The following is a 57,671-nucleotide window of genomic DNA, read 5'->3' as shown; positions in this document are numbered from 1 at the left end:
TCTTCGGACAGGCGACCTCACGGGCCCCCGCCTTGCGGGCCGCATCGAGCAGCCCCTTGCCCTTGGCCCCGCCCGCATGAAGCAGGACGAGGGTGATCTCCTCGGCCGGCGACCCGAGATACGCCTTCACGTCCTTGATCGTGTCGGCGGACAGATCATGCGCGTTGCGTACGACCACGACCTTGCGCTCGGCGAAGAGCGAGGGACTGGTCAGCTCGGCAAGCGTGCCGGGCTGCAACTGGTCGGAGGTGAGGTCGCGCACATCCGTGTCCGCGTCGGAGGCACGGGCGGCGGCGACCACCTGCTGCACGGCGCGGTCGAGGAGGAGGTCCTCCTGGCCCACGGCGAGCGTGAGAGGAGCGAGCGGGTCGGCGGTATCTGTCTTCCTGGCCATCGCGGTAAAGCATCCCACGAGGCACTGACAGCCGGTTCCTCGGCGACTCGCCCCGTATCGGAGAATAGGCAGGTGACCGACGTACGACATGTCCTGGTGCTGCCCGACCGCGACGCCGCGGAGGACGTGGCCGAAGAACTCCCCGACCGCTTCGGCGTCCACGAGCAGCCGCAACTCGTCCGTGACGCCCTGGCGGGCGAGGACGACGCCGAAGACGCCCAGTGGCTCGTCGTGGTCGAGGACCCGGACCGACGCCTGGACCGCGCGGCCCTCGACGAACTGGCGGCGGAGTACGAGGGCTGGCTCGAGGCTCCCTGAGGTCCAGGTGTCCCTGCCCGACCGGGATCAGCCCTTGCGCAGGACCTGTATGTCGAGGTCGATCGTGATGCTGGGGCCGACCGCGGCGATACCGCGGGCAAGCATCGTCTGCCAGGTGATCGTGAAGTCATCGCGGTGCAGCTCGGTGGAGGCGCGGCAGGCGACCCGGGTCTCGCCCTCAAGACCGCGGCCGACCCCGAGATACTCGGTCTCGAGCGTGACCGTGCGCGTCACGCCGTGCAGCGTCAGGCCACCCGTGATCGCCCAGCGGCTGCCGCCCTTGTGCACAAAGCGGTCGCTGTAGAACTCCATCGTCGGGAATCGCTCCACGTCGAGGAAGTCGCCCGACCGCAGATGGTCGTCGCGCATCTTCACCGCGGTGTCGATGGAGGCCGCGTCGATGACGACATGCATCGCGGAGTCCTCCATGCGCTCTCCCAGCCGGATGGCGCCCGCGAAGCTGTTGAACCGCCCGTGGATGCGGGCGAGCCCGATGTGCCGCGCGGTGAAACCGACCGAGGAGTGCAGGGGGTCGATCTCCCAGTCACCGGGCTCGGGCAGCGCCGGGGGCTTGGCTATCTGAAGCATGACGTCCCCGAGCGAGGCGTGCGCGTTCTCCCCGACCGTGGCGTTCCCCCGGTACGGCGTGAACCCTTCCGCCGAGACCGCCAGGCGATAGTCGCCGGCCGGAACGGCCGCCACGAACGAGCCGAACGGATCGAGTCCCCCACCGACGACCTTCCGCCCCGTGGCATCACTGACCGCGAACTCCGCATGTCGCACGGGCTCATTGACGGGGTCGAGCACCCGGCAGCTGAGCACCCCCGCACTGGGCGGAACCGGCACGGCGGACAAGGGGCTCCCTGTCCGACCTGCCCGAACGACCCCACCGGGCCGGTTCGTCCGACCGGGTCGATTCGTCCGACCGGCTCGCTTCGTACGGTCTCCCAGCCAACGGCCGAACATATGCGACACACCCCCGCGCAACTTGACAACTCATTCCACGAATATGCATTCGATCACCGTTGCGGCATTCGACGCAAACCAGCGCCTTCGCTTCGTGCGGCTCGCTCGGGAGACCGGCCGACAACCGCGATCGCGCCGTTCTTGTCCGTCCGCAGCACCTCCGCTCCCCCGGCCCGCAAGGCCGCGACCGTACGGGGCGACGGATGCCCGTACGAGTTGTCTCTGCCGCACGAGATAAGAGCGAATCGAGGCGCGGCCCGCCGCAGGAGCCCGGGGTCCTGATAGGCCGACCCGTGGTGGGCGACCTTGAGCACGTCCACGGGTGGCAGTGCCGCCACGGCAGGCGTGCGTAACAGGGCTCGCTGAGCGGGCGGTTCGAGATCCCCGAGCAGCAACAGGGTCAGCCCTCTCGAGCGGACGAGCAGAGCGACACTTGCGTCGTTCGGACCGTCGGGAGTGGCAGCTGTTGAGCCCGCTCCCTCCGCCAAGGGCCAGAGCACCTGCCAGTCGAGGGCGCCATCGCCGACGCGGCGCCGCTCCCCAGCCGCGGCACGGGTCACCGGGATGCGATGGGCCGCCGCCTGCTCCCGTACGAACTCCACCTGCTCGGGTGGCTCCTGGTACCCCGTCGTCTGGATCGCCCCGACCGACCGCCCCCGCAGCACACCCGGCAGGCCCGCGACGTGGTCGGCGTGGAAGTGGGTCAACAGCACCAGCGGGACACGTGTGATGCCGAGTGATCGCAGACAGCGGTCCACCAGCACCGGGTCGGGTCCCGCGTCGACGACCACTCCCGCCCCGTCCCCCGCCGCGAGCACGGTGGCATCCCCCTGCCCCACGTCACACATCGCGAACCGCCAGCCCGGCGGGGGCCAGCCCGTGATCGCCCGGGTGAGGGGCGGGGGCCGCACGATCGCGAGGAGGAGCAGCAGGGCGCAGGTCACGCTGAGCCAGGGGTGCCGGAGCAGCCTGCGGCCGGCCAGGACCACGCCGACCGTGGCGAGCGCGAGCAGCAGACCACCTCGCCAGCCGCCGGGCCAGTCGACACCGCTGCCGGGCAGAGCCGCTCCCGTGCGGGCGATGTCCGCGATCCACCTCGCAGGCCACCCGGCGCACCACGCGAGGGATTTGGCCACCGGCATCATCAACGGAGCCGCCGCCAACGTGGCGAAGCCGAACACCGTGGCAGGCGCGACGGCCACCTCCGCGAGGAGGTTGCAGGGCACCGCCACCAGGCTCACCCGTGCCGCTATGACCGCGACGACGGGCGCGCACACCGCCTGCGCCGCGGCCGCGGCGGCCAGTGCCTCAGCAAGACGTGGGGGAACCCGGCGCCTCTGGAGGGCCGTGCTCCACCTCGGGGCGAGGGTGAGCAGGGCTCCGGTGGCGAGCACGGAGAGCAGAAAGCCGGGGCTGCGGGCAAGCCAGGGGTCGTACAGGACGAGCAGCAGCACGGCGGCGGCCAGGGCGGGGATCAGCGACCGGCGCCGCCCCGTCCCGATGGCGAGCAACGCGATCAGCCCGCAGGCAGCCGCCCGCAGCACACTCGGGTCCGGTCGGCAGACGATGACGAAGCCGAGGGTGAGTGCGCCGCCGATCAGCGCGGTCGCCCGCAGCGGGATCCCCAACCGCGGCGCGATACCCCGCCGTTCGACGCGCTGGGCAAGGCCGGGCGGGCCGATGAGCAGGGCGAGCAAGATCGTGAGGTTGGCCCCGCTCACAGCGAGCAGGTGCGTCAGGTCCGTTGCCCTGAAGGCTTCTTCCAGTTCAGGCGGCACACGCGAGGTGTCGCCGACCACGAGGCCGGGCAACAACGCTCGGGCGTCGGGCGGCAACCCGTCCGTGGCCTCTCGCAACCCGCCCCGCAACCCGCCCGCCAGGCGCTGTGACCCCGACGGCGCCTCGATCACCTGAGGTGCCTGCCCTCCGGTCACCCGCAGCACCGCCGCGATGCGGTCGCCTTGCGGCAGGGGAGGCGCGAGGCGCGCCCTGAGGCGCAGTCGGGTCGAGGGGAGCAGCTTGAGCCAGCGCGCCTTCTGCCACTGGGCGGCAGAATCCGGTCCCGTGTCGCCGTCGCCGTCGCCGTCGTCAGCGAAGAGCAGGGCCGGGGTGCGGGTCACGAACGTCTTGCCGTCCGCCGACGTGACCCGGACGATCTCCGTTTCCAGCATGACGGAGGGCGGCACAGCACGGGCCCCCGTGACACGCGGACGGGTGAGCCGGGGGTCTGCGGTGACCTCCAACTCCACCTCCACTGCGGCATATCGGCGGGCCAGCGCAGGGATCGGGCCGCGGTGCAGGTCGGCGCCGTGCAGCGCCGCGGATGTCGCTGCCGCCGCGGCGCAGAGGAGGACCGCCGCCACGGAGACCCGCCCCCAGCGGTGCCGTCGCTCCGGGACCCGAACATGCTGCCGTCCCTCGCCTGCCGAGCCGCCCCGCACCGTCCACGTCACCAGCAGCGCGCCGACCACCGCCACACAGACCACCACGGCTGCGATCACCCACCGGGGCGGGGCATCCAGCGCCAGAGCCGCCGTTCCCCAGGCCGCGAGGGCGGGCAGCACGAGGCGAAGGTCCGCCGGGCCCTCCTGGCGGGGGTGGGCGTCCCCGAGCCGGCGTCCGGGCGAGGCGTGAACGGCGGGGTCGGCTGCCGGATCCGTCGCGGCGCCCGGCACCACGGCCGCCCTGGGCGTCGGCCTCATGGCCGCACAAGACTCTGCAGGTCGGCGAAGCGTTTGTCGCCGATTCCGTTGACCTCGCGCAGTTCGTCCACCGCACGGAACCCGCCGTGTTCCGTGCGGTAGTCGATGATGTGCTGGGCCAGTACCGGGCCGACGCCCGGCAGTCCGTCGAGTTGCTCGACGGTGGCCGAGTTGAGGCCGACCGGCGCGGCGGGGCCCATCCCCGGCTGCCCGGCCGCCGGGGATGGGCCGGCCCCCGCACTGGGCGCCGCCGGTGCCGCCGCCGGTGCGCCCACCACCACCTGCTCACCGTCCATGAGCACGCGGGCGCGGTTGAGACCGTCCGTGTCCGTGCCGGGGCGGACCCCGCCCGCGGCCTTCAGCGCGTCGCCGACCCGGGAACCCGCGGGCAGCCGCAGGATTCCGGGGCTGCGGACCTTCCCACTGACGTCCACGACGATGGCGCCTACGGCGGCGGGCACCCCGTCCGCACCGGCCGTCGACCGGCCACCGCTTCCCGAAGGAGGCGCTCCCGGAGACGGTGAGGGCTCAGCGCCCCGCTCGGGTGTCGCCGCCACCACGTCCGGCGCCCGCACCGGTTGGGTCCGCCCTGCCCAGAAGTGCTGGGCGGCGAATGCCGCGGCAAGGACGAGGACCGCCGCGAGCGCGACCAGGCTCCGCCGCTCGAGCCCACACCGCAGCTGGAGCCACAGGGGCAGCCGCTCCCGCACAGCAAGCCCCACCCGCCCCCGCAGGACCGAACCCCGCTCACCACCAGCCACCGGCGACAGAGCTGGGGTCCGAGGCTGGAGTTGAGACCGGGGCTGCGACTGCGGGCTCCCCCGAGGCGGCGCCAGAACCTGGCCGTGGGCCGCTTGTTCCTGCCCCTGTGTCTGAGCCTCTGTCTGAGCCTGATCCCGAGACGACGCTACGGCCTGAGGCTGCCGCACGGCCTGCGGCTGCAACTGCAACGCGAACTGCGGGTGTCGTTGCGGCAAGGGCGGTGGCTGCGACTGCGAACGAGACCGAGACTGCTGTCGCGGCACGCTCGGTGGCTGCAGCTCCACCACCGGCTGCGACTGCCGCTGCGGCACAGGCTCTGGCTCTGGCTCTGGCTCTGGCTGCGGCTGCGGCTCTGGCTCTGGCTCTGGCTCTGGCTCTGGCTGCGGCTCTGGCACAGGCTCTGGCTCTGGCTGCGGCTCTGGCTCTGGCTGCGGCTCTGGCTCTGGCTGCGGCTCTGGCTCTGGCTGCGGCTGCCGCTGCCGCACAGCCACCGGCCGCGGCTGTCCTTGCGGCACGGCCTCTGGCCGCGGCTGCGGCTGCGGCTGCGGAACGAGCTGCTGCTGCGATTCCCCCGCCACCAGCTGCCGCCACGCAAGGCCCCGCCCCGGCGACCCCTCCCCTGGCCGCGCCGCAGGCACACCCCCCACGCCCCGACCGTCCGGCGGCGCCCCCGACCTCAACTCCTCGCCATCCACCGCCCGTTCAGGTTCAGCAAACAGCGCATCAGCACGCAACCGCAGCGCCCGCCCCCGCGCCCCCGCTTCCGTCGAAGCACGTCCCCGTCGAGCCGCCCGCCTGCGGGCATGTCGATATCGTGCGCTGCCACCCGATGATCGGCCGCCCGAGGCCCGGCCGTCGGACGCGGGGTCACGCCCCGGCCCGCTAGTCGCTACATGTGTCCGTGAAAGTGAACGAAGTGCCATGCCGACGACGCTAGGCACCGCGGCGGATTCTTGTTGATCTTGGTCAATTCCCGTGGATTACTCAGCAGTTGTGGATAACTCCGTCACCCGAAAGCGCGACACGAGCCCCACCTCACCAAGGCGAAACCACAGCTCCCAGCAACCCCGGCCCCGTATGCGCCCCGATCACCGCTCCCACCTCGCTGACATGCAGTTCGGCAAGGCCAGGCACCCGGTCCCTGAGCCGGTCCGCGAGGGTGGACGCCCGTTCAGGCGCCGCCAGATGATGCACCGCGATGTCGACGCGGTCCGCCCCGGCCCGCTCGACCACGATCTCCTCGAGCCGGGCGATCGCCTTCGACGCCGTACGCACCTTCTCCAGCATCTCGATGCGCCCGCCGTCCAGCTGGAGCAGCGGCTTCACGGCGAGCGCCGAACCCAGAAGTGCCTGCGCGGCACCGATCCGGCCACCCCGGCGCAGATAGTCGAGTGTGTCGACGTAGAAGTACGCGGAGGTGTTCGCGGCCCGCTTCTCCGCCGCGGCCACCGCCTCGTCCACCGCGGCGCCGGACTCGGCCGCCTCCGCCGCCGCGAGCGCGCAGAAGCCCAGGGCCATCGCGACCATTCCAGTGTCCACCACCCGCACCGGCACCGGCGCGTCCTTCGCGGCGAGGACCGCCGCGTCGTACGTGCCCGAGAACTCGGCGGACAGATGCAGCGAGACGATGGCCGTCGCTCCCGCGTCCGCGACCTTGCGATAGGTCTCCGCGAAGACTTCCGGGCTCGGCCGTGACGTGGTCACTGACCGCCGCTTCTGCAGCGCGAGAGCCAGGGAGCGGGCGGAGATCTCCGTGCCCTCTTCGAGCGCCTGGTCACCGAGGACCACGGTCAGAGGCACCGACGTGATGCTGTGCCGCTCCATCGTCCGCTGCGGCAGGTAGGCCGTTGAATCCGTGACGATCGCGACATGACGGGACATGCGGTGGAGATTACCTGCCTGGGCCCGACGACGGCAGCCCGACCCCGTGCCGACCAGTGTGCCAGTCGTGCTCCCGGCGGCCCCTGCCGTGCCAGGCCGCGCGCGCCGTCACGTCGTGCTCTCGGGCCTGGCCTGCTTCTCCCAGGGGTAGGCGGTCCGCGGCGTCGGCGGTGTGATGGCGGGCGGCGCCGACTGTTCGGGCCGCTCTGGTGGCGAAGGCTCCGTCCAGGTCTGCTCCGCCTGCTTGCCCGCGTCCGCCGCCGGCTCGGGCTCGGGCCACGAGGCGGGGGTCTGCGTGGGCGTGGGCGTCGGCTCCGTGGTCCAGTGCCGCAGTGCGCCCGTCTCCAGGTCGATCTGGGTGCTCAGCGAGTCCAGGTCGTCGTCCGCGAAATGGTGTGCCCGGTCACGCACCACCCACCGAAGCGAGTCCGCCGACTTCGTGATCTGCTCCGTGCGCTCCCGCAGCCCGGGGAGCCGCTCGGACAGGGACGCCTTGTCGGGGTCCCGCTCGAGGCGCCGGAGCTCGTCGTCCAGCTCGTGCCCATGCGCGCTGAGCCGCTCGAAGAGCCCGAGGGACTCCTTCAGCGAGACGTCCTCGGCCACGCCTGCCCGCAGGGCGTCCTGCGTCGACCGCATCGACGTGCGCAACGAGAGCCGCAGCTGGGCCAGTTCGGCAGCTGTGCCCACCTGCGCGAAGCTCTTCGCACGCAGGGTCGTGTCCTCCACCGAACGACGCGCCTGCGAGATCGTGCGGTCCACGCCGCGCTTCGCGGCTCCGATCGCCTTCACCGTCACGTACGCACCAAGGGCCAGTGCCAGCACGACGAGCAGCGCCACGACGGCGATCACGGCTTCCATGACGCTCCTCTCAAGTCCTGCGGCGAGTTCCGCACCGACCCTTCAACGGTAAACGCAAAGGGCAGGCCGGGGGTTCCAGCGGAACCCCCAACCTGCCCGTAGGGGACTACCCCTATGCCGCTCGCGTGCCGTTACGCCGGAACGATGTTCACCAGCTTCGGCGCCCGCACGATGACCTTGCGGATGCCCGCGCCGTCCAGCGCCGCCACGACCCTCTCGTCGCCCAGCGCCACCTTCTCCAGCTCCTCGTCCGAGATCGACGGGGAGACCTCCAGGCGCGCCCTGACCTTGCCCTTGATCTGCACTACGCAGGTCACGGTCTCGTCCACGACGTACGCCGGGTCGGCCACGGGGAAGTCCTGGTGGACCACCGAGTCGGTGTGGCCCAGCTTGCGCCACAGCTCCTCGCCGACGTGCGGGGCCAGCGGCGCGATCAGCAGCACCAGACGGTCGGCGACCGAGCGCGGCAGCGCGCCGCCCTCCTTGGTCAGGTAGTTGTTCAGCTCGGTGATCTTGGCGATGGCGGTGTTGAACCGCATACCGTCCAGGTCCTGGCGCACGCCGTCGATCGCCTTGTGCAGGGCGCGCAGCGTGCCCTCCGCGACATCGGACTCCGCGACGTCATCGACCGTGACCTCGCCGGTCGACTCGTCGACGATCAGGCGCCACATCCGCTGGAGCAGGCGGTACTGGCCGACCACCGCGCGCGTGTCCCACGGGCGCGAGACGTCCAGCGGGCCCATCGCCATCTCGTACAGGCGCAGGGTGTCCGCGCCGTACTCCTCGCAGATCTCGTCCGGAGTGACCGCGTTCTTCAGGGACTTGCCCATCTTGCCCAGCTCGCGCTTGACCGGCTCGCCCTCGAAGAAGTACTGGCCGTCACGCTCCTCGACCTCGGTGGCCGACACCGGGAAGCCACGGCTGTCGCGGTACACGTAGGCCTGGATCATGCCCTGGTTGTACAGCTTGTGGAACGGCTCGCTGGACGAGATGTGCCCCAGGTCGAACAGCATCTTCGACCAGAAGCGGGCGTACAGCAGGTGCAGCACCGCGTGCTCGGCGCCGCCCACGTACAGGTCGACGCCGCCCGCCCGCTGGCCCTCGCGCGGGCCCATCCAGTACTGCTCGATGGCCGGGTCGACCAGCTTCTGGTCGTTGTGCGGGTCCAGGTAGCGCAGCTCGTACCAGCACGAACCCGCCCAGTTGGGCATGGTGTTGGTCTCGCGGCGGTACTTTTTGGGCCCGTCGCCCAGGTCCAGGGTGACGTTGACCCAGTCCTCGTTGCGGGACAGCGGCGTCTCCGGAGAGGTGTCCGCGTCGTCCGGGTCGAAGGTGCGCGGGGAGTAGTCGTCGACCTCCGGCAGTTCCAGGGGCAGCATCGACTCGGGCAGCGAGCGGGCGATGCCGTCCTCGTCGTAGACGATCGGGAAGGGCTCGCCCCAGTAACGCTGGCGGCTGAACAGCCAGTCGCGCAGCCGGAAGTTGACGGTGCCCTCGCCGATGCCGCGGGTGGCCAGCCAGCCGGTGATGCGCGCCTTGGCGTCGACGACGCCCAGGCCGTCCAGGGAGATCTCCTGATTCGTGGAGTTGACCAGCTTCGCCTCGTACGAGGAGAAGGCCTCGTCCCACGTCGTGGTGTCGGTGCCGCGGTCGTCGGACGGCTCCACGACGCAGTGCATCGGCAGGTGGAAGGCGCGTGCGAAGGCGAAGTCGCGGCTGTCGTGCGCCGGGACGGCCATGATCGCGCCGGTGCCGTAGCCCATCAGTACGTAGTCGGCGATGAAGACGGGGACCTGCTCGCCGCTGACCGGGTTGGTGGCGTAGACGCCGGTGAAGACACCTGTCTTCTCCTTGGCGTCCGCCTGCCGCTCCACGTCGGACTTGGACGCGGCGAAGGCGCGGTACTTGGCGACGGCCTCGGCCGGGGTGGCGTGCCCGCCGGTCCACGTCTCGTGAGTGCCCTCGGGCCAGGCGTCGGGGACGACCTTGTCGACCAGCTCGTGTTCGGGCGCCAGGACCATGTAGGTGGCGCCGAACAGCGTGTCCTGGCGGGTGGTGAAGACAGTGATCGCGTCGCCGCCCTCGGAGCCGACGGGGAAGTCGACGCGGGCGCCTTCGGAGCGGCCGATCCAGTTGCGCTGCTGCAGCTTGATGGCCTCGGGCCAGTCCAGGGCGTCCAGGTCGTCGAGCAGCCTGTCCGCGTAGGCGGTGATGCGCATGTTCCACTGGCGCAGCTTGGCCTTGAAGACGGGGAAGTTGCCGCGCTCGGACCGGCCGTCGGCGGTGACCTCCTCGTTCGCCAGGACGGTACCCAGGCCGGGACACCAGTTGACGGGCGCGTCGGAGGCGTACGCCAGGCGGTACTCGCTCAGCAGGTCGGCACGCTCGTTGGCGTCCAGGTCCCTCCACGCGCGCGTGGAGCCCGGAACCGCCCGCTCACCGCTGTCGAACTGCGCGACCAGGTCGGCGATCGGGCGGGCCTTCTGCGCGTCGGCGTCGTACCAGGAGTTGAAGATCTGTACGAAGATCCACTGGGTCCACTTGTAGTAGCCCGGGTCGATCGTCTCGACGGAGCGGCGCTTGTCGTGGCCCAGGCCCAGACCGCGCAGCTGCGCCTTCATGTTCTCGATGTTGGCCTCGGTGGAGACCCGGGGGTGCGTGCCCGTCTGTACGGCGTACTGCTCGGCGGGCAGGCCGAAGGCGTCGAAGCCCAGTGTGTGCAGGACGTTGTGGCCCGTCATGCGCTGGAAGCGCGCGTAGACGTCCGTGGCGATGTACCCCAGGGGGTGGCCGACGTGCAGGCCCGCACCGGAGGGGTACGGGAACATGTCCATGATGAACTGCTTGGGCCTGGCGACCAGCGCGGCCTGCGCGGCACCGTCCGCGGCCAGGTCACCACTCGGGTTGGGCGCCTCGTACGTGCCGTTCGCGTCCCAGAAGTCCTGCCAGCGAGCCTCGATGTCGGCGGCCAGAGCGGCCGTGTAGCGGTGCGGAGCTGCCACCTCGGAGGCGGCAGCAGAATTCGTCTCGCTCATGATCCTCAAAGCTCCATCGATCGTCTCTGCCTGCGGAAATGACCGTCCCGGCCAAATGAAAAATCCCCTCACACAGGAGGGGACGCCGCGCCGATGCCGACCGCGATTTTCCGGCGGTCGGGACTGATCAGCGCGGCCCGCTAAGCAGAAGGCGTACGGCACGCATGGCGTCAGGGTACCGCAGCGCTCGCGCGGCCCGCGACGAGGTTCCGCCGGGCCGCTCCACGGCGGCCCGTGGTCCACCGGAGGCCCGGAACCCGACCTTTGGCCAAGGGTTACTCCGCGTACCGACCACTATCGGGGCAACACCAAGATCGTGTCGCGCTTTTATAACAACGCAATAACTCAAACCTCGTACTCACTGGTATGCGGCCACTTAACATGCGGCGATCGAGCCATTTCGGAGTCGCCCCCATGAACCCTCTGAACCCTCATCGCAAGAGCCGCGCGGGCCGCACACGTCGCACGAGCCGCGCAAGCCGTTCGCTCCCCGCGTTCCCCGAACCGAGCAGAACGACCCGCGGGGTCCTGGCCACGGCCGCACTGCTCCTCATACCCCTGCTCGTCATCGTCGGAAGTGACGCCTTCCGCGCCGCACTCGACTTCACCACCGGAGTCCTGTCCCTGGTCTCCCTCACCGCCGCCGTCGTGTGGGGCCTGGTCGCCACGGACCGCCTCTTCCTGCACTCCCGTCAGCGACTGCTCGCCCAAGCCGTGCACCGGGCCACCGCGGTCGCCTCCATCGGCTTCCTGCTGCTGCACGTCACCGTCAAACTCGCGCTCGACCATGTGTCGCCGGTCGGCGCCCTCATCCCCTTCGGGCTCGGCTTCTCGGGCAGCGACGGGCTCATCGGCCTCGGTTCGCTCGCCGGGCTCCTCATGGTGGTCACGGGCATCACCGGAGCCCTGCGCAGCGCCTTCGCGTCGCCGGCCCAGGTCGCGTCGCGCTGGCGTGCGCTGCACATGCTCGCCTACCCCGCCTGGTGTTCGGCGCTGATCCACGGCCTGTACGCGGGACGCGCGCCCAAGCCGTGGGTGATCGCCCTGTACTGCCTCTGCCTGATCTCCGTCGCGGGAGCGGTCGCCCTGCGCGCGTCCCCGCTCCCGGTCAAGCGGAAGGTGGCCGCCCGGATCCTGGCCGTACTCGAACCGGAGACCAGAGCGCGCAACAGGGAGCCCGTCCGCCGGGACACCGCTGAATCGCCGCTCCCCGGCACGGCCGCCGCTCCCGGCCGTGCCCCCGAACCCGAGTCCGGCCCGCCCCCGGTGGTCGGCATCGCGGCGGCCTACCGCGTGCTCGCCTCCACCAACCAGCCCACGGAGGTCATCCCCCGCACCGACCCGCCGCCGCCACGCTGGCCGGCCCCGTCGCCGCCTCCCCCGGCCGAGGCCCCCCGAATCCCGTACGACACCTCGTACGACACGGCGTACGACTCCGGAGACACCCCCTACCGCTCCTACGACTCCCCGTACGAAGCCCCGTACGACAGCGGCCCCGCCACCGAGCCGCTGCCCCACACCTTCCAGGCGCCGAGCTCGGGCGAGCCCTGGAACGCCGCCACCGGAGGCCCCAAGTGAACGCGTCGCTGCCCGATGTCCCCGAGGTCCGCGTCGTCGGGCTTCCGCTCCTGACCTCGGGCTTCGACCTGGTCGAGCGCCTCGACCTCGCGATGCACCTCAAGGTGCACGGGCCGCTCGAACCCATGGCGGGCGAGTCCCTGGCCACCCTCTCCGAGGACATCGCACTGCGCGGCAGGGGCGGCGCGGGCTTCCCCTTCGCCAAGAAGCTGCGGTCGGTCGCCGACGCGGCGATACGTCGCGGAGTGCGCCCCGTGGTCGTCGTCAACGGAAGCGAGGACGAACCCGCCTGCCGCAAGGACACCGTCCTGATCAACCGCGCACCGCACCTCATCCTCGACGGCGCCCTCCTTGCCGCCGAGGCCCTGGGTGCCCGCACGCTCGTCGTGGGCGTGACCCGCGACTCGACCGAGTCCTCGATGCTCTCGGCGCTCGCCGAGCGCGGCCTCACCAACCGGCGCGGATCGAGCATCCGCGCGCGCGTGCAGCGCAATCCGGTGCGCATGGTGACCGGCGAGTCCTCGGCCCTGGTCCGCTCGGCGGACGGCGGCCCGCCGATGCCTCCGGGGCGCAAGGTCCGCACCTCCGACTCCGGAGTGGGCGGTGCGCCCACGCTGCTGTCCAACGCGGAGACCTTCGCCCAGCTAGCGGTCGCCGCCCGGATCGGCGCCGACCGCTACTGCCGCACCGGCCTGCGGGAAGAGCCGGGCACAGTGCTGCTCACCGTCTCCGGAGCCGTCGCGCGGCCCATGGTGGTCGAGGTCCCCACCGGAGTACCCCTGCGGTACGTCCTACAGCTGGCCGGTGCCCCGCCGCTCCCCCAGGGCGTCCTGACGGGCGGCTATCACGGCAAGTGGCTCGACGCGATGACCGCCCATGACGCGGTCGTCTCACGCGCCTCCCTGGAGGCCTGCGGGGGCGCGCTCGGCGCGGGCGCGATCCTGCCGATCGGGCCCGGCACCTGCCCGCTCGGGGAGTCGCTGCACGTGGCGAACTGGCTGGCAGGCGAGAGCGCGGGACAGTGCGGCCCCTGCTACCTGGGACTCCCCGCCGCCGCCCGCGGCCTCGCGGACGTCCTGAACGGCGGCGGACCCACCGCCCTGGAGGCGCTGCGTGAGGTCACACGGGCCGTGAAGCGACGCGGCGCCTGCAAACACCCGGACGGCACCGCGGCCTTCATCGACTCCACGATCTCGGCGTTCACGGACGACCTCGCCGCGCACGTGCTCGGCGGCGGCTGCGGCCGCCCCGTGGAGGGCGTCCTGCCACTCCAGGAAGACGTCCCGCAAGGAGAGGCCCCGAGCGGTCGCAGGCTCGCCGTCGACTGGACCCTCTGCCAGGGGCACGGCCTGTGCGCGGACATCGTCCCCGAGCTGATCCAGCTGGGCCCCGACGGCTTCCCCGGCGTAGCGGAAGCGTCCGTACCGCGGTACTCCGAAGCGCGTGCCGAACGTGCCGTACGCCGCTGTCCCGCACTCGCGCTGCGCATCGAGGAGGACCCGTCCGTGCCCTCGCCGCGCACGGCACTGCCGCTCGCGCTGCCACCGGGCCGTGGCCGTGGCCGCAGGGCACTCGGCAGCGGGCGCTCATAGCCCACAAGGAGACACACGAAAGCGGGCCACCCGATCCGGGTGGCCCGCTCTCATCTGCTGTGGAGCTAAGGAGAATTGAACTCCTGACCTCCTGCATGCCATGCAGGCGCTCTACCAACTGAGCTATAGCCCCTTGTTTGTCCGCCCGGTTCCCCCGGCGACTCCGCAAACATTACACGGTCCTCCCCGTGCTCCACCAAATCGTTTCCGGTCTGTACTGATACGGCCGGTACTGTCAGCCTTCGTGACCGTGATCGCGCTTGCCGGCGCCCGCCGCCGCGTGCCCTTCGCCGCCGGGGTCTGCCTGCTCTCCTTCACGGCTTTCTGGCTCGCGCAGCGCGCTGCGGACGTGTCGATGATCGACTTGATGGTCTACCGCGCCGAGGGCGAGACCGTACGCGCGGGCGGCGACCTCTACGCGCTGCGTACCACCGAGGCCCATCTGCCCACCACCTACCCGCCGTTCGCCGCGCTCCTGTTCACCCCGCTGACGCTCCTGGACACGGCGGACATGCGCACGCTCGCGACCGTCGGGAACCTGGCCCTCCTGGTGACGTTCACGCACCTCGCCCTCCGCCTCGTCGGGCCCGTCCCGAGCACCGGGCACGCGCGCGTGGAGACCGCCCTGTGGGTATCCGCGCTCGCCGTCTGGGCGGAGCCTGTGTGGACGACCCTGCGCTACGGCCAGATCAATCTGCTGCTCGCCGCCCTGGTCCTGTGGGACCTGTCACGGCGCCCCGGCCACCGCTGGGCGGGGGTGGGCATCGGCGTCGCGGCGGCGATCAAGCTCACGCCCGCGCTCTTCGCGGTGTTCCTGCTGCTCTGCGGTGCCGCGGAGGCGGCACGGCACGGGCAGTGGCGGGAACCCGTACGGCGCGCGAGCGTGGCGGCCGTCACGTTCGTCGGCGCGACGCTGCTCGCGGCCGCCGTCCTGCCGTACGACTCCCGGCGCTTCTGGACCCGGATGGTGTTCGAGGCGGGCCGGGTCGGGTTCGCCGAGGACACCGCGAACCAGTCGCTGCGCGGGGTGCTCGCACGGCTTCTGCACACCGCGGAACCGGGCCTCTGGTGGGTGGTGGCCGCAGCCGCGGCCGGTGTGCTCGGCCTCGCGGTCTCGGTGGCCGCCGCACTGCGCGGGGAGCGCGCCCTGGCAGCGGTGGCCTGCGCGGTGACGGCGCTCCTGGTCAGCCCGGTGTCGTGGTCGCACCACTGGGTGTGGTGCGTACCGATGGGGCTGCTCATGTGGACGGACGCGGCGCACCGGGGCGGCCGGGCCCGGTGGGCGGCCACCGCGGCCGTGGTCCTGGTCTTCTGTTCCTACGCCCTGTGGTGGGTTCCGCACGGCGTGGGACGGCTTGAACTCGGCCAGAATTATGGCGAGATGACGCTGTCCGCTCTCTACGTAGGGACCGCTTTCGCGTTCCTGCTGCAAGGAATCGGCCGTCGGACCCGCCGGCGGATCAAGCCGTGGCGAACGTGTAGAAGCGCTTGAGCGTGCAGTGCTCGTCGAGCAGCCGACCATAGATCGGCTCCCCTTCGAGCTCGCGGTACGTCTCGATGGGGTCGCCTTTTATGATCAGCGCCCGCGCGCATTCCTCGCACCAGTACTGGTAGTCCTGGTTGACGGGTTCCATGTCGCGGACGATCGGCGTACCACTGCCGCACCAGTCGCACTTCCGCCTGTGTGCACCCATCGATCAGCTCCAGCTGCGGCCGCAGGCCGTGCACACGTACGAGACACCGCCGTTGTCGCCGAGCACTTGGGCGACATGGGACGAACCGCAGGACGGACAGGTCAGGTGGGCGATCGCCGCGAAGGGAGTGGCGGCGCGGCACGGCGCGGCCACTTCGATGAGGCCACTGGCCCCATCGGGGATGCTCGCAGGCATCGCTCTCCCTCCCGTCGGGTCACGATCGGTGGTCTGGTGCGGTCCCCCTCCGGCTGTCCGATTCTGCCACGGCCCGAGCGACCCGGTCAGCGACGCAGTCGTACCAGTCCGGACACGGCACCCAGCGCGGCCACCCCGGCCAGTGCGTATGCACACACAAGAAGCGCGTCCGCCGATGAATACGCCCCCGGAGCCCCTTGTGACTCAAGCCGGTTGAGGAAGAGTGCGCCAAAACACGCCACGCCGATCAGCTGGCCGAGCTGAGCGACCGTCGAGAGCAGGCCACTGGCGTCCGCCGCGTCCTCGGGCCGCACCGTGGAGAGCGCCCGGGTGAGCGTCGGGCTGAACCCGAGGGCGAGGCCCGCGCCGATGCCCACGAAGGCCGCATACAGCCACAGTCCGCCCTCCCCGCCCTCCCGAAGCAGCAGGCCCACCGTGACCGCCGACACCGCGGTGAGCGCGAACCCGCCAGGAATCAGTGCCCGTTGGGCCACCACGGGCCAGCGGCGCCAGGTGAGGCCGACCGCCCCGAAGACCACCGCGGTCGGCGCGAACGTGAGACCGGCACGCAGCGCGCTGTAGGCGAGGCCACCCTGGAGGTGCAGCGTGAGCACGAACAGGAAGCCCGCGTTGACGGACATCACGGCGGCGATCCGGAAGACCGCGAGGCCCATGCCGGGAATGCGCAGGACCCGCGGCGAGATCAGCGGCGCCCCGCCGCTCCGGGCGAGCCGGGACTCGTACGCGCAGAAGAGCACGAAGAGGACCGCCGCCGCGCTCATCGAGACCCACGACCACAGCGGCCAGTCCTCCTCCTGCCCGAGCACCAGCGGCACGGTGAGCAGCGAGACGGCGGCGCCGAGCAGCACCAGGCCCGGCAGATCGAGACCACGCGCCCGCTCCCCCGGCTCCCGGGAGACGTCACGCGGCAGCACCCGCCGCGCCACCACCAGGAGCACGACACCCACCGGCACGTTCACCAGGAACACCGGCCGCCACCCCGTACCGAACAGATCGGCGCTGACCAGGACTCCGCCGAGCACCTGCCCCGCGGCGGCCCCGATGGCGAGCACGGCCGAGTACGCGCCGAGCGCCTTCGTCCGTGCCTCGCCCGTGAAGTTGCGCTGGATCAGGCTGAGCACCTGCGGGATGAGAAGCGCCGAGCCCGCGCCCTGCAACAGCCGGAAGGCGATCAACTCGCCCGTGCCCTGGCTGAGTCCGCAGGCGAGTGAGGCGGCGGTGAAGACCGCGAGCCCCACGAGGTAGACACGGCGGTGGCCGAGGCGTTCGCCGAGCCGGGCGCCGGTGATCAGGAGCACGGCGTACGCGATGGTGTATCCGGCGATCACCAGCTGCAACCCGGCGCCCGACGCGCCCAGTTCAGTGCGGATGGTGGGCGCGGCGACATTGACGATGAAGGCGTCGAGCAGCGCCATGAACTGAGCGGCGATGACGACCGCGAGCAGTCGGCCACGGCGATTGTCAGTGCCAGGGGCTTTACTGAGTACGGGACTTGAATCAGCGGGGTCGGCTGCGGTGGTCGGGGTGGTCGATGTCATGGGACCGAGCCTGACGGCGACGGGGTACGGGTAACGAGAGCCCGCTGATGCTGGTACTGGCAGCACCTGGCAAGGCCCGGGGAGTGGACCGACGATGGGGGACGTGACGACGATGGGAACGACTCAGCGACGAAGGCCGGAGCTTGCCACGTTCCTGCGCGGCCGCAGAGCACGGGTGACACCGGCCGACGTGGGTATGCCGCCGGGCCTCCGCCGCCGCACGCCGGGGCTGCGCCGCGAGGAGGTCGCGCAGCTCTCCGGAGTCGGCGTCACCTGGTACACATGGCTGGAGCAGGGCCGCCCGATCAACGCCTCCTCGCAGGTCCTGGACGCCGTGGCGCGCACGCTGCGTCTGGACCAGCCGGAGCGCGAGCATCTGTACCACCTGGCCGACGTTCCGTACTCCCCGGACCGCGAGAGCCCGTCCCCGGAGGCCGTAGGACCGGAGATCCAGGGCATCATCGACGCCCTCGACCCGCATCCCGCGGTGGTCTACAACGCGCGGTACGACATCCTCGCCACCAACCCCGCCTATCGAGATCTGTTCTTCGTCCCCCAGATAGCGACGCTCGGCGTTCCCAACGTGCTGTGGACTCTGTTCATCGTGCCCGACCCCGTCTGCCCGCTGGTCTTCCGCGACGAGGAGCTGCCCGTGATGGTGGCGACGCTGCGCAGTTCGTACGGACGGCATGTGGGCGAGCCCGCCTGGGAGGAGTTCATACGCGGCCTGTCCGCCGCGAGCGCGCACTTCGCGGAGCTGTGGGAGAGCGGCGTCGTGTCGGAGCCGGGACCACGCGTGAAGACGTTCCGGCACGCGGCGGTCGGTGAGCTGCGGATGACGTCGGTCTCGCTGTCCATCAACGGGATGCCGGAGTGCCGGATCGTCACGTACACACCGGACGACGAGGTGAGCCGCCTGCGGGCGGCCGAGCTCCGCGAGCTCAGGCCGCCGGAAACGGAAGGATCCCGCCCTCTGATGAGGACGGGATCCGGATTGTGGAGCTAAGGAGAATTGAACTCCTGACCTCCTGCATGCCATGCAGGCGCTCTACCAACTGAGCTATAGCCCCGCGTGTTCGTCCCGCTCGGCGGGCGAACAAGAAGAACTTTAGCCTGCGACAAGCCGGAATGTGAAATCCGGGTGACGGGCCCTCTCAGGCCCTCCCACCAGCGGCTCTCACGTCCGCCCTGCCCAGGGCTAATCGTCGTCGCCGAGCACCGGCTCCGGCAGTGTGCCCGCATTGTGCTCGAGCAGGCGCCAGCCCCGCGCACCCTGGCCGAGCGCCGACCAGCAGCAGTTCGAGAGCCCGCCGAGGCCCTCCCAGTGGAGGGAGTCGAGGCCGAGGAGGCGGCCGATGGTGGTGCGGATCGTGCCGCCGTGGCTGACCACCACGAGCGTGCCGTTCTCCGGCAGCTTCTCGGCATGGCTCAGGACGATCGGGGCGGCCCGGTCGGCGACCTCGGTCTCGAGTTCGCCACCACCGCGGCGCACCGATTCACCGCGCTTCCACGCGGCGTACTGGTCGCCGAAGCGCGTGATGATCTCGTCGTGCGTCAGGCCCTGCCACTCACCGGCGTAGGTCTCCTGGAGACCCTGCTCGTGCGTGACGTCGAGGCCGGTGATGCCGGCGAGCTCGGCCGCCGTGGCCGCCGCCCGCTTCAGGTCGGAGGCCACGATGGCATCCGGCTTCAGCGAGGCGAGCAGCCGGGCGGCGCGCCTGGCCTGCGAGACACCGGTGTCGGTCAGCTCGATGTCCGTGGAGCCCTGGAAGCGGCGCTCCAGGTTCCACGCCGTCTGGCCGTGCCGCCACAGGATGATCCGGCAGCCGCGGTTGATCACCGCAGCTCACCGTCCAGATCGGCGGCCTCCTCCGCGGCGCGCTGCTCGGCGTGCTCGGCGGCCTTGCCGCGGGTCGCCACGGCGTCCGAGGGGAGGTCGATCTCGGGGCAGTCCTTCCACAGGCGCTCGAGGGCGTAGAAGACACGCTCCTCGCTGTGCTGGACGTGCACCACGATGTCGATGTAGTCCAGGAGGACCCAGCGGGCTTCGCGGTCGCCCTCGCGGCGCACCGGCTTGACGCCGAGCTCCTTGCTGAGCCGCTCCTCGATCTCGTCGACGATCGACTTGACCTGGCGGTCGTTGGGCGCGGACGCGAGCAGGAAGGCGTCGGTGATCGACAGCACGTCACTGACGTCGTACGCGATGATGTCGTGCGCGAGCTTGTCGGCCGCCGACTGTGCGGCGGCCTTGATGAGCTCGATGGAGCGGTCCGTGGCGGTCACTAGTGCGCTTTCCTTCAGGTGGTCAAGACACACCAAGGGTCTCACGGACCGCCGACACCACCCCCGACGATGTCCCGATCACCCTGTCGACTGCGTCACCCCGGCCGGAACGCGCCCGGCCGGGGTCCGGTGATGTCAGCCCGCCTTGTAGTCCTGGCCGAGGATCACCGACACATCCGCGTTGGGTGCGGTCTTGCCCTTGCGGACCGCGCTCGGCGGCAGACCGAGGGTCTTGGCGACCTCGGTGGCCTGCGCCTTCTTGCCCGCGTCGGCGTACGTGACCTGCGACGCGGCCTGGGCCACCGAGCCCGCGCCGCTGTCGACGAAGGTGTAGCCGCCGTTGACCAGCGAGATCCGCGCGTTCTGCCCGGCGCCCTTGGTCCCGGACGCGTTCTTGACGCCGACCCGTACGGCCGCGTCCTTCCCCGGCGGCTTGACCGCGCCGCCCAGGACATCCTTGACGACGCTCGCGCCGGCCTTCTCCGACAGCGTTCCGTCCTGCCGCACCGGGAGCAGCTCCGTGGAGTAGTCGCCGCCCTTCGCCCGGTCGGCGAGCTTCGCGAGGAAGGCGCCGAGGTCCTTCTCCTTGAGGGACGGGTCCAGGATCTGGGCGAGGGACTGGACGGTCGTCGTCGCGCCCTGCGGGTCGGACGACAGCTTCCGCAGGACGCCCTGCATGACCTGCCCGAACCGCTTGAGCTGCGCGGTCTCGGACTCGCCGGACGCGCGATAGGTGGCGTACGCGACGGCCATCTGGCCGCTGAGGGTCTGCTGCTCGCCCTTCTTGACGAGGGGCGCCTGGCCCTTCTTGGCCTTGGGGTCCGGCACGTCGGCGTCCGTGTCGATGTCGATGTTGCCGACCAGCTCGACGAGGTTGTTCAAGTACGGGGTGTCGAGCCGCCACGTGCCCTCGACCTGGGTGCCGAGCAGCGTGTCGACGGCCTCGCGGGTGCCGGTCGAACCGTCGTCGTCGACCGACTTGCCGAGCGTCGTCCCGGCGCCGTCGTCGTCCGTCACGGCCAGGGAATTGGGCAGCAGGACGGTGGTGCCCCGCTTGGTGGTGGTGTTGTTCACCAGGAGCGCCGTGGAGGTGCCGCCCCCCTTGGTGTTGTGCAGGTGGACGACGATCACGTCGCGGTTCTGCGGTCCGGCCGCCGCGGCGGCGTCGCCGGACGCGTCGTCCGACAGGCCTGGCAGCTTGCCCGCGTACCAGAGGTAGCCGACGCCGCCCGCGATCACGAGCGCGAACACCACGACGAGCGCGACGACCCGGGAACGCCCGCGCCGCTTGGCCTCCTCGCGCCGCTCGGTACGGCTCTCGGTGAACTTCAGCCAGTCGATGACGTCTTCGGACTCTTCGTCCGGCTCCTCGATGAAGGAGAACTGCTGGGTCTCGTACGCGGGATCGCGGTGCTCCGGCTCAGGCTCACGCTGGGGCTGAGGCTGGGGCTGGGGCTGGGGCTGAGGCTGGGGCTCGGGTTCCGGATCCGGCTGCCGCGACTGCTGCGGGATCCAGCCGGTCTGCGTCTGCTGGGGGGCCTGCTGCTGGCCGTACGTGCCGCCGTAAGAACCAGAGTCGTACGGCGGGACAGGAGGCTGCTGCCCCGTCGCGTACGGGTCGTAGCCATAACCCTGCGGCTGCTGCTGGTGCTGGTGCTGGTGCTGCGGAGGCTGCGACTGCTGCTGAGCGCCGTACGGGTCGTACGAAGTCGAAGGCTGCACCTGCTGGTACACCGGCTGCCCATACTCGTCGTACCCGACGATCTGGTACTGATCAGCCGCGTACTCGCCCGCATACGGGTCGCCGCCCGCATACGGGTCGTACTGTCGGTCGTTCACCGGTGCCCCTCTCGGCTCAATCGCCGCGGTACAGCTCGCGCTTGTCGATATAACGCACCACACCGTCCGGCACCAGATACCAGACGGGGTCGCCCTTGGCGACCCGCGCACGGCAGTCCGTGGACGAGATGGCGAGGGCCGGGACCTCCACGAGCGAGACCCCGCCCGCCGGCAGGCCCGGGTCGGTCAGCGTATGACCGGGCCGGGTGACCCCGATGAAGTGCGCAAGGGAGAAAAGCTCTTCGGTATAGCGCCAGGTGAGGATCTGGCCGAGGGCATCGGCGCCCGTGATGAAGAAAAGGTCCGTGTCGGGATTGAGCGTGCGCAGATCGCGCAGCGTGTCCGTCGTGTAGGTCGGTCCGCCGCGGTCGATGTCGATGCGGCTCACCGAGAACTGTGGGTTCTCGGCCGTCGCGATGACCGTCATCAGATAGCGGTCCTCGGCCGGGGACACCACCTTGTCGCTCTTCTGCCACGGCTGCCCGGTCGGCACGAACACCACCTCGTCGAGGTGGAACTGCGCGGCGACCTCCTGGGCCGCCACCAGGTGTCCGTGGTGGATCGGATCAAACGTTCCGCCCATGACTCCGAGGCGGCGCTTGCCCTTGCTCACCGGGCCGGCACCGGGGCCGGTAGGCATGTCCTGCTCTCCCATGCGTGCAGACCCTACCGGCCCGGTCGACGGGCTCTGTTTCAGCGGTCCGTTCCGTGAGACCGCTCAGCGGTCCCGGTTGAAGCGCGTGGTGATCCACAGGAGCAGCAGCAGCGCGACGAACGCACCACCACCGGTGAGGAGAGGACTGAGGCTTTCGTGCTCGCCGCCGTGCTCACCCTCGGAGGCGAGAGTGACCAGCTGGGCGGCTGTGCTGTGGAGGCTCATCGTCGGCAGGACCTATCCGGAGGTGGGCGGGACAAAGACTTCGGAGCCATCGTATGCGGGGGCACCGGCCGGGCTCACGCCGACTCAGCTGTCGCGGCCCACGCGATCGCCGTCGCGGCTCTCGGCGGAGCCCTCGGCGGAACTCGCACCAGGCTTCGCACCCTCGCCCGCGTCCGGAGCCGTACCCGCGTCCGCGCCCTGTCGGTACCCCCTCAGCAGGAGCCACCCCACCAGGACGCAACCGACGACCATGACGATCAGCACGATACGGAGCAGATTGCCCGCCCCCTGCTCCTTGGCGGCGTGCGTGGCCGCCTCCGTGACCCAGTGGTGGGCTGCGGCGCTGTACTCCATGACGGCGACTCCAATCGCTGTGCTGCCCTGTCACGGTATCTCCGCCTAGGCTGGGCCCCACCTCGGGGGCATGACTGGACGAGCATGGGGGATGGGGCATGACCGACGACAACGACCACGGCCGGCAGGACGGCGGCCAGGAGAACGGCGGCCACGAGAACGTGCCGAGCAGGCAGCGCAGGCGCTTTCCCGGCATCTCCTCACGGGCGTACGAGCACCCGGCGGACCGTTCGGCCCTGGTGGCCCTGCGCAAGCTCAGCGGCTTCGACACCGTCTTCAAGGCACTCAGCGGGCTGCTCCCCGAGCGGAGCCTGCGGCTCCTGTTCCTCTCGGACTCCGTACGGGTCTCCGAGGCGCAGTTCGCGCATCTCAACACCATGCTGCGGGACGCCTGTTACATCCTGGACCTGGAGAAGGTCCCGCCGATGTACGTGAACCAGGACCCGAACCCGAACGCGATGTGCATCGGCCTCGACGAGCCGATCATCGTGGTGACCACGGGCCTCGTCGAGCTGCTCGACGAGGAGGAGATGCGCGCGGTCGTCGGCCACGAGGTGGGCCACGCCCTCTCCGGCCACTCGGTGTACCGCACGATATTGCTCTTCCTGACGAACCTCGCGCTCAAGGTCGCCTGGATCCCGCTCGGGAACGTGGCGATCATGGCGATCGTGACCGCCCTGCGCGAGTGGTTCCGCAAGTCCGAGCTGTCCGCGGACCGCGCGGGGCTCCTGGTGGGCCAGGACATCGAGGCGTCGATGCGCGGCCTGATGAAGATCGCGGGCGGCAATCATCTGCACGAGATGAACGTGGACGCGTTCCTCGAGCAGGCCAAGGAGTACGAGGCCGGGGGCGACCTGCGCGACTCGGTCCTGAAGATCCTCAACGTACTGCCGCGCACGCACCCCTTCACCACGGTGCGCGCCGCCGAGCTGAAGAAGTGGGCCGAGACCCGCGAGTACCAGCGGATCATGGACGGGCACTACCCCCGCCGCGACGAGGACAAGGACACCTCGGTGTCGGACTCCTTCCGCCAGTCCGCTTCCAGCTACGCGGACAACGTACGCAACAGCAAGGACCCGCTGATGAAGCTGGTCAACGACATCGCGGGCGGCGCGGGCGACCTGGGCGGCAAGCTGCGCGGGAAGTTCACAGGCGGGCAGCAGGACGACGGCCGGAACGACGACCCGCCTTCCTCCGAAGCGAAGTAGCCCTCGGACAGCCTCAGAGCGAAGGCTGGGCGGTGGCGGACAGTGATCCGCACAGCGCCGTGGCGTCACCCGTCGCGTACGGGTCGGTGCCCGCGGGGCCGCCCGCCTTCGCCTTCTGCCCGGCGAGCAGCGGCCGCAGCTGGTTCGCGGCGTCGGCGGAGCAGGCGAGCGGACCCGCCTGCGTGTACGAGACGAGCAGCTCGGCCTGGTGCATCCGCAGGTCGTCGCGGTCGAAGCGGAACTGCAGCTCGCGGCGGACGGTGAAGAGCGAGGCCTTGGCGTGCCCGTCCTTGGCGTCCACGCCGACCGGACGCAGCGCGTAGACGAAGGTGTGGTCCGATGTCACCTCGATGGTGTTCTTGTCCGTCTCGGTGGCGTGCAGCGTGCCCTGGACCCGGATTCCGGTCGATGCGAGGGCCGTCTTCGTCGGGTCGAAGCGGATGAGCCAGCCGGTGGGCGCGTGCCGCCCGTCCGCCGCCGGGTGCGCGAAGCTCTCGTCGAACTGGTCGAGCTGCCGCGGGTCGAGCAGGATCCGCGCGGACCGCACGGCGCCGCCGGTGAGCACGTCCGGGTCGAGGGAGGACTCGACCAGGTAGTCCTTGGCGGTGGTCAGGGCGGTCATGATCTGGCCGTCCGAGAAGTGCGAAGTGCGCCGCGCGGAGGGCATGTTGATGCCTTCCGCGCCGACCCGGAACTGCGCGGCCGGGCTGTGCGCGTACAGATCGTCCACCTTCTCGGCGCCGGGCACGGAACCCGGCGGGGAGAGCGGTATGACGGTCATCCGCAGCGGCTCGGGGGGCGGCGCGGCCGGGGCCTCGTACGGATGGCGTACACCCATGTAGATGGCGGTGCCGAAGGCAATGGCGATCAGCAGGACGAGGATCATGGCCTGCTTGGAGAAGTTCTTGCGGGCCATCGCGGGGCGGCGGCGCACCGCGTGGGTGTGATCATCCAGGCGCTCCTGCGCGGAGTACTCCTGGAGCCGTGCGGCGCGGACGAACGATTCGTCGAAGACGACGGATCGGTACTCGTCCTCGCCACCGGCGGGGGCACCCTCGGGTGGCGTCCCCTCGGGTGGTTCTTCTGGCCCGCCCATACCTTCAGGGTAGGTCTCCGGGCGGTCAGGTAAACGCCCTGGTACACGACAAGTTCTGACAACTTCCTACGGGGTGCGCGGCGTCGCGGACACCGGCGGCGGGCCGTACTCCGCGGAGGCGGACGGCTCCGTGGACACGGGCGGCGGTATCCGGTCCTGGCGGCCCGACGAGGCTCCGCGATAGACCGCGGTGAAGGCGAGCGCGACCATGCCTATGCCCATCAGGACGGCGAGCATCCAGGCGACGGGGCGGTGCCAGCGGTTGTGGCTGCCGTAGCCGCTCTGCCGGCCGTACCCCTCGTCGCTGAACTCGCGGTCGTACACGTCGTCGAGGTCGGGGTCGTGGCCGAACTCGCCGCCGTCTTCGGGGCCGAAGCCGTCTTCGTAGAGATCGTCCTCGGACGATTCACCGCCCGGACCGCGGGTGCGGGCCCGGCGGGCCTCGGCGTCCGAGGCCTCGGCGCGCGCCTGGGCGGCGGCCAGCAGCCGCTCCACCGCGGTGGGTTCATGAACCTTGGCGGACCGGACGAAGTCCTCGTCGAAGACCACGGAGGCGAACTCCTCGTCCGCGCCCCCGCGGTCACGGTCGTCGTCGGGCTCCCAGCCGTCAGGAAACGACGGCGTGCCCCCCACGTCCTCCGGCACGTCTCCAGCGTAGACCCGGAAGGGGCAATCTGGGCAGACGGTACGAGAATTCAGCGGGACTCAGCGGGTGTGGCCGTCCCCGGTGACGATGTACTTCGTCGACGTCAGCTCGGGGAGCCCCATGGGGCCGCGGGCGTGCAGCTTCTGCGTGGAGATGCCGATCTCGGCGCCGAAGCCGAACTGGCTGCCGTCCGTGAAACGCGTGGAGGCGTTCACGGCGACCGTCGTGGAGTCCACGAGCTGCGTGAAGCGGCGCGCGGCCTGCTGCGATGTAGTGACGATCGCCTCGGTGTGCCCGGAGGTCCACAGGCGGATGTGCTCGACCGCCTGCTCCAGGGAGTCGACGATGCCCGCCGCGATGTCGTACGACAGGTACTCGGTCTCCCAGTCCTCCGTGGTCGCGGGCACGACGGTGGCCTTCGACCCGTCGGCATAGGCGATGACGCGCTCGTCGGCGTGCACGGTGACCCCTGCCTCGGCAAGCGCGTCCAGGGCGCGCGGCAGGAAGGCGTCGGCGATGTCCGCGTGCACCAGGAGCGTCTCGGCGGCGTTGCAGACGCTGGGGCGCTGGGCCTTGGAGTTGATGAGGATGTCGACGGCCATGTCGAGGTCGGCCTGCGCGTCCACGTAGACGTGGCAGTTGCCGGTGCCGGTCTCGATGACCGGGACGGTGGACTCCTCGACGACGGTCTTGATCAGCGAGGCGCCGCCGCGCGGGATGAGGACGTCGACAAGTCCGCGGGCGCGCATCAGCTCGCGCACGGAGTCGCGGTTCTCGCCCGGGACGAGCTGAACGGCGTCGGCGGGCAGGCCCGCTCCGTGGACGGCGTCGCGAAGCACGCGGATGAGCGCCGTGTTCGATTCGTACGCCGATGACGAGCCCCGCAGGAGCACGGCGTTGCCGGACTTCAAGCAGAGGGCGGCCGCGTCCACGGTGACGTTCGGGCGGGCTTCGTAGATGATCCCGACCACGCCGAGCGGGACGCGGACCTGGCGCAGGTCGATGCCGTTCGGCAGGGTCGAGCCGCGGACGACCTCGCCGACGGGGTCGGGCAGGGCCGCCACGTCACGCACGTCGGCGGCGATGGCGCGGACCCGCTCCGGGGTGAGCGTCAAACGGTCGACGACGGACTCGCTGGTCCCGGCCTCGCGGGCGCGGGCGGTGTCCTTGCCGTTGGCCTCGATGATCTCGGCAGTACGCACCTCGAGAGCGTCGGCGATCGCCAGGAGCGCGTCGTCCTTGACGCCCCGCGGCAGTGGCGCGAGCGTCGCGGCGGCTCCGCGGGCGCGGTAGGCGGCCTGGGCGACGGGCGAGAGGTTGTCGTACGGCAAGCCCGAGAACGAGGGGGTGAGGGACGTCATGTCCGCAGCGTAATGCGGAGCGGCCGTGGTCCACCCGCTGTTTCAGCAGCCGAGACCACCGTGCTCACGACGGCTCACGACGGCTCACGGAGCAGAACGTCCGGCCGGGCACACGGCTCAAAAAGGGTGCACGCCCACCGGGGTCGCCGGCAGTGGGCCGTACCCCTCCGCGATCCGCTGGTGGTAGGTGTCGCGGTCGATGACTTCGAGCCCCACGATCTCCCACGGCGGGAGCTGCGCGCTCTGCCGGTGCTCGCCCCAGAGCCTGAGCGCGACCGCGGCCGCGTCGTGCAGGTCGCGGGCCTCTTCCCAGTACCGGATCTCCGCATGGTCGGGCGCATACCTGCTGGTCAGCAGAAAGGGGTGGTCGTGGGCGAGCTGTTCGAGGCCTCGCCTGACCTCCTTCAGCGGGGCTTCGGCGCCGGAGACGCTCAGCGTGACGTGCCACAGACGGGGCGCCTCCACCGTCTCGCCCTCCTGGCTCTCCTGGCTCAGGTCCGTCTCGCCCGCCGCCCGCGTGGCACCCGTGTACGTCGCCCCTGCGGCGACGCTCGTCAGGGACCGCTCAGCCGGCGCGCGGGACGCCGCTCCTGGGCGCACTCGTCTCACGACGGCCTCCTCTACGCAATAGGGGTGCGGATACGCAATGGTCGTGCGGAAGTGTCTGGAACAAAGTTGAGCAGGCCAAGCGCCCCCGCGGGGCGGTTTTGGGGAGTTTCACCTCGCAGAGGCCGGTCGGCGCACGGCGTTCGCGCCTGTTTTCGGCCGGGGGACGGCTGCGGCGCGGCTGGGACTTCTGTGACTCCTGATGCGGCGGAACCAGGGAAGAAGAGGGAAGAAGCAGGGAAAACGAGGCCTGTGGGGTCCTAGGGATGCAGCAGGACCAGGTCGTCGCGGTGCACGACTTCCCGCTCGTACGCCGGTCCGAGCTCCCGCGCGAGCTCCCGCGTGGAACGACCGAGGAGCTGCGGGAGCTCCTTGGCGTCGAAGTTCACCAGACCACGCGCGACGGCACGCCCCGCGGTGTCCCGCAGCTCGACCGGGTCGCCCGCGGTGAAGTCGCCGTCGACGGCCGCGATCCCGGCGGGCAGGAGCGATTTGCGGCCCTCGACGACCGCGCGCACCGCACCGTCGTCGAGCGTGAGGGCGCCCTGCGGCTCGGAGGCGTGCTGGAGCCAGAGGAGCCGGTCGCCGGAGCGGCGGCCCGTGCGGTGGAAGTACGTTCCCGTGTCACGGCCCGCGAGGGCGTCGCCGGCCTGGCTCGCGGAGGTCAGGACGACCGGGATACCGGCGGCGGCGGCGATCCGCGCGGCCTCGACCTTGGTGACCATGCCGCCGGTGCCGACGCCCGCCTTGCCCGCGCTGCCGATCTGGACGTGCGCTATGTCGGCGGGCCCCGTCACCTCGGAGAGCCGGGAGGTGCCGGGCTTGGCCGGGTCGCCGTCGTAGAGGCCGTCCACGTCGGAGAGCAGGACCAGGAGGTCCGCGCGGACCAGGTGGGCGACCAGGGCGGCGAGCCGGTCGTTGTCGCCGAAGCGGATCTCGTCCGTGGCCACGGTGTCGTTCTCGTTCACGACGGGCAGCGCGCCCATGGCGAGGAGCTGATCGAGGGTGCGGGACGCGTTGCGGTGGTGGGCGCGGCGCGCCATGTCGTCGGAGGTGAGGAGCACCTGCCCCGCGCGTACGCCGTAACGGGCGAAGGAAGCCGTGTAGCGGGCCATCAGAAGCCCCTGGCCGACACTGGCGGCCGCCTGCTGCCTCGCGAGGTCCTCGGGCCTCCTGCGCAGGCCCAGCGGCGAGAGCCCGGCGGCGATGGCACCGGAGGAGACGAGCACGATCTCGCGCTCGCCACCGCTGCGGCTCTTGGCGAGTACGTCGACGAGCGCGTCAACACGGTCGGCGTCCAGACCCCCCGACGCGGTGGTCAGGGACGAGGACCCGACCTTGACGACAACCCTGTGGGCGTCATGGACGCCCTGCCTAGCCCCAGTCACGTACATCCCCAGTTGATCCCAATGCCTCTTGGACCTGCAATCTACGCGAATACGCAGGTGAGGCGCCCCGGTATTCCGAGGGGCGGACCCCCGGGCCTCGAGGGGAATCCCGGCCCTCAGGTTCAGTACCTTTGCCCCTTTATCCGGTGATTGTCGTCACGGAAGATTGCTACAGAGCCGCCGCACGTCATACGGTCAGTGGTCGCCTTGCTCGACATCCCCCGTCCGATCCCCCCGACCCCCCGCCAGGAGCCCAAGCCCGTGCCCTCTGCCGGACTCGCCCCCCGCCGCATCGTGCAGCTCTCCGCGCTGTTCGCGATGTTCGCGCTCTTCACGGCCCAGCTCGTCAGCGCGCTGGTCCCGTACGTACCGGTGTTCATCGCCGCGTCTGCGGCGAACCTCGCGCTCGACGTCTACCTGCAGTACAAACAGCCGGGCCTGCTGTCCCTCCTTGGCAAGATCCGCTTCGATGTCACGGTCAGGCAGCTCCTGCGCGACATGCTGATCCTGGTCGGCCTGCTGCGCATCGACGGCATCGAGCCGCTCGCCGAGCAGTCGCCGCTGACGATCGCGCTGCTCGCCTTCTACTTCCTGCACTTCGGCTGCCAGGCCACCGCCATACTGGTGCGCCGCACCCGCACGCTGCCGATCGTCACGCGCAACATCGACACGTCGGCGCTGCACCTGACCGCGGCCCCGCCGCGGATCCTCTCGCGCCGCCAGGCCCACCGCCTGCTGACGTTCTCGATCCCCACCACGGCGGGCCTGGTGGTCACCGCGGGCACCACCGACGCGTACTGGGGCGGCATCGGCCTCGGCATCTCCATCGCCCTGATGGGCTTCGGGGCGATCTACCTCGCCACCTGGCTGCTTCCTAAGAAGCGGGCGAAGAACGACCAGAAGGTCATGGAGTGGCTCGACGAGTGGCTGGCCGACTACCAGCCCTCCGTCGCGATGTACTTCTCGGGCGGCTCCACGTCCGCGTACCAGGCGAACATGTGGCTCTCCACGCTCTCCGCGCTCGACGGCAAGCCGCTGATCGTGCTGCGCGAGCGGTTCATGGTGCAGAAGATCGACGCGACCGACGTCCCGATCATCTGCTTCCCGAAGGTCGCGACGATGTTCTCCCTGGAGACCTCGACGCTGAAGATGATGCTGCACCCGGCGAACGCCGCGAAGACCTCGCAGGTCCTGCGCATCCCCACGATCAAGCACGCCTTCATCAACCACGGCGAGAGCGACAAGCTGTCCTCGTGCAACCCGTACGCGAAGGCGTACGACGAGGTGTGGGTGGCGGGCCCCGCCGCGCGCGACCGCTACCAAGCCGCTGACGTCGGCGTCGAGGACAAGGACGTGGTCGAGGTCGGCCGCCCCCAGCTGTCCCCGATCCTGCCGTCCACCGGCGCCCCCACAGGTACCTACACGACCGTCCTGTACGCCCCCACCTGGGAGGGCTGGGACGGCAACCCGGGCAATACGTCGGTGACCCTCGCGGGCGAGAACATCGTCCGGCACCTCCTCGCCGACAACGGCGTACGGCTCGTCTACAAGCCGCACCCGATGACCGGCTCGCAGGACCCGCGCGCGGGCGCCGCCAACGAGCGCATCAAGGCCATGATCCGCGACGCCGCCGCCAAGCGTTCCGGCGCCCGTCCCGGCCCGGAGGCCGCGGCCGAACTGACGCGCCGCACCGCCGAGTTGGACAAGCTGACCTCCACCGCGTTCCGCACGAGCGTGGACGAGATGGAGCGGATGATGCTCCAGGGCACGCCCGACGGCGACCAGCAGGCGGCGATCGCCGAGGCGATCACGGCGTGGCAGGCGGCCTACTGGGCGTCGTTCCCCGAGTGGGAGCACCAGATCATCACCACCGCGCGCCCCGCGATCTTCTCCTGCTTCAACCAGGCGGACCTGCTGATCAGCGATGTCTCCTCGGTGGTCTCGGACTGGCTGAGCAGCGAGAAGCCGTACGCCGTCGCCAACACGTCAGGCATGTCCGAGGCGGACTTCCGCGCGGGCTTCCCGACGGTGAGCGCGGCGGCGATCCTCTCCCCCGACGCCGAGGGCATCCCGGCCCTCCTGGAGTCCGTCCGCTCCCCGGAGGAGGACGCCCACGCCGAGGCCCGCGCGGCCCTCAAGGAGCACCTCCTCGGCCCCTCGGACCCGCCCTCCCTGGTCCGCTTCAACGAGGCGGTCCTCGCGCTGTCGGCCAAGGCCGACGAACGCCGCTTCCGCATGGCCACCCGCATCGACGCGGAGATCCCCGGCCAGCGGGCCGCGGAGGACGCGGCGGAGGAGATGGAGTCCGACGCCAGCGAGCAGAACGGCGCGGAAGACTCCGTCACGGCGTAGGCGTCTTCGGTACGTATGGGAAGGGCCCCGGAGCTTCTGGCTCCGGGGCCCTTCCCATGTCTCGTACCTGACCGCGGGTGCGTCGTGGCTTGTCGCGCAGTTCCCCGCGCCCCTGAGGGGCTCTAGAACGGCTCGAAGTCGTCGTACGCCTTCTCCGCGTCGTCCCGCTCCGTGTCGCGGTCCCTGCGGCGCTGAGAGGCCGGACGGGGCTCCTCCAGACGGTGGTCCTCGCCGCGGCGGCCCAGCATCTCGGCACCGGCCATCACCGACGGCTCCCAGTCGAAGACGACCGCGTTCTCCTCGGGGCCGATGGCGACGCCGTCGCCACTGCGGGCGCCCGCCTTCATCAGCGCTTCCTCGACGCCGAGACGGTTCAGCCGGTCCGCGAGATAGCCGACGGCCTCGTCGTTGCTGAAGTCGGTCTGGCGCACCCAGCGCTCCGGCTTCTCGCCGCGCACGCGGTAGATGTCGTCGTCGCCGAGCTTGACGGTGAAGCCCGTGTCGTCCACGGCCTTGGGGCGGATGACGACCCGGGTCGCCTCCTCCTTCGGCTTCGCGGCACGCGCCGCGCCCACCACTTCGGCGAGCGCGAAGGAGAGCTCCTTGAGGCCCTTGTGCGCGATGGCCGACACCTCGAAGACGCGGTAGCCGCGTGCCTCCAGGTCGGGCCTGACGAGGTCCGCGAGGTCCTGTCCGTCGGGTACGTCGATCTTGTTGAGGACGACGACCCGCGGGCGGTTCTCCAGGCCCGCGCCGTACTCCCGCAGCTCGGCCTCGATGATGTCGAGGTCGGAGACGGGGTCACGGTCGGACTCGAGGGTCGCCGTGTCCAGGACGTGCACCAGGACGCTGCACCGCTCGACGTGCCGCAGGAACTCGAGCCCGAGGCCCTTGCCCTGGCTGGCACCCGGGATCAGACCCGGTACGTCGGCGATGGTGTAGACGGTCGAACCGGCCGTCACCACACCGAGGTTGGGGACGAGCGTCGTGAAGGGGTAGTCCGCGATCTTCGGCTTGGCGGCGCTCAGGACCGAGATCAGCGAGGACTTGCCGGCGCTCGGGTAGCCCACGAGCGCGACGTCCGCGACGGTCTTGAGCTCCAGGACGACATCGCCGCCCTGCCCCGGCTCGCCGAGGAGGGCGAAGCCGGGCGCCTTGCGGCGGGCCGATGCGAGTGCCGCGTTGCCGAGGCCGCCGCGGCCGCCCTGGGACGCGACATAGGTCGTGCCCTGGCCGACCAGGTCGGCGAGGGTGTTGCCGTCCTTGTCGAGGATGACGGTGCCGTCGGGCACGGGCAGGATCAGGTCCTGGCCGTCCTTGCCGGAGCGGTTGTCACCGGCGCCGGGGGCGCCGTTGGTGGCCTTGCGGTGCGGGGAGTGGTGGTAGTCGAGCAGGGTCGTGACCGACTGGTCGACGACCAGGATCACGTCTCCGCCACGGCCGCCGTTGCCGCCGTCAGGTCCGCCGAGCGGCTTGAACTTCTCACGGTGGACGGAGGCACAGCCGTGGCCCCCGCTACCCGCGGCGACATGCAGCTCGACGCGGTCCACGAAGGTGGTCATGGGATGTGCCTCCAGAAACATGCGAAATGTCAGGGACGAAATGCCCCTAGGTGTAACACGCGAAGGGCGGACCCGCTTCCCGGCAGGGAAGTGAGGTCCGCCCTCGCGAAGAACCTGTTCTGCAGAAGCCTGAATTCAGGCGACCGGAACGATGTTCACGACCTTACGGCCACGGTGGGTGCCGAACTCGACCGCACCGGCGGCCAGCGCGAACAGCGTGTCGTCCTTGCCACGGCCGACGCTCGAGCCGGGGTGGAAGTGGGTGCCACGCTGGCGGACCAGGATCTCACCGGCGTTTACGGTCTGACCGCCGAAGCGCTTCACACCGAGCCGCTGAGCATTGGAATCGCGCCCGTTCCGAGTGGACGATGCGCCCTTCTTATGTGCCATCTTGTCTCAGTCCCTTACTTCGCAGCCGTGGGGATACCGGTGACCTTGATCGCCGTGTACTGCTGGCGGTGACCCTGGCGACGGCGGTAGCCGGTCTTGTTCTTGTAGCGAAGGATGTCGATCTTGACGCCCTTGTGGTGGTCCACGACCTCGGCCGTGACCTTGATGCCCGCAAGCACCCACGGGTCGCTCGTCACGGCTTCGCCGTCGACAACGAGCAGGGTCGAGAGCTCGACCGTGTCGCCAACCTTGGCGGTGGGAATCTTGTCAACCTCAACGATGTCGTCGACAGCAACCTTGTGCTGACGACCACCGCTGCGCACGATGGCGTACACGCGGGACTCTCTCTCACTCGGAACGGGACCCCGGCAGTCCAGCCGCCCATTCGCACGGGCGGCCTCTCCCGAGCGCCAGGCGCCGGAAGGAAATCAGGTTTACAGGGGTAAGGCGTGCCTATGAACACGCCGACGGTCAAGATTACGGGGCTCGACCGCAAGGGTCAAACCGGGTTCTCTCCGTCCGGCGGCAGCGGCTTGACGCCTTTGCACAGGTCGGTGGTGTCCGCGCTGCCCGGCCAGGCCACGGCCCGTACGCGGTCGAAGTGGCCGCGGTAGGTGTCGTGCACGGAGTCGTCGTCGACCTTCACGATCGCTTCGTCGTTCTCGCGCAGGGCGGGCGCCGTGTAGTTCTGCGAACCGGTAAAGGAGAGCTTGTTCCGCCTGCCGTCGTACATGCCGTCGATGAGCAGGTACTTCGAGTGGATGATGTAGGGCGTCACCAGCTTGGTGCCGGGGTGCAGCGGGTCCCGGTCGTCGTTCAGGCAGCGCATGGTGGGCCCGCCGGACTTGTGCAGCGCCTCCCAGGTGCCGGCGGTGCCGCCCTGGCTCTTGGCGCTGTCGGTCTCGGCGTAGAGGACGCTCACCGAGCAGCCCGCCTTCTTGAGCGAGACGAGCTTGTCGGCGATCTGCTTCCGGGTGATCTTGAATATCGAGGCGCGGATCTTGGTGTGCTGGGTCACCCCGGCCGCGTCCTTGTAGTTGCACTGCACGTTGTTCAGGACCGAGTACATCGTGTCGGTCTCGTTCACCGTGCCGGAGCGCGGGAAGAAGTACGCCTTGTAGAGGCCGTCACTGACCGTGCGGTAGTCCCAGTTCCGCCAGTTCTTGCCGATCATGTCGGTGAAGTAGTCGGCGTACGCCTCGTACATCGTCGGGTTGTTCGGCAGCAGCAGCGCGTCGTTGTAGAACCTCGTGTGCGCCGAGGGTGTCGAGTTCGACGTGGTCTGCACGACGACGTCCCTGGCACCCTCGACTTCCGAGAACAGCCAGAACTTGTTGTGCATGATCGACTTGCCGTACTGGGGGTCGCCCAGGCAGGACTTGTTCGCCGGGCAGAGCGTCACGAAGGACGACTTGCTCTTGTCGGTGCCGAGCGCCGACGCGAGCGTGCTGTACGAGGTGTTCGTGGGGCGGTCGCTCCTGCTGGACTCGTCGAGCAGCATCTGTACGTGCACACCGCGGTCCTTGGCCGCCACGAGCGCGTTGACGACCGAGGCCTCCCACACGTGGTAGACCGCGACCTTGATGGTCGAGCCCGGCACCGCGGAGTTCGTCAGCTCGATCAGGCGGGTGCGGATCGCGTACTGCTGCTCGGGCGTGCCCAGCGGATCGTTGAAGATCGGCGCCTCGAGCATCGGCGGCTCCCCGTCCGCCGCCGCCGTCCCCATGGCCGTGACGGTCTGGATCCCCGCCGCCGACAGGACCGTGGCCAGTGCGACGGCCTGCCTGCCGCCCTTGATCTGTCTCACGGCACGGTGACGTCCCGTGCCCCTCATGCGCCCATGCGCCATCGAAAATCCCCTCCCCTGACGCGAACTGAACGTCTCCCCAGACTTCACGTTCGCGCAACCCTTCATCAACCGCATGAGTTTTACAGGTACTTCACCCGTCTGTACGACCGGGTGCCCCCGGCTCGGCTGAATCGCCGTGCCGGGGGCACCCTGTCGTACAGACGGACTACGAAGGAGAGCGTCAGCTCTCGTCGCCCGCGGAGGCGTTGACGCCCGAGGGCGCCTGCTCCGCCGCGGTGGTCTTCTTCGTCGTCTTCGACGCCTTCTTGGCCGTCGTCTTCTTTGCGGCCGTCTTCTTGGCCGCGGTCTTCTTGGTGGCCGCGGCCTTCTTCGCGGGCGCCTTCTTGGCAGCGGCCTTACGCGCCGTCTTCTTGGCCGGAGCGGCTTCCTCGGCGTCCGCCTCGGGCTTCTCCGTGGCCTTCTCCGGGGCCTCCGTGGCCTTCTCCGCCGACGGGACGACCAGGACGGCCGCATCCTCCGACGTGGTCGGCGCGGTGGCCTTGCGGACCGCACGGCGGCGCGGACGGGCCGGGGCGGCGTCGGCAGCGGGGGCCTCGGCCACCGGCTCGGCGACGACCGGCTCCGCGACGGGCTCCGCCTTGGGCGCCTCGGTGACGATCACCGCGGCGGCTTCCGGCTCGGCACTCTCGGCGGCCTTCGGCGAACCGGCGGGCGACGTCGCCTTGCGGGTCGCACGACGGCGCGTACGTCCCTTCGGAGCGGCGTCGTCCACAGGCGCCTCGGGAGCCGCCTCGACGACCGGAGCCTCGACAACCAGAGCCTCGACAACCGGGGCCTGCGGGGCCTCGACCTCAGCAGCCGGGGTCTGAGCGGCCTCGGCCTCAGGAGCCTCGGCCTTGGCGCCACGCCTGGAACGCTTCTCCGCCTTGGGCGCGGTCTCCGCCTTCGGGGCGCCGGCCGGAGCCGAAGCCCGACGGGTCGCCCGACGACGCGAGCGGCCACCACGGGACGCGGCGGACTCGGCCTCGGAGGCGCTGCTGTACAGCTCCTCGTCGGGCACGAACTCGGGCTCGGGGAGCGCCACCGGGGTCGCTGCCTCCGCCGCGACCTCGGCCTCGGTCTCGACCTCGTCGGCCGTCTCGTGCTCGTGCGTGTGCTCGTGACCCTGCTCCGAGCCGCCGCGCCCGCGCTTCTTGCGCTTGCCACCGCCACCGACGGAGGTCGGCTGCTCCATGTGCACGATCACGCCACGGCCGTTGCAGTGGACGCAGGTCTCGGAGAAGGACTCCAGGAGGCCCTGGCCGACGCGCTTACGGGTCATCTGGACGAGACCCAGCGAGGTGACCTCGGCCACCTGGTGCTTCGTACGGTCGCGGCCCAGGCATTCGAGCAGGCGACGCAGGACCAGGTCCCGGTTGGACTCGAGCACCATGTCGATGAAGTCGATGACGACGATGCCACCGAGGTCACGCAGGCGCAGCTGGCGCACGATCTCTTCGGCCGCTTCGAGGTTGTTCCTCGTCACGGTCTCTTCGAGGTTGCCGCCCTGCCCGGTGAACTTGCCGGTGTTGACGTCGACGACGATCATCGCCTCGGTCTTGTCGATCACCAGCGAGCCACCGCTGGGCAGCCAGACCTTGCGGTCGAGCGCCTTCATCAGCTGCTCGTCGATGCGGTACGTCGCGAAGACGTCGACCTCGGAGGTCCAGCGGTTCAGGCGGTCGGCCAGGTCGGGGGCGACATGGGCGACGTATCCGTGGATGGTCTCCCAGGCCTCGTCACCGCTGACGATGACCTTGGAGAAGTCCTCGTTGAAGATGTCGCGGACGACACGGACGGTCATGTCCGGCTCGCCGTAGAGCAGCGTCGGCGCGGCGCCGCCGTTCTTCGCCTTCTTCTGGATCTCTTCCCACTGCTGCTGCAGACGCTCGACGTCTCGGCGCAGCTCGTCCTCGCTCGCGCCCTCGGCGGCGGTGCGCACGATGACGCCCGCGTCCTCGGGGACGATCTTCTTGAGGATGGTCTTCAGACGCGCGCGCTCGGTGTCGGGCAGCTTGCGGCTGATACCGGTCATCGAGCCCTCGGGCACGTAGACCAGGTAACGGCCGGGCAGCGAGACCTGGCTGGTCAGGCGGGCGCCCTTGTGGCCGATCGGGTCCTTCGTGACCTGCACGAGGACCGACTGTCCTGACTTGAGCGCGGACTCGATGCGACGGGGGCCGTTGGCCATCCCGAGCGCCTCGAAGTTGACCTCACCGGCGTACAGGACGGCGTTGCGGCCCTTGCCGATGTCGATGAAGGCGGCCTCCATGGACGGCAGCACGTTCTGGACCTTGCCCAGGTAGACGTTGCCGACGTACGAGGTGGCCTGCTCCTTGTTGACGTAGTGCTCGACGAGCACGTTGTCCTCGAGGACGCCGATCTGGGTGCGCTCGCCGTTCTGGCGGACGACCATCACGCGCTCGACGGCCTCGCGGCGCGCGAGGAACTCGGCCTCGGTGATGATCGGGACGCGGCGGCGGCCCTGCTCGCGGCCTTCGCGGCGGCGCTGCTTCTTGGCCTCGAGGCGGGTCGAGCCCTTGATGGACGTGACCTCGTCGACGCCGGTGCCCAGCTCGCGCTCTTCCTTCTTGCGCGGCTCACGGACCTTGACGACCGTGCGCTCCGGGTCGCCGTCCGCGGTGTTCTCGCCCTCGCCGGAGTCACCGGCACGGCGACGGCGGCGGCGACGGCGACGGCTGCTGCTCGAACCGGCACCCGAGCCGTTGTCATCGGCGTCTTCATCGGCCTGCTCGGCCGCGGCGTCGGTGTCTTCGGCTTCGTCGCCTGACTCGGCGGCGGCGTCCGTGTCGGATTCGGCGTCCGAGTCCTGCTGGTCGCCGGAGTCGTCGGCGGACTCACCGCGGCGGCGGCGACGGCCACCACGACGGCGACGGCGGCCGTGCCGCTCACCGGAGTCGTCGGACTCGTCGTTGTCGGTGTCGCTGTCCTCGGCCTCTTCGGCTTCGACGGGCTCCTCCACGGCCTGCGGAGCGGCCTTCGGAGCAGCCTTGGGAGCGCTCTTCGCGGGCTCGGCGGCGGGCTGCTCCTCAGCGGCCCGGCGGCGGTTGCGGCGACGGCGCCCTCCGGTCTCCTCCTCCACCACCGGTGCGGCGGCGACGGGCTCGACCTCGGCCTCGACCTCTTCGGCGGGCTCGTCGGCGACCTCGGCGGCAGCGGCGGCAGCGGCGGCGCTCTCGGGGGTCTGGAACATCGGCGCGGCGAACACCGGCGCCTGGAACACGGCGACGGCGGGCCGCGCGGGCCTGCCGGAGTCGTCGTCGGCCTCGGCGGCGCGCGCCTTGCGGGCCCGCGTCGGGGCGGGCGCCGAGAAGCCGGCGGCGGCCTTGCGGGTGGCACGGCGCGGACGGCGCCCACGGGGGGCGTCCTCCTCGGCGGGCGCAGCCTCGGGCTCGGCGGCCTTGGGCTCGGCGGCCTTGGGCTCGGCGGCCTTGGGAGCCTCGGCGGCGGGCGTCGGCTCCGCGGCCTGCGCCTCAGGGGCGGGAGCGGAAGAACCACGGGTCGCACGGCGGCGGGCGCGGCGCGGGGCAGCGTCACCGGACTCCGGCTGCGCCTCGGGCGCGGCGGCGGGCTCTTCGGCGGCGGGCTCGGCGGCCACAGGCGCCTCCACGGCGGCTTCGGCGCCCTGCGGCGCACCGGCGGGGGCGGAGGCGCGGCGGGTCGCGCGGCGGCGACGCGGGGCGGGAGCGTTCTCGGCGGGCTCGGCATCAGCCGTGGCCTCGGCCGCGACGGGCTCGGCGGCAGGAGCCTCCGAGGGGGCCTCAGCGCCCTGCGGAGCACCGGCGGGAGCCGAGGCGCGGCGGGTGGCCCTGCGGCGCGCACGCGGGGCAGGAGCGGCTTCCTCGGCCGGTTCCGGCTGCGGAGCGGCGGCCTCTGCGGGCTCTTCGGAGGCGGGGGCGGCCGGTATGGCCGGTGCCGCCCCCTCGGTGGCACCCACGGGCGGGCCCGCTGGACGCGACGCGGCGCGGCGCCTGCGGCGCGGCGGCAAGGTGTCGCTGGGTGAGTTGTTGTTGTCCGAGCCCTCAGTGGGTTCGTTCGGCTCAAGCATCCGGGCGGTTCTCCCGTCACGCTCCCGGGCGCCGCGCCTGGTCCGGTGATGTCCGCGGCCCTCGCTCAGCTACGCGGGGCCGCCATCCGGGGGCGTGGGCGCCGCACGGGAGCTCTATGTGTCTGTCTCGCCGGTTCCGTACGCCCAAATGCGGACGGCCTGGCGAAAGTCTCGGTCAGTGCGCTGCCCGACCCAGGTGGCTCCCGAGTACAAGGGCGGCGCTACGACGTGCGCTACGCGGGACCTTCTTGCGCCGGCACCTTCGCGGCGGCTGCGGCGGCCCCTTGGTTCTCAAGTGGGGCCGTGGCAGCCTCGCGGTCGGGCGCGAGCGGGTCGGTCACCGTGCCGGTCTCGTCGTCGAGCAGCCCCTGCGCCAGCCTGGTCACCGCTGCGGCGACCGGCGGCGCCAGGTCGGCCACAGCTCGGAGTCCGGACAGAACGTCGTCGGGTCGTACAGCAGGTGTCACGTGCCGAACAACCAGCCGCAGTATCGCACAGGGCTGGTCCGTCGGCCTATCAGCGTCGTGCGTGAGTGCCTGGTCGAGCGCGATCGCCTCCAGGCTCACGACGGCGGCGCGGGCGTCGAACGTCCGCATTCCGTTCTTCGCGCGGCGTTGGACCTCGACGCTCTCCGCGGCCCGGAAGGCCTCGGCGGCACGCTCCGCGTCCGCGGGCTCCACGCCGACGAGGCGCAGCTCCCAGACGGACCCGGTGAGCCGGTCGGCGAGCCCTGAGGTGCGGGACTCGACGGCGTCCACGATGTCGAGGCCGGTCGGCATCGACTCGTTGAGCAGCTCGCGCAGCTTGTCGGGGTCGCGCTGCTCGGTGAGCGCGATCTCCAGGTACTCGGCCTCACTGCCCGTGCCGGTGGGGGCGGCATTGGCGTACGACACCTTCGGGTGCGGGGTGAACCCCGCCGAGTACGCCATGGGCACATCGGCGCGGCGCAGCGCCCGCTCGAAGGCGCGCTGGAAGTCACGGTGGCTGGTGAACCGGAGGCGGCCGCGCTTGGTGTAGCGCAGTCGGATGCGCTGCACCGCGGGAGCGGGCGGCGGGCCTTCGGGCTGTCGCTTGCCCAGTGGTCTAGTCCTTCGTGAGTGCGGTCGTACTGCTACCTACAGTACGTGTCCCAGCCGTGTCCGGTTCCCGCCGGGCCACCGGCACCGGCACGGGCTCCCGCGGGTCGGCCCCCACAGGGACCTGTTGCTTCGGCGCCCCGAACAACATGCGCCGCACGTCGGCCCGTGCCTCCCGGACGCTCTGGCGGGCGGCTGCCAGTGTCTGCCGGGTGACGCGGCGCGCTTCCTTCACGGCCCGTGCGGCGGGCCGCCAGACCCCGTCACGCACGGCGTGCCCGACGGGCGTGAGGACCGAGCGGTACACCCAGCGCACCGGATCGACGAAGATCCACCGCAGGAGGCGGCCCAAGAAGCGCCACACGGCCCGCGACACATGTCCCGCGACCCGCCACGCGTGCCCAAGCGCGTCGCCGATCTCACGCGCGACGACAGCGATTCCGCGCCCGATCGGCACGAACACCCAGCGCCACACGGCGACGGCGGGCACGACGAAGATCCAGCGCCCCAGGGCGCCGAGCACCGTCCCGATCCCCCGCAGCAGCAGGCCGATCCCGGCAGCGATACCCGACCCGGCCCAGGCGATCCCCCTGCCGAGCCATCGGAACCCGGCACCGATCCCCCGCCCCAGCCAGCCGATCGCGTGCCCGAGCGGGGTAAGCACCGACGCGTACAGCCAGCGGGCCGGGATCACGAAGAGCGTCCGCCCCAGCCAGCCGATGCCGAGCCCAACGCCCCTGCACAGCCAGCCGATCCCGTGCCCGACTCCCCTGCACAGCCAGCCGATCCCGTGCCCGATGGGCGTGAGGACCGACGCGTACAGCCACCCGGCGGGCACCACGATCAGCACCCGCCCCAGCCACGCGAGCCCACGCCCGCACGGCACCACCACGTACCGCCAAAGCCCCACCCACGGCCACACGAACACCGCCTTGAGCAGCCACACCGTGGCCGTGCCGACACCGCGCCCGGCGAGCGCCGCCCCGGCAGCGACCGCCCTCGCAAGCCAGGCGATCGCGTGCCCGAGCGGGGTAAGCACCGACGCGTACAGCCAGCGGGCCGGGATCACGAAGAGCGTCCGCCCCAGCCAGCCGATGCCGTGCCCGACTCCCCTGCACAGCCAGCCGATGCCGAGCCCAACGCCCCTGCACAGCCAGCCGATCCCGTGCCCGATGGGCGTGAGGACCGACGCGTACAGCCACCCGGCGGGCACCACGATCAGCACCCGCCCCAGCCACGCGAGCCCACGCCCGCACGGCACCACCACGTACCGCCAAAACCCCACCCACGGCCACACGAACACCGCCTTGAGCAGCCACACCGTGGCCGTGCCGACACCGCGCCCGACCGGAGTGAAGACGTACTCGTTCAGCCACTCCAGGGGTGTCACGATCAGCGTCCGCCCCAGCCAGGCGAACGCGCGCCCCACCGGGCGCAGCGTCGTGAGGTACAGGAAGCGCCCGCAGGCGGCGATCGCGTCCCACAGAAGGCGGATCGGGACGACGATCACCAGGGCGACGATCCGCACCGGAATGCGGATGGCCACCGCGAGGCAGCCCTCGGCCTGAGCCTGCGGCGGTGCCTGCTCGGCTTGCTGCGGGGGCGAGGGCCGCTTTTCCAGATCCATGCCGTCCTAGACGCTTCGTTCGCGGGTGCCGGTTCGGTCGGTCAGGTGTCGGTTCGGATCCAGTAGCGCAGCTTTCCGCCTCGCTCGTCCTCGAAGACGCCGCCCGCCGCCTCGATCACCTTGCGCGAACCGGTGTTGTCGGTGTCGCAGGTCACCAGGACCGAATCCAGGCCCAGTTCGCGGGCGTACGGCAGACAGCCGATCAGCATCGCCGTGGCGTGCCCCCGGCGGCGGGCCGTGGGGCGCACGTCGTAGCCGATGTGGCCGCCGTACTCGCGCAGGAAGCGCGTGGCGACGCTGTGCCGGATGGCCAGGCGGCCGAAGTAGTCGGTGCCGTCCGCGTACCAGAGGGTCGTCACGGGGACGGACAGCGGCTCGGCAGGGTGCTCGGCGGCGCGGACCTCGGCGACGTAGCGCTCGAAGACCGCCGGGTCGTGCCACTTGTCTCCGTAGTCGCGCAGAGTGCGGCCGAGCGTCGTGTCGTCGTCATCGCCGCCCCGCCCCTCGGCGCGGAACTCCTCCATCGCCGCGACGAAGGAGAGACGCACGAGGCCGGTGGGCAGGGCGAGTTGAGGACCACTCGCCCCGTCCACCGGCTCGGGGTGCGTCACTTACTTCACTACCGACAAAGGAAGCAGCTTCTTGCCGGTCGGGCCGATCTGGATCTCCGTCTGCATCTGCGGGCAGACGCCGCAGTCGAAGCAAGGGGTCCAGCGGCAGTCCTCGACCTCGGTCTCGTCGAGCGAGTCCTGCCAGTCGTCCCAGAGCCAGTCCTTGTCGAGACCGGAGTCCAGGTGGTCCCAGGGCAGGACTTCTTCGTACGTGCGCTCACGCGTCGTGTACCAGTCGACGTCCACGCCGAAGTCGGGCAGCGTCTTCTCGGCGCAGGCCATCCAGCGGTCATAGCTGAAGTACTCGCGCCAGCCGTCGAAACGGCCGCCGTCCTCGTACACCGCGCGGATGACGGAGCCGATGCGGCGGTCCCCGCGTGAGAGCAGGCCCTCGACGATGCCGGGCTTGCCGTCGTGGTAGCGGAAGCCGATGGAGCGGCCGTACTTCTTGTCGCCGCGGATCTTGTCGCGCAGCTTCGTGAGGCGGGAGTCCGTCTCCTCGGCCGACAGCTGCGGGGCCCACTGGAACGGCGTGTGCGGCTTCGGTACGAAGCCGCCGATGGAGACCGTGCAGCGGATGTCGTTGCCCGCGACCTCGCGGCCCTTGGCGATGACGTTCGCCGCCATGTCCGCGATCTGCAGGACGTCCTCGTCGGTCTCAGTGGGCAGGCCGAGCATGAAGTACAGCTTGACCTGGCGCCAGCCGTTGCCGTACGCCGTCGCGACGGTGCGGATCAGGTCCTCTTCGGAGACCATCTTGTTGATGACCTTGCGCATCCGCTCGCTGCCGCCCTCGGGGGCGAAGGTCAGGCCCGAACGGCGGCCGTTCCTCGTCAGCTCGTTCGCCAGGTCGATGTTGAAGGCGTCGACGCGGGTAGAGGGCAGGGAGAGGCCGATCTTGTCTTCCTCGTACCGGTCCGCGAGGCCCTTGGCGACGTCCGCGATCTCCGTGTGGTCCGCGGAGGACAGGGAGAGCAGGCCGACCTCTTCGAAGCCGGTCGCCTTGAGACCCTTCTCCACCATGTCGCCGATGCCGGTGATGCTTCGCTCCCGTACGGGGCGCGTGATCATGCCGGCCTGGCAGAAACGGCAGCCGCGGGTGCAGCCGCGGAAGATCTCGACGGACATGCGCTCGTGGACGGTCTCCGCGAGCGGCACGAGGGGCTGCTTCGGGTAGGGCCACTCGTCCAGGTCCATGACGGTGTGCTTGGACACGCGCCACGGGACACCGGACCTGTTCGGTACGACGCGGCCGATCCGCCCGTCCGGGAGGTACTCGACGTCGTAGAACCCGGGGACGTAGACGTTGCCGGTCCTCGCGAGGCGGAACAGCACCTCCTCGCGGCCGCCGGGGCGGCCCTCGGACTTCCAATCGCGGATGATCGCCGTCATGTCGAGCACGGCCTGCTCGCCGTCGCCGATGACCGCGCAGTCGATGAACTCCGCGATCGGCTCGGGGTTGAAGGCGGCGTGGCCTCCGGCGAGGACGATCGGGTCGTCGACGGTGCGGTTCCTTGACTCCAGGGGAATCCCGGCCAGATCGAGGGCCGTGAGCATGTTCGTGTACCCGAGCTCCGTGGAGAAGCTGAGGCCGAACACGTCGAAGGCGCCGACGGGGCGGTGGCTGTCCACGGTGAACTGCGGGACCTTGTGCTCCCGCATCAGCTCTTCGAGGTCGGGCCACACGCTGTACGTGCGCTCGGCGAGGACGCCCTCACGTTCGTTCAGTACCTCGTAGAGGATCATGACGCCCTGGTTGGGCAGCCCGACCTCGTACGCGTCGGGGTACATGAGCGCCCAGCGGACGTCACACGCATCCCAGTCTTTGACGGTGGAGTTGAGCTCTCCGCCGACGTACTGGATGGGCTTCTGAACGTGCGGGAGAAGCGCTTCCAGTCGTGGGAAGACGGACTCGACAGGCATCACAGCGTCTTTCGGCAGGTTCTCATGGCTGGCAGGGGTGACCATCCAGCGTACCCCGGCCGTCAGCCCCCCAATGCCGACCGCAGTTTCGCCCGGGACGCCTTGGCCCACACCTCCGGCAGTTCCCGCTCCCGGTCCGCCGCGGCCGCCTCCTCCTGGCCGTACAGAAGCCCCCAGGTGAAGGCGGTCTCCCCCGCCGCGTGGGACTGGATCGCCAGGTTCCGCAGCGCTTCGCGGGCCACCACGCTGTCCTGGTGGTCGCCGAGCACGGTCTGGACGGCCTTCATCCGCTTGGCGAACCGCTTGGCGGGCCTGCCGAGCGCGGGTGCCGCGGCCTCGCCCGCGTACCGGGCGCGCTTGGCGGCCTTACGGGCCTCGTGCATGGCCAGGTCCCGGCCCTCGCCAGGATCGAGCGCGAGGGCGTGCTCGACGCGGGTGGCGAGGCGGTCGTAGTCCTTGAGCACGGCCTTGGGGAGGGCCTCGGCCTCGGCCGCGGGTGCGGCGGCGGCCGGGCGCAGCGGCGGGTCGGTGAGCAGGGCGTCGACGGACTCCAGGAGCGCCAGATACCGCTTCCCGTCGAGTACGGCGACGGTCCTGCGCCGGGAGCCCGCGCGGTGGGCGACGGTCCAGATGCGCAGGCGCCCGCGGACGGGGCCCAGGAGCAGCGTCCTCGGCGCAGCGGCGATGCGGGCGGTGAGCCGCTCGGTCAGGACCTCCTGGTCCCGGTCGATGCCCAGCTCACCCGCGAGCCACTTCAGCTCGTCGCCGACCGGGGCGGTGACGGTGCGGTCGAGGATCTTCCCGTACGAGCGGAACGCGCTGCGCATCCGTCGCGTGGCGACCCGCATCTGGTGCACGGAGTCCGGCAGGTCGCGGCGGACGTCGGGGTCGAGGGCGATGAGCGCGTCGCGCTGGGCGCGGAGGTAGGCCAGGACGTGGTCGCCCGCGGTGACGGGGACGTCGATGCCCGCGAAGGCCTCGCCCTTCTTCCCGGACTTCCCGGACTTCCCGGACTTCTTGGCCTTACGTTCCTTCGGCGCCGTCTCCACGAGCGCCCTGCTCAGCTTCGACGTCGAAGACGACCGCTCCAGCCCCGCCTTGCGCAGCTTCTTCTCGACCTTGTCGAGCAGCGTGGGGTCCGCGCCGTCCGCGAGCTCCACCTCGATCTCGGCCCACTCGGCGGTACCGCCGCCCTCGATGAGCCGCTCGGCCCGTACCCGGTCGATGCTGTACTCGGCGAGCAACTCGCCCTTCTCGTCGACAAGGTGGCGCAGGTCCCGCGCGGACAACAGGCGTACGGCGGGGACGAGTTCGGCCTCGCGGATCCGGGAGCGTACGAGACCGGATACCGCGCGCGGAACGGAGTCGGACAGCGGCGCCCGGATCTCGTCGCGCACGCCCTGCGCGAGCGACACCGGCAGCTTCAGGTGCCAGCCCGCGTCGTCGCCGCCCGTGCGACGGCGCAGGGTGATCGAGGAAGCTGCCAGGAGCTGGGCGGCCGTGTCGTAGTAGACGGCGTCCAGATCGACGACGCCTTTGTCGACGACATCCGCGATCCCCGCGACACCGCTCAGGTCGGGCAGCGCCAGGTCCGCCACCCCGACGTCGTACTTACGCTCGATCTCGCGCTTCGTCTCCGCCATGAACCGAATCTAGACGCGAAACGGAACGCTGGGCAGCCCCCGGAACCGGCCTACGCCGACATGGGCCGCTGCACCTTGATCGACTGAAGCAGCCCGACCGCCACCCAGACGGCGAACATCGATGATCCTCCGTAGGAGACGAAGGGCAGTGGAAGCCCCGCCACCGGCATGATGCCAAGCGTCATGCCGATGTTCTCGAAGGCCTGGAAGGCGAACCAGGCGATGATCCCGGCCGCGACGATCGTGCCGTACAGCTCGGTCGTCTCGCGGGCGATGCGGCAGGCCCGCCAGAGCAGGATGCCGAGCAGGATCAGGATGAGCCCCGCGCCCAGGAAGCCGAGCTCCTCGCCCGCGACGGTGAACACGAAGTCCGTCTGCTGCTCCGGCACGAACTGCCCGGTCGTCTGCGAGCCCTTGAAGAGGCCGGTGCCCGACAGGCCGCCGGAGCCGATCGCGATGCGCGCCTGGTTGGTGTTGTAGCCGACGCCCGCCGGGTCGAGCGCGGGGTTGGCGAAGGCCGCGAAGCGGGCGATCTGGTAGTCGTCGAGGACGCCGAGCTGCCAGACGGCGACCGCGCCCGCCGCGCCCGTGCCGAGGAGTCCGAAGACCCAGCGGTTGGAGGCGCCCGACGCGAGGAGGACGCCGAGCACGATCATCGCCATCACCATGACCGACCCGAGGTCGGGCATGAGGAGCACGATCATTATCGGTACGGCGGCCAGGCCGAGGGCCTGTAGGACCGTGCGCTGGTCGGGGTGGGCCCGGTCGCCCGCGTCGACGCGGGCGGCGAGCAGCATCGCCATGCCCAGGATGATCGTGATCTTCACGAACTCGGAGGGCTGGAGGGAGAACCCGCCGCCGACCACGATCCAGGCGTGCGCGCCGTTGATCGTCGCGCCGAGCGGGGTGAGGACGAGCAGGACGAGGAAGACGGAGATGCCGTAGAGGATCGGCACGGCCGTCCGCAGCGTCCGGTGGCCGAGCCAGATCGTGCCCGCCATCAGGGCGATGCCGATGCCGGTGTTCAGGACGTGCTTGAACAGGTAGGCGTACGGGTCGTCGCCGACCAGCTCGGTGCGGTTGCGCGTCGCCGAGAAGACGAGCGCGGAGCCGATCGCCGAGAGCGCGAGCGCCGAGAGCAGTATCGGCCAGTCCAGCCTGCGCACCAGCGAGTCGCGGGCGAACAGGTGGGCCATGGAGGAACGCTCGGGCCCGTAGCCGGAGACGGAGAAGCCACTCTTGCCGGCCACTAGTCGCGCCTCCCGTTCGCGGGCGCGCCCGCCAGTTCCTGCTGGTCCTGCGGCGGCTTGGGGGCCTCCGGCTTGTACGGCTTGATCTTCGGGGAGTCGATCGAACCGTCGGTCTCGATCTTCGGCAGGTTCTTCTGCGGCTGGGGCAGGAGGGCCTTCTTGAGGTTCTGCTTGCCGCTGTCGTCCAGGCCGTAGATGCCGTCGTAAATCTTGCGGACGGCGGGGCCCGATGCTCCGGAACCCGTACCGCCCTGGGAGATCGTCATCACGATCGAGTAGTCCTTGGTGTACGTCGCGAACCACGAGGTGGTCTGCTTGCCGTAGACCTCGGCCGTACCCGTCTTGGCGTGCATCGGGATCTTGTCCTGCGGCCAGCCGCCGAACCGCCAGGCGGCCGTTCCCTTGGTGGCGACGTCGGCGAGGGCACCGTCTATGTCGTCGCGGGTCTTCTGGCTCATGGGCAGCTTGCCGTGCGACTTGGGCTTGAGCTCCTGGACCTGCTTGCCGTCGGCGCTGACGATCGCCTTGCCGACGGTGGGGTCGTGCAGGGTGCCGCCGTTGGCGATCGCGGAGTAGATCGTCGCCATCTGTATCGGCGTGACGAGGGTGTCGCCCTGTCCGATGGAGTAGTTGACGGAGTCACCGGCGCGCATCTTCATGCCTTCGAGGCAGTTCTCGTACGCGATCTGCTCGGTGTAGTCGCCGCCCTTCTTGCCCTGCTTGCACCAGCCGTCCTTGTTGGCCTTCCAGAAGTCCTTCTTCCACTGGCGGTCCGGGACACGGCCTGAGACCTCGTTCGGCAGGTCGATGCCGGTCTCCTTGCCGAGGCCGAACTGGTGAGCCGTCTTGTAGAACCAGTCCTTGGCGTCCTTCTTCGGCCTGTTGCCGCCGTCCTTGGACCACTGGTCGTGCGAGAGCTTGTAGAAGACGGTGTCGCAGGAGACTTCGAGCGCCTGGCCGAGGGTGATGCTGCCGTGGCCCTGGGACTCGAAGTTCTTGAAGGTCTGGCCGCCGATGGAGTACGAGCTGGGGCAGGGGTAGCGCCCGTTGAAGTCGTAGCCCGCGTTGACCGCGGCGGCCGTCGGGATGACCTTGAAGATCGAGCCAGGGGCCGCCTGGCCCTGGATGGCGCGGTTCAGGAGGGGGTAGTTGGACTTCTTGCCGGTGAGCTGCGCGTAGTCCTTGCCGGAGATGCCGCCGACCCAGGCGTTCGGGTCGTAGGACGGGTTGGACGCCATGGAGACGACGCGTCCCGTCTTGTTCTCCATGACGACGACGGCGCCCGCGTCGGCCTTGTAGTTCTCGCCGGTGTTCTTGTCGAACTCGTGGCGGGCCTTCTTCATCGCGTCGTTCAGCCAGTACTCGGACAGGGCCTGCACGCGCGCGTCGATGCTGGTGACGACGTTCGCGCCGGGCTCGGCCGGGTCGTCCTTGGCCTTGCCGATGACACGGCCGAGGTTGTCGACCTCGTAGCGGGTGACACCCGCCTTGCCGCGCAGCTGGGCGTCGTACGTCCGCTCGAGTCCCGAGCGGCCGACCTGGTCGGAGCGGAGGAACGGCGAGTCGGTGTCCTTGGCCTTGTTGATCTCGCCGTCCGTGACGGGCGAGAGGTAGCCGAGCACCTGGGCGGTGTTGGACTTGCCGGGCGCGGCATAGCGGCGTACGGCGGTGGGCTCGGCGGTGATGCCGGGGAAGTCCTCGGCGCGCTCGCGGATCTGGAGGGCCTGCCGGGGCGTGGCCTCGTCCGTGATCGGGATCGGCTGGTAGGGCGAGCCGTTCCAGCAGGGCTGCGGGGTCTTGGAGTCGCAGAGGCGGACCTTGTCGGCGACGTCCTTGGCGCTCATGCCGAGGACCTCGGCGAGCTTGTCGAGGGCCGCCTTGCCGTCGTCCTTCATCTTCATCAGGTCCGTGCGGGACGCGGAGACGACCAGGCGGGTCTGGTTGTCGGCGATCGGCACGCCGCGGGCGTCGAGGATCGAGCCGCGTACGGCGGGGTCGACGACCTGCTGGACGTGGTTGCCGGAGGCCTCTTCGGCGTACTCCTCACCGTTGCGGATCTGGAGGTACCAGAGTCGGCCGCCGAGGGTGAGGAGGAGGGAGAGCACGAGGATCTGGATGACGATGAGGCGGATCTGGACCCGTGGGGTCCGACCGGTCTCGGGGATATTGGTCACTGCGTTTGCTCCCCCTCTCAGTGTGTGTACGAGTAGTACGTGTACACGACCGACCTGTGTGCGCGGCCGGTCGGGTACGGGGCCAACTGCGCTGCGGTCACAGGCGCTTGACCCCCTTGATGCGTCCGGCGCGCGCGACGCGGGCCTTGGCCGCCTTCATCCGCAGGCCGCCGCGCTGATTGCCGATACGCAGTCCTGTGCCTGAGGAGAGCCAGCCGGACGAGACGTCGGTGGCCTTGTTGGCGGGAGAGGTCTCCCCCAGTGGATCGTTCTCGGCTCTGCGGGCGAGCGCGATGATCAGCGGCACGGTGAACGGCGCGAGCAGCAGGTCGTACAGGGCGGCCGTGAAGAGGAGCCCGCCCAGGCCCACATGGCGGGCAGCGGTGTCCCCGACGAGGGCGCCCACGCCCGCGTACAGCAGGGTCGAGCCGATGGCGGCGCCGACGACCACGACGAGCGGCCCGGTGGCGGACCTGAGCCGTCCGGTCTCCGGCTTGGCCAAGCCCGCGAGGTAGCCGACGATGCACAGGACCAGGGCGTACCGCCCAGCCGCGTGGTCGGCGGGCGGGGCGAGGTCGGCGAGAAGACCGGCGCCGAAGCCGATGAGGGCGCCGCCCACATGGCCGTAGACGAGGGCGAGGCCGAGCACCGTGAGCAGCATCAGGTCCGGGACCGCGCCCGGCAGCTGGAGCCGGGCAAGGACGCTGACCTGGATGACCAGGGCGACGACGATCAGGGTGGTGGAGAGCAGGATTCGGTTGAAGCGCATGGGGTCCGGGGCTCCTACTGCTCGTCGTTGCCGTTGTCGACGCCGTTGGCCGGGGGCTGTCCTGACGGGGTGGCCGTCACGGTCACCGTCGGGGTCGGCTTCGGTTTGGCGGGCTTCTTAGGCAGGACCGTGTCGCGCGGGTCCTCACGGGGCGCTTCTACGACGACGCCGACGATGTCCAGCTTGGTGAAGCCGACGTACGGCTTGATGTAGATGTTGCGCGTCAGGTCGCCGCCGGAGGGGTCGACGCGGACGACCTTGCCGACCGGTACGCCCGGCACGAACGGCTTGTCGGCCTGCGAGCCGAAGGTGACGAGGCGGTCGCCCTTCTTGACCTTGGCCTTGCCGTTGAGCATCTGCACCGAGAGCGGGCGGTCGCCCTGTCCGGTGGCGAAGCCCAGCTCGTCGGTCTTCTCCATGCGGGTGCCGACGGTGAAGTCGGGGTCGTTGGCGAGCAGGACGGTCGCGGTGCTCGGGCCGACCGTGGTGACGCGGCCGACCAGGCCCTCGCCGTTCAGGACGGTCATGTCGCGCTTGAGCCCGTCGTTGGCGCCCGCGTCGATCGTGACGGTCCAGGAGAAGCCCTGGGCCGCTCCTATGCCGATGACCTCGGCGCCCTTGATGCCGTACTGCCCGGCACCGGCCTTCTTCAGCATGTTGTCCAGTTGCCTGACGCGGCTGTGGTTGCGGTCGTCGCTGCCGAGCTTCGCCTTCAACGCGGCGTTCTGCCGCGTGAGTTCGGCGATCCGGTCATGCCGGTCGCCCGAGTCCCTGACCGCGCCGATGGCGTTGCCGATCGGGTCGACGGCGGACGATACGCCGTCCTCGACCGGGCCGAAGACCGTGGCGGCGGCCTGCCGGGCACCGTCGACCGGCGAGTCCTCGCCACCACGGATGTCCACCGTGATCAAAGCGAACGCGATGGCGATCAGCAGCACCAGGAGCAGCCGGCTCTCTCGTGTGTCCCTCACGTGCGGCGGCCGTGCCTTCCTCAGTTGGAAATCCTTGGAATTATGGGCAAGTCTGCGTATCTCTGAGTAAATCTAAGCAATCGGAATCCGCGGCGTCTGCGGGCGCCGCGGAATTGTTATGCCTTGCCTCTATATCAACGATCCGCCGCACGAAGTGACAGGCACTCGTACGGCGGACCATTTCGCGTCAGATCATCTGCGCGGCGAAGCGTCAAGCACCTGCTGGAGCGCCTCGAACTCCTCGACGCACTTGCCGGAGCCGAGCGCCACGCTGTCCAGCGGGTCCTCGGCGATGTGGATCGGCATGCCCGTCTCGCGACGCAGGCGCTCGTCGAGGCCGCGCAGCAGCGCGCCGCCCCCGGTGAGAACGATGCCCCGGTCCATGACGTCACCCGAAAGCTCCGGCGGGCACTTGTCGAGGGTCGTCTTGACCGCGTCCACGATCGCGTTGACCGGCTCCTCGATGGCCTTGCGGACCTCGGCGGCGGAGATGACGACCGTCTTGGGCAGCCCGGAGACCAGGTCCCGGCCGCGGATCTCGGTGTGCTCGTCGGCGTCCATGTCGTACGCCGAACCGATGGTGATCTTGATCTGCTCGGCGGTCCGCTCACCGAGAAGAAGGCTGTACTCCTTCTTGATGTGCTGGATGATCGCGTTGTCCAGCTCGTCGCCCGCGACCCGGATCGACTGTGCCGTGACGATTCCGCCGAGCGAGATGACGGCGACCTCGGTGGTGCCGCCGCCGATGTCCACCACCATGTTGCCCGTGGCCTCGTGGACCGGCAGACCGGAACCGATGGCCGCCGCCATGGGCTCCTCGATGATGTGCACCTGGCGGGCACCGGCCTGCGACGAGGCCTCGATGACGGCACGGCGCTCGACTCCTGTGATGCCGGAGGGCACACAGACGACGACACGCGGACGGGCGAGGTAGCGCCGCTTGTGGATCTTCAGGATGAAGTAGCGGAGCATCCGCTCGGTGATCTCGAAGTCGGCGATGACGCCGTCCTTCAGTGGCCGCACGGCGACGATGTTGCCCGGAGTGCGGCCGATCATCTTCTTGGCTTCGGCGCCGACAGCGAGGATGCCACCGGTGTTGGTGTTGATCGCGACGACGGACGGCTCGTTGAGTACGATCCCCCGACCCCTGACGTAGACCAGCGTGTTGGCGGTCCCGAGGTCGACAGCCATGTCACGGCCGATGAACGACATGTTGTTCCCCATGAGGATGCGTCTGGCCTTCCCAGTGGAGCTTGTGATGGCTTTATAGGTAGGCGAGGTGAGTGCGCTGTGGTGTGGAGGCTTACATCGTAGTCTCGCCTGCACGAACACGGCGCTAGGGTCTTCGCCATTGTCAGCAGATGATGCGCCGCCTCGCTCTTGGAGACGTGCCATCGGAGGCACGGGTTCCCCCAATGGGGGCGCATATGCCAAGGGGCGGCCGGTTTTCTCGGCCACCCCTGGTCAGGGCGGTGCCCTGCTGATGGTTCAGGGCGGCGCCCTGCTGACTAGGCGTCAGAAGTCTTTACGTAAACCTTTACGCAACGCTTTGCCCGCCGGGCTTCACGACGGGTCAGGCGACGCCCGGGAAGAAAATCTTCAGTTCGCGCTCGGCCGAGTCCTCGGAGTCCGACGCGTGGATCAGGTTCTCCCGGACGATGGTGCCGAAGTCGCCCCGGATGGAGCCGGGCGCGGCGGCGATCGGGTCGGTCGGACCCGCGAGGGCGCGCACGCCCTCGATGACGCGCTCACCCTCGACGACGAGCGCGACGACGGGGCCGGAGGCCATGAAGTCGACCAGCGGCTCGTAGAACGGCTTGCCCTTGTGCTCGCCGTAGTGCTGCTCCAGCGTCTCCTGGTCGAGCGAGCGCAGCTCGAGCGCGGAGATCGTCCAGCCCGCCTTGCGCTCGATGCGGCCGATGATCTCGCCGATCAGGCCACGACGGACGGTGTCGGGCTTGAGCAGGACGAGAGTGCGCTGGGTCATGTGCGGCTCCAAGCAGTTTTTCTACGAGCATGTGGGTTGCCCGGCAGGATACCGGCACCCACTACACCGCGTTACCTCCGGGCCCTGGAGCCCGCCCTGCCAGGCCCTGCTGCCGGGCTGGTTCGCTACGCCCCCGCCTCGGCCTCGGCCTGCGCCGCGAACCTCGCCTTCGCCTCGTCGATCTTCTGGCCGAAGTGCAGCGAGGCCCACCACAGGGCGGCGAACACCGCCCCCAGGAAGAACATGATCGGCACGATGAAACCGCTCGCGATCAGCGCGAGCTGCAGCGCCCAGCCCAGCTGCGTTCCGCCGGGCCTGGTGATCATTCCGCACAGCAGGACGGTCAGCAGCATCGCGATGCCGCTCACCGTCCAGACCGTACCCATCGTCAGATCCGGGTCCTTCATGGCGACAAGACCGGCGAAGCCGATGACGAAGAACTCGCCGATCAGCGTCGAAGCACAGAGCGTACGCACAGGAGTCAGCCCCTCCCCAGGAGCAGTCGGGCCTCGCCGACCGTGATGACGGAACCGGTGACGAGGACGCCACCGCCCGCGTACTCGCCCTCTTCCTCGGCGAGGGTGATCGCGGCTTCGAGCGCGTCCGGCAGGCGCGGTTCGACCTGGACGCGGTCGTCGCCGAAGACCTCGACGGCGATCCCGGCCAGCGTGTCCGCGTCCATCGCACGATGGCTTGAGTTCTGCGTGATGACGACCTCGGTGAAGATCGGCTCGAAGGCTTCGAGCAGCCCCTTCATGTCCTTGCCCTCGCTCGCCGCGACCACGCCGATCAGGCGGCTGAAGTCGAAGACCTCGCTGACCGCCTCGGCGGTGGCGCGGGCGCCCGCCGGGTTGTGCGCGGCGTCCAGGACGATCGTGGGCGAGGTGCGGACCACTTCGAGGCGGCCCGGCGACGAGACCGAGGCGAAGGCCTTGCGGATGGTGTCGATGTCGAGCGGGCGCGCGTGCTGCGAGCCGATGCCGAAGAACGCCTCTACCGCGGCGAGCGCCACTGCGGCGTTGTGTGCTTGGTACGCGCCGTGCAGCGGCAGGAAGACCTCTTCGTACTCCCCGCCGAGGCCGCGCAGGGTCAGGAGCTGGCCGCCGACCGCCACGCTGCGGGAGACGATGCCGAACTCCAGGCCCTCGCGGGCCACTGTCGCGTCGACCTCCACGGCCTTCTTAAGAAGGACCTGCGCCGCGTCCACCGGCTGCTGGGCGAGGATCACCGTCGCGTCCGGCTTGACGATGCCGGCCTTCTCCGCGGCGATCTCGCCCGGCGTGTTGCCCAGGCGGTCGGTGTGGTCCAGGTCGATGGGCGTGACGACGGCGACCGAGCCGTCGATCACGTTCGTCGCGTCCCAGCTGCCGCCCATGCCGACCTCTACGACGGCGACGTCCACGGGGGCGTCCGCGAAGGCCGCGTACGCCATGCCCGTGAGCACCTCGAAGAAGGAGAGCCTGTACTCCTGCTGGGCGTCGACCATCTCCACGTACGGCTTGATGTCGTTGTACGTCTCCACGAAGCGCTCGGCCTCGATGGGGGCGCCGTCCAGGCTGATCCGCTCGGTGATCGACTGGACGTGCGGCGATGTGTACCGCCCGGTGCGCAGCTCGAAGGCGCTGAACAGGGCCTCGATCATGCGGGCCGTGGACGTCTTGCCGTTCGTACCGGTGATGTGGATCGAGGGGTACGCGCGCTGGGGCTCACCCAGGACGTCCATGAGCGCGGCGATACGGCTGACGGAGGGCTCGAGCTTGGTCTCGCCCCAGCGGCTCGCGAGCTCCGTCTCGACCTCGCGCAGCGCCTTGTCGATCTCCGGGTCGGTGGGACGGGAGGGGATGTCGCTCTGGGGCGGGCCCGACTGGGTGCGCAGGGTGCGGCTGCCCGCCTCGATCACGGCGAGGTCGGGGTCGCGGTCTGTTTCGGCTTCGACGATCTCGGTGAAACGGTCGTCGCTGTCGGGATGCTCGCTGTCAGGCGGGGGGAGGTCACTCACGTACGCCAGTCTACGGACGGGGTATGACAGTTGCCGCCGGGACCTGTCGGGATCTCTGTCGGGACTTTGGTCCCGGGTGATTCAGGACCTAGGTCCCGACGATCCGGGAATTCGCCGGGCAAACTTGGCGATCATGGACATAGGTATCGACCTCGGCACAGCGAACACCCTTCTCTACGTCCGCGGGCAGGGGATCGTGCTCAACGAGCCGTCCGTGGTCGCCATGAAGGAGGGCGCGCGGACCGCCCTCGCCGTCGGTACGGAGGCCAAGGAGACGATCGGCCGTACTCCGGGGTCCATCACCGCGATCCGCCCCCTGCGGGACGGCGTGATCAGTGACTACGAAGCCGCCGAGGAGATGATCAGGCACTTCGTGCGCAAGGCCGTGCCGGGGCGTCGTCCTCGTACGCGGATGGTCGTGTGCGTGCCGAGCGGTGTCACGCAGGTCGAGCGGCGGGCGATCGTCCATGCGGCTCAGCGGGCTGGGGCCCGTGCGGTGCACCTGGTGGAGGAGCCGATGGCCGCGGCGATCGGGGCGGGGCTTCCGGTGGCGGAGCCGCGGGGATCGATGGTGGTCGACATCGGGGGCGGGACTACTGAGGTCGCCGTGATCTCGCTGGGCGGGATCGTCACGGCGCAGTCGCTCCGAGTGGGCGGGGATCGTCTGGACGAGTCGATCACGAACTTCGTGCGCAAGGAGCACGGGTTGCTCATCGGTGAGCGGACCGCCGAGGACGTCAAGGTCGCGATCGGCTCCGCGTGGCCGGTGCCTGGCGATGAATCGCTGGAGTCGCGGAAGTTCACCGTGCGGGGGCGGGAGAAGGTCGGGGGGCTTCCGAAGACGGTGGAGCTGACGGTGCGTGAGGTGCGGGCCGCGCTTGACGAGCCGGTGGAGGCGGTGATCGCCGCGGTGCGGGCCACGCTGGAGGAGTGCCCGCCGGAGCTGTCCGGTGACGTCATGGAACACGGCATCGTGCTGACGGGCGGGGGTGCGTTGCTGCCGGGGCTGGATCTGCGGATGGCTTCGGCCACCGGGATTCCTGTCTTCGTGGCCGATGAGCCGCTGGACAGCGTGGCGCTTGGCTGCGGGAAGTGCGTGGAGGACTTTGATGCGTTGGAGCGGGTGATGTCTGCGGCGTAGGCCTGCGGCCGGCGGGGCGGGGCGCCGTGCGGGGGCGCTGCGGGGATGCCTGCGGCGCCTGTCGCGGTTGGGTGGGGGTGGGCGACGCGGCATCGGTTCGTCGGTGGCAGCGGGGCCGCGCCGGTATGTCCGTCCTCGCTATCGTCCAGTGGCCCCATGGGTACTTCGGCCCCGGAGTGCCGCGAACCGTGCTCCGGGCGGAAATACCGACACGACCCCGCGCGAGCGCTGCCGACAGCAGGTGCGTCGTGGGGAACAACGCTCCGGGGCAACGGGCGGGTGGGCAGGAAAGGCCTGTTCGGTGCAGGCAAGGCTGCGGGGGGACATGTCGGCGTGGCGGGTACCGAAACTCGGGCACCAGGGGTCAAATCAGACCATGTGGTATGCCCAGAATCCCGGTAGACGGACCCGACAGCTCCTCGGCGACAGCGCGGTACTGCTGTGGACCGGAGTGTGGACCGCCGCCGCCGTCGTCGCGTACCGGTTGGCCTGTCTGCTGACCCGCCCATCACCCGAAGCTCCGTCCCTCGACGCGCCGTCCCGGCTGCCGCTGGTCGGCCACCGTGTCGACGCCGCCCTGCAGACCGTCGCGGACGCGGCAGGCACCGGGGACCCGGTGGCCGTCCGCACCGCGGTGACCGTAGGCGCCGTCGTCGTCTTCCTCGTGCCCGTCGGACTCGTCCTGAGCAGTTGGCTCCCTCGCCGGTTGCGCTGGATCCGGCAGGCCCAGGCCGCTCAGGAGCTCGCCGCCAGTGACGACGGGCGGGAACTGCTCGCCCTGCGGGCTCTGTTGAGGCCTCTGGACGAGGTCGCCCTGACCGCGTCCGAGCTCCCCGACGCCACCGCCGGCAGCCTCGCCGAGGGCTGGCGCGGGGGCGACACCGACATCCTCGACGCGCTCGCCGACGCGGAGTTGGTACGTCTGGGGCTGCGGATCGACGGAAACGGGACGGGGGGGGGGGGCGCCGGGGGGGGGGGGGGCCCCCCCGCCCCCCCCCGCCGGGGGGGGCGGGGGGGGGGGCCCCGGGGGGGGGGGGCGGGGGGCGCGGGGGGGGGGGGGGGGGGGGGCGCCCCCCGGCTTTT

At 70.4% G+C, this 57,671-nt stretch carries 48 protein-coding genes and 2 tRNA genes (1 of these 50 running past the window's edge); 9 read left to right on the top strand and 41 right to left on the bottom strand.

Annotation, left to right across the window (positions count from 1 at the left end; translation table 11 throughout):
* Positions 1–394: the beginning of a DNA polymerase III subunit delta gene (holA, locus tag ACGFSB_RS02230; RefSeq protein ID WP_393392723.1), read on the bottom strand. It extends 590 nt beyond the left edge of the window; 394 of the gene's 984 nt are visible here — the first part of the coding sequence; its start codon is at positions 392–394; its stop codon lies beyond the left edge, outside the window.
* 72 nt (positions 395–466) lie between these two features.
* Here holA and ACGFSB_RS02225 point away from each other — a divergent pair, with 72 nt between their 5' ends.
* On the top strand, positions 467–712 hold the full coding sequence (locus ACGFSB_RS02225) for a hypothetical protein (protein WP_393392720.1): 246 nt from the start codon (positions 467–469) through the stop codon (positions 710–712).
* A gap of 27 nt (positions 713–739) precedes the next feature.
* Here the strand turns inward: ACGFSB_RS02225 and ACGFSB_RS02220 are convergent, their stop codons facing one another.
* From ACGFSB_RS02220 to ACGFSB_RS02210, 3 genes are read right to left on the bottom strand one after another with little or no spacing between them, the layout of a single operon-like run.
* Positions 740–1,678, bottom strand: a complete 939-nt coding sequence (locus ACGFSB_RS02220; protein ID WP_393392717.1) for a YceI family protein — start codon at positions 1,676–1,678, stop codon at positions 740–742.
* 53 nt (positions 1,679–1,731) lie between these two features.
* Positions 1,732–4,380, bottom strand: a complete 2,649-nt coding sequence (locus ACGFSB_RS02215; protein ID WP_393392714.1) for a ComEC/Rec2 family competence protein — start codon at positions 4,378–4,380, stop codon at positions 1,732–1,734.
* Positions 4,377–5,309 (bottom strand): helix-hairpin-helix domain-containing protein, encoded by a 933-nt coding sequence (locus ACGFSB_RS02210; RefSeq protein WP_393393781.1) that lies wholly within the window; start codon positions 5,307–5,309, stop codon positions 4,377–4,379. The genes ACGFSB_RS02215 and ACGFSB_RS02210 overlap by 4 nt, the downstream gene beginning before the upstream one ends.
* Between ACGFSB_RS02210 and ACGFSB_RS02205 the strand changes: the two genes are divergently transcribed.
* On the top strand, positions 5,226–5,975 hold the full coding sequence (locus ACGFSB_RS02205) for a hypothetical protein (RefSeq protein WP_393393868.1): 750 nt from the start codon (positions 5,226–5,228) through the stop codon (positions 5,973–5,975). The two genes, ACGFSB_RS02210 and ACGFSB_RS02205, sit on opposite strands and share 84 nt — an antisense overlap.
* 202 nt (positions 5,976–6,177) lie before the next feature.
* On the opposite strand, the gene ACGFSB_RS02200 is transcribed toward ACGFSB_RS02205, so the two are convergent.
* The 3 genes from ACGFSB_RS02200 to leuS all read right to left on the bottom strand — a co-directional run bounded on the left by ACGFSB_RS02200 (position 6,178) and on the right by leuS (position 10,916).
* Entirely contained in the window at positions 6,178–7,023 is an 846-nt protein-coding gene (locus ACGFSB_RS02200; RefSeq protein WP_393392711.1) for a DegV family protein, read from the bottom strand.
* A gap of 108 nt (positions 7,024–7,131) precedes the next feature.
* Complete coding sequence (locus ACGFSB_RS02195) at positions 7,132–7,881, bottom strand: hypothetical protein (RefSeq protein WP_393392708.1); 750 nt, start codon at positions 7,879–7,881, stop codon at positions 7,132–7,134.
* A gap of 131 nt (positions 7,882–8,012) precedes the next feature.
* Positions 8,013–10,916, bottom strand: a complete 2,904-nt coding sequence (gene leuS / locus ACGFSB_RS02190) for a leucine--tRNA ligase (RefSeq protein WP_393392705.1) — start codon at positions 10,914–10,916, stop codon at positions 8,013–8,015.
* Between the two features lie 414 nt (positions 10,917–11,330).
* Here leuS and ACGFSB_RS02185 point away from each other — a divergent pair, with 414 nt between their 5' ends.
* Both ACGFSB_RS02185 and ACGFSB_RS02180 read left to right on the top strand, forming a co-directional pair.
* Positions 11,331–12,494: a cytochrome b/b6 domain-containing protein gene (locus tag ACGFSB_RS02185; protein WP_393392702.1), complete on the top strand. Its 1,164-nt coding sequence runs from the start codon at positions 11,331–11,333 to the stop codon at positions 12,492–12,494.
* Entirely contained in the window at positions 12,491–14,086 is a 1,596-nt protein-coding gene (locus ACGFSB_RS02180; RefSeq protein WP_393392699.1) for an NADH-ubiquinone oxidoreductase-F iron-sulfur binding region domain-containing protein, read from the top strand. The genes ACGFSB_RS02185 and ACGFSB_RS02180 overlap by 4 nt, the downstream gene beginning before the upstream one ends.
* A 60-nt stretch (positions 14,087–14,146) precedes the next feature.
* Here ACGFSB_RS02180 and ACGFSB_RS02175 read toward each other — a convergent pair.
* A tRNA-Ala gene (locus ACGFSB_RS02175) sits at positions 14,147–14,219 on the bottom strand.
* A gap of 111 nt (positions 14,220–14,330) precedes the next feature.
* Between ACGFSB_RS02175 and ACGFSB_RS02170 the strand changes: the two genes are divergently transcribed.
* A complete protein-coding gene (locus ACGFSB_RS02170) occupies positions 14,331–15,578 on the top strand; it encodes a glycosyltransferase 87 family protein (RefSeq protein ID WP_393392696.1) in 1,248 nt (415 codons plus the stop codon).
* Here ACGFSB_RS02170 and ACGFSB_RS02165 read toward each other — a convergent pair.
* From ACGFSB_RS02165 to ACGFSB_RS02155, 3 genes are all read right to left on the bottom strand, one after another.
* The gene (locus ACGFSB_RS02165; RefSeq protein ID WP_393392693.1) at positions 15,547–15,780 is read right to left on the bottom strand and encodes a hypothetical protein; all 234 of its coding nucleotides are present in this window, start codon (positions 15,778–15,780) and stop codon (positions 15,547–15,549) included. The two genes, ACGFSB_RS02170 and ACGFSB_RS02165, sit on opposite strands and share 32 nt — an antisense overlap.
* Positions 15,781–15,783: 3 nt before the next feature.
* A complete protein-coding gene (locus ACGFSB_RS02160; protein ID WP_393392690.1) occupies positions 15,784–15,975 on the bottom strand; it encodes a hypothetical protein in 192 nt (63 codons plus the stop codon).
* Between the two features lie 86 nt (positions 15,976–16,061).
* A complete protein-coding gene (locus ACGFSB_RS02155; RefSeq protein WP_393392688.1) occupies positions 16,062–17,534 on the bottom strand; it encodes an MFS transporter in 1,473 nt (490 codons plus the stop codon).
* Positions 17,535–17,628: 94 nt separating this feature from the next.
* On the opposite strand from ACGFSB_RS02155, the gene ACGFSB_RS02150 reads away from it, so the two are divergent.
* Positions 17,629–18,540, top strand: coding sequence for a helix-turn-helix transcriptional regulator (locus tag ACGFSB_RS02150; RefSeq protein ID WP_393392685.1), 912 nt, complete (start codon positions 17,629–17,631; stop codon positions 18,538–18,540).
* On the opposite strand, the gene ACGFSB_RS02145 is transcribed toward ACGFSB_RS02150, so the two are convergent.
* From ACGFSB_RS02145 to ACGFSB_RS02115, 7 genes are all read right to left on the bottom strand, one after another.
* Positions 18,532–18,604 (bottom strand) — tRNA-Ala (locus ACGFSB_RS02145). The two genes, ACGFSB_RS02150 and ACGFSB_RS02145, sit on opposite strands and share 9 nt — an antisense overlap.
* A 128-nt stretch (positions 18,605–18,732) precedes the next feature.
* Positions 18,733–19,374, bottom strand: a complete 642-nt coding sequence (locus ACGFSB_RS02140) for a histidine phosphatase family protein (RefSeq protein WP_393392682.1) — start codon at positions 19,372–19,374, stop codon at positions 18,733–18,735.
* Positions 19,371–19,817: a ribosome silencing factor gene (rsfS, locus tag ACGFSB_RS02135; protein WP_393392680.1), complete on the bottom strand. Its 447-nt coding sequence runs from the start codon at positions 19,815–19,817 to the stop codon at positions 19,371–19,373. The genes ACGFSB_RS02140 and rsfS overlap by 4 nt, the downstream gene beginning before the upstream one ends.
* A 135-nt stretch (positions 19,818–19,952) precedes the next feature.
* Positions 19,953–21,656 (bottom strand): LCP family protein, encoded by a 1,704-nt coding sequence (locus tag ACGFSB_RS02130; RefSeq protein ID WP_393392676.1) that lies wholly within the window; start codon positions 21,654–21,656, stop codon positions 19,953–19,955.
* A 16-nt stretch (positions 21,657–21,672) separates the two neighbouring features.
* Positions 21,673–22,311: a nicotinate-nucleotide adenylyltransferase gene (nadD, locus tag ACGFSB_RS02125; RefSeq protein WP_393392673.1), complete on the bottom strand. Its 639-nt coding sequence runs from the start codon at positions 22,309–22,311 to the stop codon at positions 21,673–21,675.
* Positions 22,312–22,374: 63 nt separating this feature from the next.
* Complete coding sequence (locus ACGFSB_RS02120) at positions 22,375–22,536, bottom strand: hypothetical protein (RefSeq protein WP_383317296.1); 162 nt, start codon at positions 22,534–22,536, stop codon at positions 22,375–22,377.
* 84 nt (positions 22,537–22,620) lie between these two features.
* Positions 22,621–22,890 (bottom strand): hypothetical protein, encoded by a 270-nt coding sequence (locus ACGFSB_RS02115; RefSeq protein ID WP_393393865.1) that lies wholly within the window; start codon positions 22,888–22,890, stop codon positions 22,621–22,623.
* 98 nt (positions 22,891–22,988) lie between these two features.
* Between ACGFSB_RS02115 and ACGFSB_RS02110 the strand changes: the two genes are divergently transcribed.
* Positions 22,989–24,098 carry a M48 family metallopeptidase gene (locus ACGFSB_RS02110; RefSeq protein WP_393392670.1) on the top strand — a complete coding sequence of 370 codons (1,110 nt, stop codon included), beginning with the start codon at positions 22,989–22,991 and terminating at the stop codon, positions 24,096–24,098.
* A 13-nt stretch (positions 24,099–24,111) separates the two neighbouring features.
* On the opposite strand, the gene ACGFSB_RS02105 is transcribed toward ACGFSB_RS02110, so the two are convergent.
* From ACGFSB_RS02105 to proB, 5 genes are all read right to left on the bottom strand, one after another.
* A complete protein-coding gene (locus ACGFSB_RS02105) occupies positions 24,112–25,194 on the bottom strand; it encodes a hypothetical protein (protein ID WP_393392668.1) in 1,083 nt (360 codons plus the stop codon).
* A gap of 66 nt (positions 25,195–25,260) precedes the next feature.
* Entirely contained in the window at positions 25,261–25,839 is a 579-nt protein-coding gene (locus ACGFSB_RS02100; RefSeq protein ID WP_393392665.1) for a hypothetical protein, read from the bottom strand.
* A 60-nt stretch (positions 25,840–25,899) separates the two neighbouring features.
* Positions 25,900–27,201, bottom strand: a complete 1,302-nt coding sequence (locus ACGFSB_RS02095; protein WP_393392662.1) for a glutamate-5-semialdehyde dehydrogenase — start codon at positions 27,199–27,201, stop codon at positions 25,900–25,902.
* Between the two features lie 117 nt (positions 27,202–27,318).
* A complete protein-coding gene (locus tag ACGFSB_RS02090) occupies positions 27,319–27,810 on the bottom strand; it encodes a hypothetical protein (protein WP_393392659.1) in 492 nt (163 codons plus the stop codon).
* Between the two features lie 257 nt (positions 27,811–28,067).
* On the bottom strand, positions 28,068–29,201 hold the full coding sequence (gene proB, locus ACGFSB_RS02085; protein WP_393392656.1) for a glutamate 5-kinase: 1,134 nt from the start codon (positions 29,199–29,201) through the stop codon (positions 28,068–28,070).
* Between the two features lie 255 nt (positions 29,202–29,456).
* Here proB and ACGFSB_RS02080 point away from each other — a divergent pair, with 255 nt between their 5' ends.
* Entirely contained in the window at positions 29,457–31,547 is a 2,091-nt protein-coding gene (locus tag ACGFSB_RS02080) for a hypothetical protein (protein ID WP_393392654.1), read from the top strand.
* Positions 31,548–31,669: 122 nt separating this feature from the next.
* Here ACGFSB_RS02080 and obgE read toward each other — a convergent pair whose 3' ends face one another.
* The 18 genes from obgE to ACGFSB_RS01990 all read right to left on the bottom strand — a co-directional run bounded on the left by obgE (position 31,670) and on the right by ACGFSB_RS01990 (position 55,447).
* Positions 31,670–33,109, bottom strand: coding sequence for a GTPase ObgE (gene obgE / locus ACGFSB_RS02075; RefSeq protein ID WP_393392652.1), 1,440 nt, complete (start codon positions 33,107–33,109; stop codon positions 31,670–31,672).
* A gap of 135 nt (positions 33,110–33,244) precedes the next feature.
* Positions 33,245–33,499, bottom strand: a complete 255-nt coding sequence (gene rpmA, locus ACGFSB_RS02070) for a 50S ribosomal protein L27 (RefSeq protein WP_160505003.1) — start codon at positions 33,497–33,499, stop codon at positions 33,245–33,247.
* Positions 33,500–33,513: 14 nt separating this feature from the next.
* A complete protein-coding gene (gene rplU / locus ACGFSB_RS02065) occupies positions 33,514–33,834 on the bottom strand; it encodes a 50S ribosomal protein L21 (protein ID WP_361828232.1) in 321 nt (106 codons plus the stop codon).
* Between the two features lie 164 nt (positions 33,835–33,998).
* Positions 33,999–35,348 (bottom strand): phospholipase D-like domain-containing protein, encoded by a 1,350-nt coding sequence (locus ACGFSB_RS02060; protein WP_393392648.1) that lies wholly within the window; start codon positions 35,346–35,348, stop codon positions 33,999–34,001.
* A 181-nt stretch (positions 35,349–35,529) separates the two neighbouring features.
* Positions 35,530–39,417, bottom strand: a complete 3,888-nt coding sequence (locus tag ACGFSB_RS02055) for a ribonuclease E/G (protein ID WP_393392646.1) — start codon at positions 39,415–39,417, stop codon at positions 35,530–35,532.
* Between the two features lie 233 nt (positions 39,418–39,650).
* Positions 39,651–40,454: a TIGR03936 family radical SAM-associated protein gene (locus ACGFSB_RS02050; protein WP_393392643.1), complete on the bottom strand. Its 804-nt coding sequence runs from the start codon at positions 40,452–40,454 to the stop codon at positions 39,651–39,653.
* A gap of 46 nt (positions 40,455–40,500) precedes the next feature.
* The gene (locus ACGFSB_RS02045; protein ID WP_393392640.1) at positions 40,501–42,120 is read right to left on the bottom strand and encodes a hypothetical protein; all 1,620 of its coding nucleotides are present in this window, start codon (positions 42,118–42,120) and stop codon (positions 40,501–40,503) included.
* Between the two features lie 41 nt (positions 42,121–42,161).
* Positions 42,162–42,644, bottom strand: a complete 483-nt coding sequence (locus tag ACGFSB_RS02040; protein WP_393393779.1) for a GNAT family N-acetyltransferase — start codon at positions 42,642–42,644, stop codon at positions 42,162–42,164.
* A gap of 87 nt (positions 42,645–42,731) precedes the next feature.
* Positions 42,732–44,654 (bottom strand): TIGR03960 family B12-binding radical SAM protein, encoded by a 1,923-nt coding sequence (locus ACGFSB_RS02035; RefSeq protein WP_393392637.1) that lies wholly within the window; start codon positions 44,652–44,654, stop codon positions 42,732–42,734.
* A 62-nt stretch (positions 44,655–44,716) separates the two neighbouring features.
* Positions 44,717–46,297, bottom strand: a complete 1,581-nt coding sequence (locus tag ACGFSB_RS02030) for a CHAD domain-containing protein (protein WP_393392635.1) — start codon at positions 46,295–46,297, stop codon at positions 44,717–44,719.
* Positions 46,298–46,347: 50 nt separating this feature from the next.
* The gene (gene rodA, locus ACGFSB_RS02025; protein ID WP_393393776.1) at positions 46,348–47,493 is read right to left on the bottom strand and encodes a rod shape-determining protein RodA; all 1,146 of its coding nucleotides are present in this window, start codon (positions 47,491–47,493) and stop codon (positions 46,348–46,350) included.
* Between the two features lie 53 nt (positions 47,494–47,546).
* Positions 47,547–49,721 (bottom strand): penicillin-binding protein 2, encoded by a 2,175-nt coding sequence (gene mrdA / locus ACGFSB_RS02020; protein ID WP_393392632.1) that lies wholly within the window; start codon positions 49,719–49,721, stop codon positions 47,547–47,549.
* 97 nt (positions 49,722–49,818) lie between these two features.
* Positions 49,819–50,490, bottom strand: coding sequence for a rod shape-determining protein MreD (mreD, locus tag ACGFSB_RS02015; RefSeq protein WP_393392630.1), 672 nt, complete (start codon positions 50,488–50,490; stop codon positions 49,819–49,821).
* Positions 50,491–50,504: 14 nt separating this feature from the next.
* Positions 50,505–51,461, bottom strand: coding sequence for a rod shape-determining protein MreC (mreC, locus tag ACGFSB_RS02010; RefSeq protein ID WP_393392627.1), 957 nt, complete (start codon positions 51,459–51,461; stop codon positions 50,505–50,507).
* Positions 51,462–51,653: 192 nt separating this feature from the next.
* Positions 51,654–52,673: a rod shape-determining protein gene (locus tag ACGFSB_RS02005; protein ID WP_160505014.1), complete on the bottom strand. Its 1,020-nt coding sequence runs from the start codon at positions 52,671–52,673 to the stop codon at positions 51,654–51,656.
* A 361-nt stretch (positions 52,674–53,034) separates the two neighbouring features.
* Positions 53,035–53,448 (bottom strand): nucleoside-diphosphate kinase, encoded by a 414-nt coding sequence (gene ndk, locus ACGFSB_RS02000; RefSeq protein ID WP_393392624.1) that lies wholly within the window; start codon positions 53,446–53,448, stop codon positions 53,035–53,037.
* A gap of 125 nt (positions 53,449–53,573) precedes the next feature.
* Complete coding sequence (locus ACGFSB_RS01995) at positions 53,574–53,924, bottom strand: DUF4233 domain-containing protein (protein ID WP_393392622.1); 351 nt, start codon at positions 53,922–53,924, stop codon at positions 53,574–53,576.
* Positions 53,925–53,929: 5 nt separating this feature from the next.
* Positions 53,930–55,447: a bifunctional folylpolyglutamate synthase/dihydrofolate synthase gene (locus tag ACGFSB_RS01990; protein ID WP_393392620.1), complete on the bottom strand. Its 1,518-nt coding sequence runs from the start codon at positions 55,445–55,447 to the stop codon at positions 53,930–53,932.
* 133 nt (positions 55,448–55,580) lie between these two features.
* Here ACGFSB_RS01990 and ACGFSB_RS01985 point away from each other — a divergent pair, with 133 nt between their 5' ends.
* Positions 55,581–56,588 (top strand): rod shape-determining protein, encoded by a 1,008-nt coding sequence (locus tag ACGFSB_RS01985; protein WP_393392617.1) that lies wholly within the window; start codon positions 55,581–55,583, stop codon positions 56,586–56,588.
* Positions 56,589–57,671 lie beyond the last annotated feature (1,083 nt).

This window comes from Streptomyces sp. NPDC048441 (assembly GCF_043200235.1).
Classification (GTDB): Bacteria; Actinomycetota; Actinomycetes; order Streptomycetales; family Streptomycetaceae; genus Streptomyces.
The sequence above is the reverse complement of the archived record's forward strand: the minus strand, read 5'-3'. Positions and strand labels throughout refer to the sequence as shown.

What these genes read in the sequence shown, in the direction of transcription:
- ACGFSB_RS02220 (WP_393392717.1), bottom strand. Translation starts at nt 1,678, where the DNA reads ATGTTCGGCCGTTGGCTGGGAGACCGTACGAAGCGAGCCGGTCGGACG.
- ACGFSB_RS02215 (WP_393392714.1), bottom strand. Translation starts at nt 4,380, where the DNA reads ATGAGGCCGACGCCCAGGGCGGCCGTGGTGCCGGGCGCCGCGACGGAT.
- ACGFSB_RS02200 (WP_393392711.1), bottom strand. Translation starts at nt 7,023, where the DNA reads ATGTCCCGTCATGTCGCGATCGTCACGGATTCAACGGCCTACCTGCCG.
- ACGFSB_RS02195 (WP_393392708.1), bottom strand. Translation starts at nt 7,881, where the DNA reads ATGGAAGCCGTGATCGCCGTCGTGGCGCTGCTCGTCGTGCTGGCACTG.
- leuS (WP_393392705.1), bottom strand. Translation starts at nt 10,916, where the DNA reads ATGAGCGAGACGAATTCTGCTGCCGCCTCCGAGGTGGCAGCTCCGCAC.
- ACGFSB_RS02185 (WP_393392702.1), top strand. Translation starts at nt 11,331, where the DNA reads ATGAACCCTCTGAACCCTCATCGCAAGAGCCGCGCGGGCCGCACACGT.
- ACGFSB_RS02165 (WP_393392693.1), bottom strand. Translation starts at nt 15,780, where the DNA reads ATGGGTGCACACAGGCGGAAGTGCGACTGGTGCGGCAGTGGTACGCCG.
- ACGFSB_RS02160 (WP_393392690.1), bottom strand. Translation starts at nt 15,975, where the DNA reads ATGCCTGCGAGCATCCCCGATGGGGCCAGTGGCCTCATCGAAGTGGCC.
- ACGFSB_RS02155 (WP_393392688.1), bottom strand. Translation starts at nt 17,534, where the DNA reads ATGACATCGACCACCCCGACCACCGCAGCCGACCCCGCTGATTCAAGT.
- ACGFSB_RS02150 (WP_393392685.1), top strand. Translation starts at nt 17,629, where the DNA reads ATGGGGGACGTGACGACGATGGGAACGACTCAGCGACGAAGGCCGGAG.
- nadD (WP_393392673.1), bottom strand. Translation starts at nt 22,311, where the DNA reads ATGGGAGAGCAGGACATGCCTACCGGCCCCGGTGCCGGCCCGGTGAGC.
- ACGFSB_RS02120 (WP_383317296.1), bottom strand. Translation starts at nt 22,536, where the DNA reads ATGAGCCTCCACAGCACAGCCGCCCAGCTGGTCACTCTCGCCTCCGAG.
- ACGFSB_RS02115 (WP_393393865.1), bottom strand. Translation starts at nt 22,890, where the DNA reads ATGGAGTACAGCGCCGCAGCCCACCACTGGGTCACGGAGGCGGCCACG.
- ACGFSB_RS02110 (WP_393392670.1), top strand. Translation starts at nt 22,989, where the DNA reads ATGACCGACGACAACGACCACGGCCGGCAGGACGGCGGCCAGGAGAAC.
- ACGFSB_RS02105 (WP_393392668.1), bottom strand. Translation starts at nt 25,194, where the DNA reads ATGGGCGGGCCAGAAGAACCACCCGAGGGGACGCCACCCGAGGGTGCC.
- ACGFSB_RS02095 (WP_393392662.1), bottom strand. Translation starts at nt 27,201, where the DNA reads ATGACGTCCCTCACCCCCTCGTTCTCGGGCTTGCCGTACGACAACCTC.
- proB (WP_393392656.1), bottom strand. Translation starts at nt 29,201, where the DNA reads ATGTACGTGACTGGGGCTAGGCAGGGCGTCCATGACGCCCACAGGGTT.
- obgE (WP_393392652.1), bottom strand. Translation starts at nt 33,109, where the DNA reads ATGACCACCTTCGTGGACCGCGTCGAGCTGCATGTCGCCGCGGGTAGC.
- rpmA (WP_160505003.1), bottom strand. Translation starts at nt 33,499, where the DNA reads ATGGCACATAAGAAGGGCGCATCGTCCACTCGGAACGGGCGCGATTCC.
- ACGFSB_RS02060 (WP_393392648.1), bottom strand. Translation starts at nt 35,348, where the DNA reads ATGGCGCATGGGCGCATGAGGGGCACGGGACGTCACCGTGCCGTGAGA.
- ACGFSB_RS02055 (WP_393392646.1), bottom strand. Translation starts at nt 39,417, where the DNA reads ATGCTTGAGCCGAACGAACCCACTGAGGGCTCGGACAACAACAACTCA.
- ACGFSB_RS02045 (WP_393392640.1), bottom strand. Translation starts at nt 42,120, where the DNA reads ATGGATCTGGAAAAGCGGCCCTCGCCCCCGCAGCAAGCCGAGCAGGCA.
- ACGFSB_RS02040 (WP_393393779.1), bottom strand. Translation starts at nt 42,644, where the DNA reads ATGGAGGAGTTCCGCGCCGAGGGGCGGGGCGGCGATGACGACGACACG.
- ACGFSB_RS02035 (WP_393392637.1), bottom strand. Translation starts at nt 44,654, where the DNA reads ATGCCTGTCGAGTCCGTCTTCCCACGACTGGAAGCGCTTCTCCCGCAC.
- ACGFSB_RS02030 (WP_393392635.1), bottom strand. Translation starts at nt 46,297, where the DNA reads ATGGCGGAGACGAAGCGCGAGATCGAGCGTAAGTACGACGTCGGGGTG.
- rodA (WP_393393776.1), bottom strand. Translation starts at nt 47,493, where the DNA reads ATGGCCCACCTGTTCGCCCGCGACTCGCTGGTGCGCAGGCTGGACTGG.
- mreD (WP_393392630.1), bottom strand. Translation starts at nt 50,490, where the DNA reads ATGCGCTTCAACCGAATCCTGCTCTCCACCACCCTGATCGTCGTCGCC.
- ACGFSB_RS02005 (WP_160505014.1), bottom strand. Translation starts at nt 52,673, where the DNA reads ATGTCGTTCATCGGCCGTGACATGGCTGTCGACCTCGGGACCGCCAAC.
- ndk (WP_393392624.1), bottom strand. Translation starts at nt 53,448, where the DNA reads ATGACCCAGCGCACTCTCGTCCTGCTCAAGCCCGACACCGTCCGTCGT.
- ACGFSB_RS01985 (WP_393392617.1), top strand. Translation starts at nt 55,581, where the DNA reads ATGGACATAGGTATCGACCTCGGCACAGCGAACACCCTTCTCTACGTC.